Annotated in this window: 42 protein-coding genes, 1 tRNA gene and 13 pseudogenes; 26 read left to right on the top strand and 30 right to left on the bottom strand. The window is 64.6% G+C overall.

Annotated elements, in window-relative coordinates; translation table 11 throughout:
* Positions 1–235 precede the first annotated feature (235 nt).
* The 4 genes and pseudogenes from BAY1663_RS09430 to BAY1663_RS09415 all read left to right on the top strand — a co-directional run bounded on the left by BAY1663_RS09430 (position 236) and on the right by BAY1663_RS09415 (position 4669).
* Positions 236–541, top strand: coding sequence for a hypothetical protein (locus tag BAY1663_RS09430; protein ID WP_037039880.1), 306 nt, complete (start codon positions 236–238; stop codon positions 539–541).
* Between the two features lie 121 nt (positions 542–662).
* Positions 663–1958, top strand: coding sequence for an ergothioneine biosynthesis protein EgtB (egtB, locus tag BAY1663_RS09425; protein WP_037039879.1), 1296 nt, complete (start codon positions 663–665; stop codon positions 1956–1958).
* Between the two features lie 2 nt (positions 1959–1960).
* Positions 1961–2923, top strand: a complete 963-nt coding sequence (gene egtD, locus BAY1663_RS09420; protein WP_037039877.1) for an L-histidine N(alpha)-methyltransferase — start codon at positions 1961–1963, stop codon at positions 2921–2923.
* 2 nt (positions 2924–2925) lie between these two features.
* Positions 2926–4669: pseudogene (locus BAY1663_RS09415) on the top strand (S8/S53 family peptidase).
* Between the two features lie 163 nt (positions 4670–4832).
* Here BAY1663_RS09415 and BAY1663_RS25135 read toward each other — a convergent pair.
* On the bottom strand, positions 4833–5099 hold the full coding sequence (locus BAY1663_RS25135; protein ID WP_256206640.1) for a hypothetical protein: 267 nt from the start codon (positions 5097–5099) through the stop codon (positions 4833–4835).
* Between BAY1663_RS25135 and BAY1663_RS09410 the strand changes: the two genes are divergently transcribed.
* The 5 genes and pseudogenes from BAY1663_RS09410 (at position 5007) to BAY1663_RS09390 (ending at position 13171) form a co-directional block, all read left to right on the top strand.
* Positions 5007–6731, top strand: a complete 1725-nt coding sequence (locus tag BAY1663_RS09410) for an N-acetylglutaminylglutamine amidotransferase (RefSeq protein ID WP_256206639.1) — start codon at positions 5007–5009, stop codon at positions 6729–6731. The genes BAY1663_RS25135 and BAY1663_RS09410 overlap by 93 nt on opposite strands.
* Before the next feature lie 50 nt (positions 6732–6781).
* Complete coding sequence (gene ngg, locus BAY1663_RS09405; protein WP_037039871.1) at positions 6782–8524, top strand: N-acetylglutaminylglutamine synthetase; 1743 nt, start codon at positions 6782–6784, stop codon at positions 8522–8524.
* Between the two features lie 85 nt (positions 8525–8609).
* Positions 8610–9809 carry an osmoprotectant NAGGN system M42 family peptidase gene (locus BAY1663_RS09400; protein ID WP_037039868.1) on the top strand — a complete coding sequence of 400 codons (1200 nt, stop codon included), beginning with the start codon at positions 8610–8612 and terminating at the stop codon, positions 9807–9809.
* A 198-nt stretch (positions 9810–10007) separates the two neighbouring features.
* A pseudogene (locus tag BAY1663_RS09395) lies at positions 10008–12751 on the top strand (7TM-DISM domain-containing protein).
* A 189-nt stretch (positions 12752–12940) separates the two neighbouring features.
* Entirely contained in the window at positions 12941–13171 is a 231-nt protein-coding gene (locus BAY1663_RS09390; protein ID WP_037039865.1) for a YheU family protein, read from the top strand.
* 1 nt (position 13172) lies between these two features.
* Here BAY1663_RS09390 and BAY1663_RS09385 read toward each other — a convergent pair whose 3' ends face one another.
* From BAY1663_RS09385 to BAY1663_RS09365, 5 genes and pseudogenes are all read right to left on the bottom strand, one after another.
* Positions 13173–13601 carry a hypothetical protein gene (locus BAY1663_RS09385; RefSeq protein ID WP_037039862.1) on the bottom strand — a complete coding sequence of 143 codons (429 nt, stop codon included), beginning with the start codon at positions 13599–13601 and terminating at the stop codon, positions 13173–13175.
* A 111-nt stretch (positions 13602–13712) separates the two neighbouring features.
* Positions 13713–14842 (bottom strand): annotated as a pseudogene (locus BAY1663_RS09380) (CynX/NimT family MFS transporter).
* A 189-nt stretch (positions 14843–15031) separates the two neighbouring features.
* Positions 15032–15841 (bottom strand): SDR family oxidoreductase, encoded by an 810-nt coding sequence (locus tag BAY1663_RS09375; RefSeq protein WP_037039851.1) that lies wholly within the window; start codon positions 15839–15841, stop codon positions 15032–15034.
* 193 nt (positions 15842–16034) lie between these two features.
* Positions 16035–17690, bottom strand: coding sequence for a cation acetate symporter (locus tag BAY1663_RS09370; protein WP_037039850.1), 1656 nt, complete (start codon positions 17688–17690; stop codon positions 16035–16037).
* Positions 17690–18004 carry a DUF485 domain-containing protein gene (locus tag BAY1663_RS09365; protein WP_037039849.1) on the bottom strand — a complete coding sequence of 105 codons (315 nt, stop codon included), beginning with the start codon at positions 18002–18004 and terminating at the stop codon, positions 17690–17692. The genes BAY1663_RS09370 and BAY1663_RS09365 overlap by 1 nt, the downstream gene beginning before the upstream one ends.
* A 482-nt stretch (positions 18005–18486) precedes the next feature.
* On the opposite strand from BAY1663_RS09365, the pseudogene BAY1663_RS09360 reads away from it, so the two are divergent.
* From BAY1663_RS09360 to BAY1663_RS09350, 3 genes and pseudogenes are all read left to right on the top strand, one after another.
* Positions 18487–19778, top strand: a pseudogene (locus BAY1663_RS09360) (serine/threonine protein kinase).
* Positions 19744–20538 (top strand): VacJ family lipoprotein, encoded by a 795-nt coding sequence (locus BAY1663_RS09355; RefSeq protein WP_371257601.1) that lies wholly within the window; start codon positions 19744–19746, stop codon positions 20536–20538. Before BAY1663_RS09360 ends, BAY1663_RS09355 begins: the two are co-directional and overlap by 35 nt.
* Positions 20539–20630: 92 nt before the next feature.
* Positions 20631–21473 (top strand): pirin family protein, encoded by an 843-nt coding sequence (locus BAY1663_RS09350; RefSeq protein ID WP_037039845.1) that lies wholly within the window; start codon positions 20631–20633, stop codon positions 21471–21473.
* A 22-nt stretch (positions 21474–21495) separates the two neighbouring features.
* On the opposite strand, the gene BAY1663_RS09345 is transcribed toward BAY1663_RS09350, so the two are convergent.
* Entirely contained in the window at positions 21496–22443 is a 948-nt protein-coding gene (locus tag BAY1663_RS09345; protein ID WP_037039843.1) for a lipid A biosynthesis lauroyl acyltransferase, read from the bottom strand.
* Between the two features lie 278 nt (positions 22444–22721).
* Here BAY1663_RS09345 and minC point away from each other — a divergent pair, with 278 nt between their 5' ends.
* The 5 genes and pseudogenes from minC (at position 22722) to BAY1663_RS09320 (ending at position 26724) form a co-directional block, all read left to right on the top strand.
* Positions 22722–23447: a septum site-determining protein MinC gene (minC, locus tag BAY1663_RS09340; RefSeq protein ID WP_037039841.1), complete on the top strand. Its 726-nt coding sequence runs from the start codon at positions 22722–22724 to the stop codon at positions 23445–23447.
* A 96-nt stretch (positions 23448–23543) separates the two neighbouring features.
* Positions 23544–24359, top strand: a complete 816-nt coding sequence (gene minD, locus BAY1663_RS09335) for a septum site-determining protein MinD (protein ID WP_037039839.1) — start codon at positions 23544–23546, stop codon at positions 24357–24359.
* Positions 24356–24613 (top strand): cell division topological specificity factor MinE, encoded by a 258-nt coding sequence (gene minE / locus BAY1663_RS09330; RefSeq protein WP_037039836.1) that lies wholly within the window; start codon positions 24356–24358, stop codon positions 24611–24613. Before minD ends, minE begins: the two co-directional genes overlap by 4 nt.
* A 62-nt stretch (positions 24614–24675) precedes the next feature.
* Entirely contained in the window at positions 24676–25311 is a 636-nt protein-coding gene (locus tag BAY1663_RS09325; protein WP_037039833.1) for an RluA family pseudouridine synthase, read from the top strand.
* Between the two features lie 124 nt (positions 25312–25435).
* Positions 25436–26724 (top strand): annotated as a pseudogene (locus tag BAY1663_RS09320) (M18 family aminopeptidase).
* Between the two features lie 237 nt (positions 26725–26961).
* Here the strand turns inward: BAY1663_RS09320 and BAY1663_RS09315 are convergent.
* Positions 26962–27924 (bottom strand): NAD(P)H-quinone oxidoreductase, encoded by a 963-nt coding sequence (locus BAY1663_RS09315; RefSeq protein ID WP_037039831.1) that lies wholly within the window; start codon positions 27922–27924, stop codon positions 26962–26964.
* A gap of 170 nt (positions 27925–28094) precedes the next feature.
* On the opposite strand from BAY1663_RS09315, the pseudogene BAY1663_RS09310 reads away from it, so the two are divergent.
* Positions 28095–30178: pseudogene (locus tag BAY1663_RS09310) on the top strand (carboxy terminal-processing peptidase).
* A gap of 393 nt (positions 30179–30571) precedes the next feature.
* Positions 30572–32366 (top strand): annotated as a pseudogene (locus BAY1663_RS09305) (EAL domain-containing protein).
* On the opposite strand, the pseudogene BAY1663_RS09300 reads toward BAY1663_RS09305, so the two are convergent.
* From BAY1663_RS09300 to BAY1663_RS09215, 19 genes and pseudogenes are all read right to left on the bottom strand, one after another.
* Positions 32333–32799 (bottom strand): annotated as a pseudogene (locus BAY1663_RS09300) (sel1 repeat family protein). The pseudogenes BAY1663_RS09305 and BAY1663_RS09300 sit on opposite strands and share 34 nt — an antisense overlap.
* Entirely contained in the window at positions 32799–33179 is a 381-nt protein-coding gene (locus BAY1663_RS09295; RefSeq protein WP_037039828.1) for a hypothetical protein, read from the bottom strand. The pseudogene BAY1663_RS09300 and the gene BAY1663_RS09295 overlap by 1 nt, the downstream one beginning before the upstream one ends.
* Positions 33176–33502 (bottom strand): helix-turn-helix domain-containing protein, encoded by a 327-nt coding sequence (locus BAY1663_RS09290; RefSeq protein WP_037039826.1) that lies wholly within the window; start codon positions 33500–33502, stop codon positions 33176–33178. Before BAY1663_RS09290 ends, BAY1663_RS09295 begins: the two co-directional genes overlap by 4 nt.
* 135 nt (positions 33503–33637) lie before the next feature.
* The gene (locus BAY1663_RS09285) at positions 33638–34087 is read right to left on the bottom strand and encodes a YkvA family protein (RefSeq protein WP_037039825.1); all 450 of its coding nucleotides are present in this window, start codon (positions 34085–34087) and stop codon (positions 33638–33640) included.
* A 371-nt stretch (positions 34088–34458) separates the two neighbouring features.
* Positions 34459–34776 carry a helix-hairpin-helix domain-containing protein gene (locus BAY1663_RS09280; protein ID WP_037039882.1) on the bottom strand — a complete coding sequence of 106 codons (318 nt, stop codon included), beginning with the start codon at positions 34774–34776 and terminating at the stop codon, positions 34459–34461.
* 123 nt (positions 34777–34899) lie between these two features.
* Positions 34900–36174 carry a flagellar hook-associated protein FlgL gene (flgL, locus tag BAY1663_RS09275; RefSeq protein ID WP_037039823.1) on the bottom strand — a complete coding sequence of 425 codons (1275 nt, stop codon included), beginning with the start codon at positions 36172–36174 and terminating at the stop codon, positions 34900–34902.
* A gap of 11 nt (positions 36175–36185) precedes the next feature.
* Positions 36186–38240, bottom strand: a complete 2055-nt coding sequence (flgK, locus tag BAY1663_RS09270; protein ID WP_037039821.1) for a flagellar hook-associated protein FlgK — start codon at positions 38238–38240, stop codon at positions 36186–36188.
* Between the two features lie 3 nt (positions 38241–38243).
* Positions 38244–39415 (bottom strand): annotated as a pseudogene (flgJ, locus tag BAY1663_RS09265) (flagellar assembly peptidoglycan hydrolase FlgJ).
* 9 nt (positions 39416–39424) lie between these two features.
* Positions 39425–40525, bottom strand: coding sequence for a flagellar basal body P-ring protein FlgI (locus tag BAY1663_RS09260; protein ID WP_164838444.1), 1101 nt, complete (start codon positions 40523–40525; stop codon positions 39425–39427).
* A 14-nt stretch (positions 40526–40539) separates the two neighbouring features.
* The gene (gene flgH / locus BAY1663_RS09255; protein WP_037039818.1) at positions 40540–41235 is read right to left on the bottom strand and encodes a flagellar basal body L-ring protein FlgH; all 696 of its coding nucleotides are present in this window, start codon (positions 41233–41235) and stop codon (positions 40540–40542) included.
* A gap of 88 nt (positions 41236–41323) precedes the next feature.
* A complete protein-coding gene (gene flgG, locus BAY1663_RS09250) occupies positions 41324–42109 on the bottom strand; it encodes a flagellar basal-body rod protein FlgG (protein ID WP_037039815.1) in 786 nt (261 codons plus the stop codon).
* Between the two features lie 42 nt (positions 42110–42151).
* Positions 42152–42891: pseudogene (flgF, locus tag BAY1663_RS09245) on the bottom strand (flagellar basal-body rod protein FlgF).
* Between the two features lie 196 nt (positions 42892–43087).
* Positions 43088–44515 carry a flagellar hook protein FlgE gene (locus tag BAY1663_RS09240; protein WP_371257600.1) on the bottom strand — a complete coding sequence of 476 codons (1428 nt, stop codon included), beginning with the start codon at positions 44513–44515 and terminating at the stop codon, positions 43088–43090.
* Entirely contained in the window at positions 44515–44694 is a 180-nt protein-coding gene (locus BAY1663_RS25890; protein WP_371257599.1) for a flagellar basal body protein, read from the bottom strand. Before BAY1663_RS25890 ends, BAY1663_RS09240 begins: the two co-directional genes overlap by 1 nt.
* A gap of 42 nt (positions 44695–44736) precedes the next feature.
* A pseudogene (gene flgD, locus BAY1663_RS09235) lies at positions 44737–45413 on the bottom strand (flagellar hook assembly protein FlgD).
* Between the two features lie 19 nt (positions 45414–45432).
* Entirely contained in the window at positions 45433–45876 is a 444-nt protein-coding gene (gene flgC, locus BAY1663_RS09230; RefSeq protein ID WP_037039813.1) for a flagellar basal body rod protein FlgC, read from the bottom strand.
* A gap of 14 nt (positions 45877–45890) precedes the next feature.
* Entirely contained in the window at positions 45891–46295 is a 405-nt protein-coding gene (gene flgB, locus BAY1663_RS09225; protein ID WP_037039810.1) for a flagellar basal body rod protein FlgB, read from the bottom strand.
* Between the two features lie 185 nt (positions 46296–46480).
* A pseudogene (gene cheR, locus BAY1663_RS09220) lies at positions 46481–47304 on the bottom strand (protein-glutamate O-methyltransferase CheR).
* Between the two features lie 38 nt (positions 47305–47342).
* Positions 47343–48275 (bottom strand): chemotaxis protein CheV, encoded by a 933-nt coding sequence (locus BAY1663_RS09215; protein WP_037039807.1) that lies wholly within the window; start codon positions 48273–48275, stop codon positions 47343–47345.
* An 89-nt stretch (positions 48276–48364) separates the two neighbouring features.
* Between BAY1663_RS09215 and flgA the strand changes: the two genes are divergently transcribed.
* The 4 genes and pseudogenes from flgA to BAY1663_RS09195 all read left to right on the top strand — a co-directional run bounded on the left by flgA (position 48365) and on the right by BAY1663_RS09195 (position 50874).
* The gene (flgA, locus tag BAY1663_RS09210) at positions 48365–49105 is read left to right on the top strand and encodes a flagellar basal body P-ring formation chaperone FlgA (protein ID WP_037039804.1); all 741 of its coding nucleotides are present in this window, start codon (positions 48365–48367) and stop codon (positions 49103–49105) included.
* Between the two features lie 272 nt (positions 49106–49377).
* A pseudogene (flgM, locus tag BAY1663_RS25885) lies at positions 49378–49560 on the top strand (flagellar biosynthesis anti-sigma factor FlgM); the annotation flags it as partial.
* 42 nt (positions 49561–49602) lie between these two features.
* A complete protein-coding gene (locus tag BAY1663_RS09200; RefSeq protein ID WP_037039800.1) occupies positions 49603–50073 on the top strand; it encodes a flagella synthesis protein FlgN in 471 nt (156 codons plus the stop codon).
* A gap of 54 nt (positions 50074–50127) precedes the next feature.
* The gene (locus tag BAY1663_RS09195; RefSeq protein WP_037039798.1) at positions 50128–50874 is read left to right on the top strand and encodes a flagellar brake protein; all 747 of its coding nucleotides are present in this window, start codon (positions 50128–50130) and stop codon (positions 50872–50874) included.
* A gap of 139 nt (positions 50875–51013) precedes the next feature.
* Here the strand turns inward: BAY1663_RS09195 and BAY1663_RS09190 are convergent.
* Positions 51014–51090: transfer RNA gene (locus BAY1663_RS09190), tRNA-Arg, on the bottom strand.
* 300 nt (positions 51091–51390) lie between these two features.
* Between BAY1663_RS09190 and BAY1663_RS23570 the strand changes: the two genes are divergently transcribed.
* The 3 genes from BAY1663_RS23570 to BAY1663_RS09180 all read left to right on the top strand — a co-directional run bounded on the left by BAY1663_RS23570 (position 51391) and on the right by BAY1663_RS09180 (position 52406).
* Positions 51391–51603 (top strand): hypothetical protein, encoded by a 213-nt coding sequence (locus BAY1663_RS23570; protein ID WP_128576185.1) that lies wholly within the window; start codon positions 51391–51393, stop codon positions 51601–51603.
* Between the two features lie 37 nt (positions 51604–51640).
* Entirely contained in the window at positions 51641–51826 is a 186-nt protein-coding gene (locus tag BAY1663_RS09185; RefSeq protein ID WP_037039795.1) for a PA3371 family protein, read from the top strand.
* Positions 51827–52079: 253 nt separating this feature from the next.
* Positions 52080–52406, top strand: a complete 327-nt coding sequence (locus BAY1663_RS09180; RefSeq protein WP_020307307.1) for an Arc family DNA-binding protein — start codon at positions 52080–52082, stop codon at positions 52404–52406.
* A gap of 54 nt (positions 52407–52460) precedes the next feature.
* Here the strand turns inward: BAY1663_RS09180 and BAY1663_RS09175 are convergent, their stop codons facing one another.
* Positions 52461–53597, bottom strand: a complete 1137-nt coding sequence (locus BAY1663_RS09175) for a sodium ion-translocating decarboxylase subunit beta (protein ID WP_037039791.1) — start codon at positions 53595–53597, stop codon at positions 52461–52463.
* 10 nt (positions 53598–53607) lie between these two features.
* A partial coding sequence (locus tag BAY1663_RS09170) for a biotin/lipoyl-containing protein (protein WP_037039788.1) occupies positions 53608–53848 on the bottom strand: 241 nt, incomplete at its 5' end.

Here is a 53848-nt window from a genome sequence, read left to right as displayed (position 1 = left end):
CCGGCGCGGATCAGCGGCCAGGCGGCGGCCTGGGCCGGCGTCGGCGCGGGAAAACTGCGCGCGAACCAGCCGGCCACCGTCGGGTGGAAGGCGTTCAGCGGATCGGGGGAAGGCATGCTCATGCGTCGAATATGGTGCCGCCGCTGCCACTGCACAAGCGGCAGCCCGTCGGTGGCGTGGAAACGGCTCCGGCGCGCGGGGGTCAACCGTCGCACAGCCCGCAACGGAGACGACCATGACCACCACCCCGCTCAGTCTCGACAACGCCATGCAACAGGCTGCCGAGGCCTTCCTGCCCTGCGGTTGCGTCACCAGCGCCAATCCCGAGGACGACAGCTTCGGCTTCACCGTGATGAGCGGCAGCGGCGAGGAGCTGGTGCGGGTGCCGCAGGTGCGCGACTACGCCGACCCGGCACGCATGGCCCAGGTGATCGAGCAGACCCGCCAGGAGCTGATCGGCAAGGGCTGCGCCCTGGAACCCTGGAGCATGCCGTTCATCGCCGACGCCAGCGCCATCCCGGAAACCACCCCGAACTACTGATGCCGGTCGCGGCCTGTCCCGCGTCTCGCACCAGCCGGGTGCCGGCCGAAACTTTTACGTTGCGCTTCGGGTCGCTATAGGAGGTGGTTTCGGCCGCTGAAACTTGGACAAGGGGACGCCCATGGGCAATCTGGCATACCAGCCGAAACAGCAGCCGGCACTTGCCGAACTCGATCACCTGTTGCAGCGCTATCGACAGGTGCGCGCCGCCAGCGAGGCGATCTGCGCACCGTTGCAGGTCGAGGACTACGTCATCCAGAGCACCCCCGAAGTCAGCCCGCCGAAATGGCACCTGGCCCACGTCAGCTGGTTCTTCGAGACCTTCCTGCTGCTGCCCTACCTGCCCGGTTACCGGCGGCTCAACGAGGCCTACGACCATCTGTTCAATTCCTACTACGAAACCCACGGCACGCCGTTCCCACGGGCCCGGCGCGGCGTGCTGTCGCGCCCGGGGGTGGAGGAGATCTATCACTACCGCCTGCATGTCGACCAGGCGATGGCCGAACTGCTGAGCAACCCGCCACGCGAACAGGCCGGCGAGATCGTCCGCCGCGTCGGCCTGGGCCTGCAGCACGAACAGCAGCATCAGGAACTGCTGCTGATGGACATCAAGCACATCCTCGCGCAGAACCCGATGCACCCGGTCTACCGGGCCGACCTCCAGCCGCCCCGGCACCCGGCTGCGGAGCGGCCGCGCTGGTACGCGTACGCCGGCGGCGTTCAGCACATCGGCCACCCCGGCGGCGATTTCGCCTTCGATTGCGAGATGCCGCGGCACCGCCAGTTCGTCGAGGATTTCCAGCTGGCCGGACGCCTGGTGAGCAACGCCGAGTACCTGTCGTTCATCGCCGACGGCGGCTACGCCCGCCCCGAGCTGTGGCTGGCCGATGGCTGGGAGCTGATCCAGCGGGCCGGCTGGCACGCGCCGTTGTACTGGCTGCACGAGGACGACGCCTGGCACGAGATGACCCTCGGCGGGCTGCGGCCGCTGGACCTGGAAGCACCGGTCTGCCACGTCAGCTACTACGAGGCCGATGCCTATGCGCGCTGGGCCGGTGCACGCCTGCCCAGCGAGGCCGAATGGGAGCTGGCGGCGGCAGATCAACCGCTGCGCGGCAACTTCATGGAAAGCGATTACCTGCAGCCCGTCGCCGCCGTACCGGGGCATGGCGGCCCGCTGCAACTGTTCGGCGACGTCTGGGAATGGACCGCCAGCGCCTACCTGCCCTACCCCGGCTTCCGCCCGCTGGAGGGCTGCCTGGGCGAATACAACGGCAAGTTCATGTCCGGCCAGATGGTGCTGCGCGGGGGCTGCTGCGCCACCCCGGAATCGCACATGCGGGTCACCTATCGCAACTTCTTCCAGCCGGCGATGCGCTGGCAGTTCGCCGGGCTGCGCCTGGCCAGGGGGCTTTGAACATGGCGCTGGCCATCCATTTCCACGATCAGCTGCAGCAACCCCATGAAGCCTCGCTGCGCGACGAGGCCCTGGCCGGGTTCGCCGCCACGCCGAAACGGATTTCACCGAAGTTCTTCTACGATCGCCACGGATCGGAACTTTTCGAGCAGATCTGCCGGCAGCCGGAGTACTACCTCACCCGCACCGAGGAGCAGATCCTCGCCAGCGCCGCCAACGACATCCTCGACATCGCCGGCCCCCATGCCGACCTGATCGAACTGGGCAGCGGCGCCAGCCGCAAGGTGCGCCTGCTGCTCGAGGCGCTGCATCCGGCGAGCTACCTGGGCATCGACATCTCCGAGGACTTCCTGCTCTCCAGCACCCAGCGCCTGGCGGCCGACTACCCCTGGCTGGAGGTGCATGCGGCCTGCACCGACTTCTCCCACGAGCTGAACCTGCCGGACGACTTTTCCAGCGAGCACCCGCTGGTGTTCTTCCCCGGCTCGAGCATCGGCAACTTCACCCCGGCCGAAGCCGCGCAGTTCCTGCGCCGCCTGCACGACGTGCTGCCGCAGGGCGGCGGCCTGCTCATCGGCGTCGACCTGATCAAGGAGCTCGGCGTGCTCGAAGCCGCCTACAACGACCGCGCCCGGGTCACCGCGGCCTTCAACCTCAACCTCTTGCAACGCATCCGCAACGAGCTGGACAGCGACATCGAGCCCTCGCGCTTCGTCCATCGCGCCTTCTTCAACCCAGCCGAATCGCGCATCGAGATGCACCTGGTCAGCCCCGCCGCGCAGGAGGTGGCCATCGAAGGCCGGCACTTTCATTTCGCCGCCGGCGAGAGCCTGCACACCGAGAACTCCTACAAGTACACCCTCGAATCCTTCGCCGCACTGGCCCATGCGGCCGGCTTCGACTGCAGCGGCCAGTGGACCGACCCGCGCGGCCTGTTCAGCGTGCATTACCTGCGCCGGCGCTGAACATGCGCGGCGCCGTCGTCAGCCTGCTGGGCACGCTGGCCTGCACGCCGGCATTCGCCGAAGAGGCCCTGCGCATCACCGAGCTGCAGCGCTGCGGCGATCTGTTCGCCCACGTTCGACTGACCTGGTGCCTGCACGCCAGCGGCCTGCCCGAGGCGCCGGTCCGCCTGCGACTGGCCGGTGAGCCGCTGCCCACCGAACGGGTCGAGCGCAACGGCGATCGTCTGCGCCTGACCCTGCCCGCCGCCGAACACCGGAGCGGGCCGCTGTGGCTGGAGCACGACGGCCAGCGCAGCAACCCGGTGTGGCTCTCGCTCGGCCGCAGCCACGTACTCGCAGCCACGGCCGACGAGGTCGCCGAGAACATGGATGGGCTGAGCACCTACCTCGACCTGGTCAGCCTGATCGTCGAGGAAGACCAGGATGGCCTGGAGACTGCCCGGCGACTGGCGGAGAAATACGGCGCGAAGGTGGTGGGCGCCATCGCGCCGCTCAACACCTACCAGTTGCGCCTGCCGGTGGCGAACCTCACCGAGCGCGACGCCATGCTGCTGCGCCTGGGCAACGAGGTCGGCGTCGATGCGTGGTGATCGAGGAAACCGCTGCCGAAGGCGGCGAGCAGGAAACCGACCGCGAGCGCCCGCCGAGCCGCGAATGGGCGGCCAACCGCTTTCTCGACGCGGTGGACTACTACCGCGAACGCATCCCGGCCAAGCGCGCACCGATCGACACCGAAGCGGTGCGCATCGGCGTGATCGAGCGCGCGGTGGACTTCGACGCGCCGAATTTCGCCGGCTACCTGCAGCCGTGCGACCCCGGCAAAGGCCGCACCTGCCTGTACGCGCGCGACGCGGACAAACCCGACAGCATGGCAGCAGCGTCGCCGGCATCCTCGCCGCACGCGCCGCCGATGCCCGCGACAGCGGTTTTCTCAGCGCGCTGGACGAGGCCGGCCCCGGCTTCGAGGTGATCGTCGAGCCCAATTCCGACGGTGGCATCGCCGCCAAGGTCGCGGCCTCGGTCAACCTGGTGGAAGACGGCGTGCGGATACTGAACTGGAGCTGGGGCCTGCACCGCATCGGCACGGTGGACGTCGACGGCGAGCCGGTGGATTCGCTGCTGCGCTCGGGCATCGCCATGAGCGGCTACGAAGAACTGCTGGAGGAATTCTTCCTCTGGCTACGCCGCGAGCATCCCGACGTGCTGGTCATCAATTCGGCGGGCAACGGCTCGGCCCGCTCCGGGCGCGACGACTACCGGCTGCCCTCCTCGTTCGTCACCGAGCAATTGCTGGTGGTCGGCGGCCACCAGCGCAGCCGGCGCCAGGACGTGCCGGTAGAGCATCCGCAGTACGCCACCAAGCGCGCCTCGTCCAACCTCGACATGCGCGTCGACATCACCGCGGCGGCCTGCATTCGCGCGGCGACCCTGGATGCCGATCAGCGCGGCGCGGTGCACTGCGGCACCTCCTACGCCACGCCGCTGGTGGCCGGCACGGTGGCGGCGATGCTGTCGATCAACCCGCACCTGGAACCGGAGCAGGTACGCGAGCTGCTGCGGCGCAGCGCCATGACCATCGGTCGCGATTCGGATTTCGAGCCGGCCGAGGCCGACGACCTGACGGCGCCGATCCTGCCGTCGGAACGCAACGACCGGCTCGACGACCGCGACGTCGGCCGCTCGGCGCGGCTGGACATGCGCAAGGCGCTGGAGCTGGCGGTGGAAAGCCTGCGGCATGCGCGCTGAAGGCATGCAGCGCCGCGCGCAGCAAACGGGGGGGCAGGTTCCTGTAGGAGCGCGCCCTGCGCGCGAATCGCAGGCCTGGCCCGCTCCTACATGTGATCCCGCAACCAGCTTGTGGCCTTAAGTGAACGGCACTACGCCGTTACCGGCTTTGACGTAAGGGCATTTATTTGTTTTGGTGTAAAAGCTGACTGGCCGATGCGAAGCGGGCGAAGCGCAACCGCGCGAAAACCTGAACTTCGTGCTTGACCCGCCAGTCACACTCCCCAACGGCAAAACCGGTAAGGACCTTATGTGTGGCATAGCTGGAGAACTTCGTTTCGACAACCAACCGGCCGATCTGGCCGCGATTGAACGCATCACCCAACACCTGACCGCTCGCGGCCCCGATGCGTGCGGCTTCCACAGCCAGGGCCCGCTGGCCCTGGGCCATCGGCGGCTGAAGATCATGGACCTGTGCGAGGCCTCCGGCCAGCCGATGATCGACTCGGCCCTCGGCCTGTCGATGGTCTTCAACGGCGCCATCTACAACTACCCCGAACTGCGCGCGGAGCTCGAAGGCCTCGGCTATCGCTTCTTCTCCGGGGGCGATACCGAGGTGCTGCTCAAGGGCTACCACGCCTGGGGCGAGGCGCTGCTGCCGCGCCTGAACGGCATGTTCGCCTTCGCCATCTGGGAGCGCGACCGCCAGCAGCTGTTCATCGCCCGCGACCGCCTCGGCGTCAAGCCGCTGTACCTGTCGCGCAGCGACCAGCGCCTGCGCTTCGCCTCCGCACTACCGGCGCTGCTCAAGGGCGGCGATATCGCCGGCGTGCTGAACCCGGTGGCGCTGAATCACTACATGAGCTTCCACGCCGTGGTACCGGCGCCGGACACGCTGATCGCCGGCATCGAGAAGCTGCCACCGGCCAGCTGGATGCGCGTCGCCGCCGACGGCACGACCACCACCGAGCGTTGGTGGTCGCTGGAATTCGGCGCCCGCGAGGACGAGCGCGACTACGGCTTCGAGGACTGGAAGCGGCTGACCCTGGACACGATGCGCGAAGCGGTGGCGATTCGTCAGCGCGCCGCGGTGGACGTCGGCGTGCTGCTTTCCGGCGGGGTCGATTCCAGCCTGCTGGTCGGCCTGCTGCGCGAAGCCGGCGTCGCCGACAACCTGCTGACCTTCTCCATCGGCTTCGAAGACGCCGGCGGCGAGCGCGGCGACGAGTTCAAGTATTCCGACCTGATCGCCAAGCACTACAACACCCGCCATCACCAGCTGCGCATCCAGGAGAAGGAAATCCTCGAGCAGCTGCCAGCCGCCTTCCAGGCGATGAGCGAGCCGATGGTCAGCCACGACTGCATCGCCTTCTACCTGCTCTCGCGGGAAGTGGCCAGGCACTGCAAGGTGGTACAGAGCGGCCAGGGCGCCGACGAACTGTTCGCCGGCTACCACTGGTATCCGCTGGTGGATGGCGCCGAGGACCCGGTGGCCGCCTACCTGGCAGCCTTCCGTGACCGCAGCTACGAGGAATACGCCGCGACCATGCAGCAGCAGTGGGTACAGGGCGATTTCTCCGGCGACTTCGTCCGCCGCCACTTCGCCCAGCCCGGCGCCGAGGCCGCGGTGGACAAGGCGCTGCGCATCGACAGCACGATCATGCTGGTCGACGACCCGGTCAAGCGCGTGGACAACATGACCATGGCCTGGGGCCTGGAGGCGCGCACGCCGTTCCTCGACTACCGCGTGGCCGAGCTGTCGGCACGCATCCCGGCGAAGTTCAAATTGCCGGACGGCGGCAAGTACGTGCTCAAGGAGGCCGCGCGCCAGGTGATCCCGGCCGCGGTGATCGACCGGCCCAAGGGCTATTTCCCGGTGCCGGGGCTCAAGCACCTGCAGGGCGCGACCCTCGACTGGGTGCGCGAACTGCTGCTCGACCCGAGCCAGGAACGCGGGCTGTACGACCCGCAGGCGTTGGAAAAGCTGCTGGCCGATCCGGATGGCCAGCTCACCCCGCTGCGCGGCTCAAAACTCTGGCAACTGGCGGCGGTCAACCTTTGGTTGAGCGAACAAGGGCTCTAAGGACTCACGCCCCCATGGGGTCGTGAACCTTGCAACGTAAGGAAAGCACCATGCAGAAGTCCCAAGCCTACGGCCAGCGTCTGTTGCGCGGACAGACACCGACCTACCAGCGACTGCAGGCACGCTTCGCCGAAGACGGCCAGGAAGAACCTTGCGGGCCGGTGACCCTGCATTGCGGCTGGGGCCGCATCCTGGTCGGGCATACCTATTCCGACCCGGCGCGGCTCGCCGCCGACCTGCTCAACGAGCAAGCCGGCGAACGCGACATCGCCCTCTACGTCGCCGCCCCGCACCAGGTACTGGCCTACGCGCCACAGCAGCTGTTCCTCGACCCCTCCGACACCCTGCGCCTGTGGTTCACCGACTACCGTCCGGCGCGCCGCAGCTTCCGCGGCTTCGTCGTACGCCGGGTGCAGAGCGAAGCCGACTGGGCGGCGATCAACTGCCTCTACCAGTCGCGCGGAATGCTGCCGGTCGACCCGGCGCTGTGCACACCGCGCGACCAGGGCGGGCCGGTGTACTGGCTGGCAGAGGACGAGAGTTCCGGACAGATCATCGGCAGCGTCATGGGCATCGACCATCACCGCGCCTTCAACGATCCGGAGAACGGCTCCAGCCTCTGGTGTCTGGCGGTCTCGGCCAACTGCCCGCGCCCGGGCGTCGGCGAGGCGCTGGTGCGCCACCTGGTCGAGCATTACATGGGCCGCGGCCTGGCCTACCTCGACCTGTCGGTGCTGCACGACAACCACCAGGCCAAGGCGTTGTACGCCAAGCTGGGCTTTCGCGACCTGCCGACCTTCACCGTCAAGCGCAAGAACAGCTTCAACCAGCCGCTGTTCCTCGGCCCCGGTCCGGAGGCCGAGCTCAATCCCTACGCGCGGATCATCGTCGACGAGGCGCGCCGCCGCGGTATCGAGATCAGTATCGACGACGCCGAGGCCGGCCTGTTCACCCTGACCCAGGGCGGGCGCCGGGTGCGCTGCCGCGAGTCGCTGTCGGACCTGACCTCGGCGGTGAGCATGACCCTCTGCCAGGACAAGCGCCTGACCCACCGCACCCTGTCCCAGGCCGGCATCCGCCTGCCAGCCCAGCAACTGGCCGGCAGCGCCGCGGACAACGCGGCGTTCCTCGCCGAGCACGGCAGCGTGGTGGTCAAGCCGGTCGACGGCGAACAGGGCCTGGGCGTGGCGGTCGACCTGCGCGACGCCGAGGACATGGAGCAGGCGATCCACCGCGCACGCCAATACGACAGCCGTGTGCTGCTGGAGAGCTTCCATCCCGGCCTGGATCTGCGGATCGTGGTGATCGGCTACGAGGTGGTCGCCGCCGCGATCCGCCGTCCGGCCGAAGTGATCGGCGACGGTCGCAACAGCATCGGCGCGCTGATCGAGACCCAGAGCCGGCGCCGCCAGGCCGCCACCGGCGGCGAAAGCCGCATCCCGCTGGACGAGGAAACCCGGCGCTGCCTGCGCGACGCCGGGCTCGAGCTGGACAGCGTGCTGCCCGAGGGCCAGCGCCTGGCGGTGCGGCGTACCGCCAACCTGCACACCGGCGGCACCCTGGAAGACGTCACCGCGCAGTTGCATCCGGAGCTGGCCGACGCCGCGGTGCGCGCCGCCCGCGCCCTGGACATCCCGGTGGTCGGGCTGGACCTGCTGGTGCCGGCGGCGGACCAGCCGGACTACGTGTTCATCGAAGCCAACGAGCGCGTCGGGCTGGCCAATCACCATCCGCAGCCAACCGCCGAACGCTTCATCGACCTGCTCTTCCCGCTCAGCCACAACGCCGGCTGAGCCGGCCTCCGGGCGGCTGCGGCCGCCCGCTCATGTCCCAGCGAACGCGAAGGTGGCCGCCCTACCGCCACCCACGGGAGAATTCATGACCGCGAAATTGCCCGAGCCCGATCTCAACTACCTGCAGCGCGTGCTGCTGGAAATGCTCGCCATCCCCAGTCCCACCGGCTTCACCGACACCATCGTGCGCTACGTCGCCGAACGCCTGAAGGAGCTGGGTATCCCCTTCGAGCTGACCCGCCGCGGCACCATCCGCGCCACGCTCAAGGGCCGCCGCTACAGCCCGGACCGGGCGGTGGCCGCGCACCTGGACACCATCGGTGCCATCGTCCGCGAGGTCTACGACAGCGGCCGCCTCGGCCTCGCCCCGGTCGGCTGCTGGTCGAGCCGCTTCGCCGAGGGCAGCCGCGTCAGCGTGTTCACCGACAGCGGCGTGATCCGCGGCAGCGTATTGCCGCTGCTGGCCTCGGGGCATGCCTTCAACACCGCGGTGGACGAGGCGCCGGTCAGCTGGGACCACGTCGAGCTGCGCCTGGACGCCTACACCTACAGCCGCGCCGAAACCTGCGCGCTGGGCGTGAACGTCGGCGATTTCGTCGCCTTCGACCCGATGCCGGAGTTCACCGAGAACGGCTACATCAGCGCCCGCCACCTGGACGACAAGGCCGGCGTCGCCGCGCTGCTGGCGGCGCTCAAGGCCATCGTCGAAAGCGGCCGCGAGCCGCCGATCGACGTCCACCCGCTGTTCACCATCACCGAGGAGACCGGTTCCGGCGCGGCCGGCGCGCTGCCCTGGGACGTCAGCGAATTCGTCGGCATCGACATCGCCCCCGCAGCCAAGGGCCAGGCCTCCAGCGAGCATGCGGTGACCGTGGCCATGCAGGATTCCGGCGGCCCCTACGATTTCCATCTCTCGCGCCACCTGCTCAAGCTCGCCGGCGAGCACGAGATCGCCGTGCGCCGCGACCTGTTCCGCTACTACCACAGCGATGCCCAGTCGGCGATCGAGGCCGGCCACGACATCCGCACCGCGCTGCTGGCCTTCGGCTGCGACGCCACCCACGGCTACGAGCGCACCCATATCGACAGCCTGGCGGCGATGAGCCGCCTGCTCTGCGGCTACATGCTCAGCCAGCCGGTATTCGCCAGCGACGCCCAGCACACCCAGGACTCGCTCGAGCGCTTCAGTCACCAGCTGGAGCACGACGCGCAGATGGAGAACGACACCCGCGTGCCGGCGGTGGACAGCCTGGTCGGCCGCCAGCAGGACGACAAGCGGAACTGAACCGCACCGCTTGCGTGACGAGCCGCCGTCTTCGCGCAGGCAAAGCTTGCTGGCCGGCGCGCAACTGGGCAAAGTTACCGGACAAGGAGGTGCGGCACGTCTGGAGGCTCGACATGAGCCTGAAGGAGTCGGTATCGCCACCGCTCCAATAACAGTGCCGCCCTGTCCCCACATGGGCTGCCCCTTCCGGATTCGACCATGTTGCCGCGTTTATGCCTGGCTCTGCTGCTCTGCTGCCTGTCGGTTCAGGCGTGGGCCTTCGCACCCGTCGCCCTCGATTCGCTCGATACCCGCCAGGCACTCGGCAGCGGCACCCGCTATCTGGAGGACCCGAACGGCGAGTTGCGGGTCGAGGAAGTCCTGGCGCTCCCCGAGCAGCGCTTCCAGCAGGTGCGGCGCGCCCATGTCAACGAAGGCAAGAACCGTTCGACCTGGTGGCTGCGCACCTCGCTCGACAACCGCCTCCAGGAGCCGCTCGGGGGCTTCATCGAGATCAACTACCCGCTGCTCGACCACATCGAACTCTTCCTGCAATACCCTGACGGCAGTTTCAGCAGCCAGCTCTCCGGCGATGAGTACCCCTTCTCGCAGCGGCCGGTGAAAGTCGGCAACTTCTGGTTCCCGGTGGAGCTGCCCCCGGGCGAGACGACGCTGCTGCTGCGGATCAAGACCACCAGCACGCTCTATGTTCCCCTGTACTTCAGCACCTACGCCGCCAGCGCTTCGCTGCAGGAGGACCTGAGCGGGATCAGCGGGGCCTTCTACGGCGTCTTGTTCGCCATGTTCTGCTACAACCTGTTCCTGTTCGTCTCGCTGCGCGAACCATCGTACTTCTGGTACCTGGTCTACAACCTCAACGTCGGGCTGTTCGCGCTCGCCTTCGACGGCCTGCTGATCAAGTGGCTGGGCTCCGGCAACGCAGTGGTGTCGCTGGGCATCTATGCGCTGATGTTCAGCCACTGCCTGATCGCGTTCCAGTTCAGCCGCCACTTCCTGCACACCCGTGAGCTGTTCCCCCGGCTCGACCTCACCCTGCGCGTGTCCTTGCTGCTGGCCCTGACCTGCATGCTTTCCGGACTGATGCTGGACGTGCAGCACTGGAGCATCCTCGCCAGCATCACGGTGATCGTCACCTCGGTCGGCCTGCTGTTCACCGGCGCCTTCGTCTGGCGCCGGGGCGTGCGCTACGGGCTCTACTACACCCTGGCCTGGGGCGTGCTGCTGGCCTCGTTCATCCTCGTCACCGCCGGCTCGCTGGGCTTCGAGGCATTCGGCCTGTACGGCTCGGCGATCGTCAAGGCAGGCGTCACCTTCGAGCTGATCACGCTGTCCATCGGCCTGGCCGACCGCATCAACCTGCTCAAGGAGGAGGGCTATCGCTCGCGCCAGGCCGCCGAGCGCGCCGCCAGCGAGAACGAGGCCAAGAGCCGCTTCCTGGCCAAGATGAGCCACGAGATTCGCACCCCGCTCAATGGTGTGCTCGGCATGCTGCAGCTGCTGCGCGAAACGCCGCTGGACCGCAGCCAGCGCTTCTACCTGGACACCATCTCCAGCTCCGGTCATTCGCTGATGGCGGTGATCAACGACATCCTCGACTACGCGCGCATCGGCTCCGGCAAACTCAGCTCGAACACATCGAATTCGATCTGGAAGCGCTGATCTCCGAGACCATCAGCCTGTTCACCGCGCAGGCGCTGGAGAAACAGCTGAACCTGCACGTGAGCCTGGAAGCCGGCGTGCCACGGCGAATTCGCGGCGACCCGACACGGCTCAAGCAGATCCTGATGAACCTGCTGAGCAATGCGCTGAAATTCACCGAACAGGGCCATGTGGTGCTGGAGGTGTCCTGCCGCAAGACCGAGAGCGGCGATCCGCGCCTGGTGTTCTGCATCAGCGACAGCGGTATCGGCATGCGCCAGGAGGTACTGGCCCAGCTGTTCGAGTCCTTCTCCCAGGGCGACTCCAGCACCACCCGGCGCTATGGCGGCAGCGGGCTGGGGCTGGCAATCAGCAAGGAACTGGTGGAAATGATGCAGGGCCATATCGAGGTGCAGAGCACCCCGGGGCGCGGCAGTCGCTTCTGCTTCGAGATTCCGCTGCATGCCGCCCTAGACGTGGAAGACCCGCTGGCACTGCTGCTGGCCGGCCGCCCGGCGTTGCTCGCCTCGCAGGACGCACCGGGCCTGGAGGCGGTGAGCCATCTGCTGCGCCGCTGGGGCATGCGCACCGAGCGTTGCCAGACGCCGGAACGCCTGCCGGACTACCTCAGCGACTACACGGCGCCACCGCTGCTGGTCTTGCTGGCGCCTTGGCCCGGCACGCCGACCGACTGGCTGGAACGCCTGCGCCCCCATCTGGAACCCGGCCAGCGTGTGCTCATGCTCTACCCGCCGATCCACGAGCAACCGCCCATTCCGCCGGGGCTGCGCCTGGTCAGCCTGCCGCTACCGTTGCAGAGTTCGTCATTGCGCGCCGCCCTGCAGATGCTCTATCAGGACATGCCGGAACAGCCATCGGGCACACCGAGCGAGGCGTTGCCGGCCACCCTCCAGGAGCCGTGCATCCTCGTCGCCGAGGACAACCCGGTGAACCAGATGGTGGTCCGCGGCCTGCTGAAGAAGCGCGGTTACACCGTACAGCTCGCCGACAACGGCCGTCAGGCGGTGGACATCTACCGGCGCGACCCCGCTGCCGTGCAGCTGATCCTGATGGATTGCGAAATGCCGGAAGTCGACGGCTTCGAGGCCAGCCGGCAGATCCGCAACCTGGAGCTGGAGCGTCAGTTGCCGGCGGTTCCGATCGTCGCGGTGACCGCACACGTGCTCGCCGAGCATCGCCAGCAGGGACTGGCGTCAGGGATGAACGAGTTCATCGGCAAGCCGCTGGAGAGCCAGCAGCTGTATGCTTGCCTGGACAGCTACCTGCAAGGTGGCGCGTCGTAGCGCCACCGAGGCCGTAATGCCGTTAAGGCCACGAGCTGGATGCAGGATCACATGCAGGAGCGGGCCACGCCCGCGATTCGCGCGCATGGCGCGCTCCTACAACGTACTCTCTGTGCTTGTCCGAACGACATTGCACCTGGGCCAGCTTCGATGCCATGCGCCTTACCCAATTCATTTGAAAGACACGCCATGCTCATTCCCCACGACCAGCTCGAACCGGACACCCTGACCCGCCTCATCGAAGACTTCGTCACCCGCGACGGCACCGACAACGGCGACGAAACGCCGCTGCAGACCCGCGTCGAGCGCGTGCGGCGGGCCCTGGACAAGGGCCAGGCGGTGATCGTCTTCGACGTCGCCAGCCAGCAGTGCCAGCTGGCGCTCAAGCGCGACGTGCCCCGGGAATGGCTCGACGACTGACTCAGCCGAACAGGCCGCTCTCGCGCTCCCAGGCGCAGCGCATGCGCAGGTCGCTCTGCTGCGGGCTGTGGGTGCCCGTCTCGGTCTCCCAGCGGAAGGTGTGGGTACCGTTGAGCTCGGTTTCCAGGTGCACCACCGCGCTGCTCCAGTACAGCTGCTTGAGCAGCGCCTCGAAACGCTGAACCCAGAGCGACCATTCGTATTCGATGGCCCGGTAGCTGGCGCCGAAATGGATCACCTGGGTCTGGTACAGGCCCAGTTCCTCGTCGCCGCAGAAGGAAAACATCTCGCGCCCAATGAACGGCCAGGCCTCGCCCTGCGGCAATGCCTGCAAGGCGGCGCGATTGTTCGCCCGGCGCTGGCGGCATTGCTCGGGGTCGGCGGATGGCCAATCGCGGATGCAGCCATAGACGATGGATTCAGACTCCACGCGAAACTCCGGTGCGGCTGGGGGAGGAAGACCGCGGCTTTCTAACACAGCGCGGCGACGCGGTCATCCGCGGGTTGGGAAGAGGTGAAGCAGGCCACAGCCCTGGCGTCTTCAGCCCGTCGCCGGCCGCGGGCGCAACCGCAGGGCCAGCAGCGCCATGACGGCCGCCATGCCCATCAGCACCAGGAACGGCAGGCGGTAGTCGCCAGCCAGATCGCGCCCGAGCCCAGCCAGCACGGGCGTCAGGCAGGCCAGGCAGTAGCCGGTGCAGAGCATCATCGCAGTCAGCCGGCTGACCGCCAGCGGCGTGCTCGCCTCGTACATCGGCAAGATCAACGACAGCGAAAACGTCCCGTTCAGCGCCACCCCGAGCAGCATGCAGACCAGCAGCGGCTGCCAGGTCGGCAACAACGCGATCAGCGCCAGGCATACCGTCGCCAGCACGCCGCAGGCGGCCATCAGCAGGTGACGCTTGCCCAGACGCTGCGCCAGCCAGGGCATGATGAACGCGCTCGGCAGACCGATGAGCATGAAACCGCTGAAGAAGGCATTGCTGCGCAGCAGGCTGTAGCCAGCCTCGTGATAGCGCGCCACCAGCCAGGTGGCCAGGGCGTAGAACAGCCCGGCCTGCAGCGCGAAGTAAAAGCTGATCAACCAGGCACGCGGCTCCCTCCAGGGCAGCCCGGCACGGCTGTCGCTGGCCGCCTCCGGTCGATTCGGCAAACGCAGCCAGATCAGCAACGCAGCCAGCGCCGGCAGCGCCCAGAGCGCCAGCCCCCAGGTCCAACGCTGGTCCAGCACCTCGGTCGCCGGTGCCGTCAGCACCACGCCGAGGGTGCCGCCGACCGCCATGCTCAGCGAGTACCAGGCCGCGGTCTGGCCCATGCGTTCGAGAAAGTGGCGCTTGATGAAACCCGACAGCAGCGGCCCGGCCACGGCGATCCCGGCGCCGACCAGCGCGGCGGTGGTGATCAGCACGCTGGCACTATGGCCGAACAGCCGCAGCAGCAGCGCCGCACCGATCAGGCCGAGGCAGAGGGCGATGCTGCGCTCCAGGCCGAAGCGCACCGCCAGGCGCGGCGCCAGCGGTGCCAGCATGCCCATGAGCAGCACCGGCAATGCGGTGGTCAGGCTGATCAACCGCGGGAGAGTTCGAGTTCCTCGGCGATGCGCTCGATCAGCGGCGCGAATGAGGTGATGCCGGGACGCAGGTTGATCGCAGCCAGTACCAGCGCCAGCATCAGGAATCCGCGGGATGGAAATTTCACAAGCAATCCATGGAGTTACGACAAAAGCCGGACAGGCAACCCTACTCCCCGGCCGGCTTTCGGGCAACCGGGCCGGTTCGCATGCTGCATGACCTGCGTGGCCGTCATAGGCCATGCCGTGGCCCCGGCAGGACACGCCGCCCGGCCATGGTCCTTTCGACGCTAGAGTGCCTTGCTCTTGCTGCGCTTCTTCTCCGCCAGCAACGCCATCTCGTCGTAGGTGGCCTGCGGGTTCTGCTGCTTGACCTTCCAGGCCTTGCGGCCCTCGTCATGCGGCAGGATCATGAACTCGCCCTTGCCGACCTGCTGGTGGATGTAGTCGGCGATGTCCGCCGCAGTGATCGGCGAGGACTCCAGCAGCTTGCCGATCTGCGCTTTGACGTTAGGCGTCGGGCCACGGAAGGAGTCCAGCAGGTTGGTCTGGAAGAACGAGGGGCAGACCACGTGCACGCCCACCTCGGCCTGGCGCAGTTCCACCAGCAGGCTCTCCGACAGCGCCACCACGCCGGCCTTGGCGACGTTGTAGTTGCTCATCCCCGGCGCCTGCATCAGCGCGGCCATGGAGGCGATGTTGATGATCTTGCCCTTGCTCTTCTGCACCAGCGGCAGGAAGGCCTTGCAGCCCTTGACTACCCCCATCAGGTTGATCGCGATCTGCCAGTCCCAGTCTTCCAGCGACAGTTCGTCGAAGAAGCCGCCCGATGCCACGCCGGCATTGTTGACCACGATGTCGATGCCGCCGAGCTTCTCCTCGCAGGCCTGGGCGAAGGCGACCAACTGGCTGTAGTCGCGCACGTCGCAGCACATGGTGAAGCCATCGCCGCCGGCCTCGCGAACCATCTTCAGGGTCTGCTCCAGCCCGGCCTCGTTGACATCGGAGAGCGCCAGTTGCCAGCCATCGCGTGCCCAGCGCAGGGCGATCTCGCGCCCGAGTCCGGAGCCGGCACCTGTGACCATCATGCGATTGTGCATCGTTCTGCTGCCTTCTTTGGTTCGGTAATGCCAGCGAGTCTAGCGAATGAGCCGGCCCGAACCGGCATCCATCAGGACGATGAATGACGCTGGCAAACCCCGGCCCAGGGGGCTGACCGGCGGGTCGCGGCGAGCGGGTAGCAATGAAAAAGGGCAGCCCGAGGGCTGCCCTTTGCTGTGTCGCGAACGATCGTCAGTGAGCGACGGCGCCGGTAGCACCCAGGCCGGTCTGCGAACGAACGAACTGGGCGAAGAAGCGCTCGCGCTCCTCACCCGCACGCGTGGACTTGTCGGTGACCGAGAAGAACCAGATGCCGATGAAGGCCGCGATCATCGAGAACAGCGCCGGATACTTGTAGGGGAAGATCGCCTCGGCGTAGCCGAACACGTCGATCCATACGGTCGGGCTGATGATGGTCAGCACCAGCGCGGTAACCAGGCCCAGCGCGCCGCCGAACAACGCACCACGGGTGCTCAGGCCTTTCCAGTACATGGAGAGGAACAGCACCGGGAAGTTGCAGCTGGCCGCGATGGAGAATGCCAGGCCCACCATGAAGGCGATGTTCTGCTTCTCGAAGATGATGCCGAGCAGGATCGCCACCACACCCAGCGACAGCGTGGTCAGCTTGGTCACACGCATCTCGTCCTCTTCCCTGGCCTTGCCCTGCTTGATCACGCAGGCGTACAGGTCATGGGAGACCGCCGAGGCACCGGCCAGGGTCAGGCCGGCGACCACCGCGAGGATGGTGGCGAAGGCCACCGCGGAGATGAAGCCCAGGAACAGGTTGCCACCGACCGCATTGGCCAGGTGGATGGCGACCATGTTGGTGCCGCCGACGATGGCGCCGGTGACGTCCTTGAAGTCCGGGTTGGTGCTGACCAGCAGGATCGCGCCGAAGCCGATGATGAAGGTCAGGATGTAGAAGTAGCCGATGAAGCCGGTCGCGTAGAACACCGACTTGCGGGCTTCCTTGGCATCGGAAACGGTGAAGAAGCGCATCAGGATGTGCGGCAGGCCGGCGGTACCGAACATCAGCGCCAGGCCCAGGGAGATCGCCGAGATCGGGTCGGAAACCAGGCCGCCCGGGCTCATGATCTGCGCGCCCTTGTCGTGAATCTTCACCGCTTCGGCGAACAGGCTGCCGAAGTCGAAGCCAACGCTCTTCATCACCATGATGGCCATGAAGGTGGCGCCGGACAGCAGCAGTACCGCCTTGATGATCTGCACCCAGGTGGTGGCCAGCATGCCGCCGAACAGCACGTACATGACCATCAGCACGCCCACCAGCACCACCGCGACGTAGTAGTCGAGGCCGAACAGCAGCTGGATCAGCTTGCCGGCACCGACCATCTGCGCGATCAGGTAGAAGGCCACCACGATCAGCGAACCGAAGGCCGAGAGCAGACGGATCTGCGTCTGGCCCAGGCGATAGGAGGCCACGTCGGAGAAGGTGAACTTGCCCAGGTTGCGCAGGCGCTCGGCCATCAGGAACAGAATGATCGGCCAGCCGACGAGGAAGCCGATGGAATAGATCAGGCCATCGTAGCCACTGGTGTAGACCAGTGCGGAAATGCCCAGGAAGGACGCCGCGGACATGAAGTCACCGGCGATCGCCAGGCCGTTCTGGAAGCCGGTGATGCTGCCGCCGGCGGTGTAGTAGTCGGACGTGGAGGTGTTGCGCTTGGCCGCCCACTTGGTGATACCCATGGTGAAGGCGATGAACACCACGAACATGAGGATGGCGGTGTAGTTGGTTGCCTGTTTCTGCACTTCGCCGGTAATCGCATCGGCAAGCAGTGCCGGCGAGGCGGCCAACAAGGCGGCAGCCATCAGAAGACGCGCGATCATTATTGCTGAGCCTCGTTGAGGATTTCCTGATTGATGCGATCGAACTCACCGTTGGCACGCTGTACGTAAACGCCGGTCAGGATGAAGGCCATGAAGATCACGCCGACGCCCACCGGGATGCCCCAGGTGGTGACGGTATTGGCCGAAAGCGGAATGCCGAGGATTTGTGGCTCGAACGCGATCAGCAGGATGAATGCAAGGTAAGCCCCAAGCATGACGGCCGACAGCAGCCAGGCGAAACGCCCGCGTTTGGCAACCAGCTCTTGGAAACGTGGGTTGGCATAGATCTGCCGATAAACATTTTCATTGTGCATTGGAATCTGTCTCCACGATCACTGCCCCCAGATGAGAGCAAGGCGGGCTACTTTAGGGCCGGGCAGGCCGAATTCCACCCGACTTTGGTCTGACTGCGGATTATCCGAACACGCGGCCTAGAGCCTTCTGTCCCTCGCGACAAGTGAGATTGCGGACGATTCGCCGGCTCATGGTGTGGCGCTATGTCGCACATGCTCAGCATCGATTTCTCGTCCCTGGCGCCCTCGACCAGAATCGAAGCATCGAGAATCATTATCAAAGACACCTGATTGCACCACCCGACATGAGCGCCATGGCAGTTGGCCTCTATATATGAAGGGATGGCAGCGATGCCGGGGCAAACCAGACGCTCACCCGGCAACAGGGATCGAAATCGCCGGAATGCTGCCATAGTGATGTTGGCTTGCACGGTGCAGCCAATGCAGTTCTGATTGGGACAGATGTCGCCGGGGCACCCAGGACCCGTTTATGGAGAAGCACCATGCCGTTGTTGTTGTGCCTGACCGCCCTGCTCACGCTGGTCATCGCACCGGCTCATGCCGCCGACCTGAGCGCCGCCGAATACGGCTTCCCGCTGGCCAACCCCTTCGAAGCCACCATCGCCACCACCCCGCCGGCCCTGCGCGCACCGCTACCGCGCGATGAAGACATCGACCAGGCCGACTACAGCCTGCGCCTGCACCCAGAACGCGAATTCACCCTTCCCGACAGCTTCTGGCCGGTCAAGCGCCTGCGCTACCGCCTGGCGCGCCAGAGCGGCCCGGCGCCGCTGATCTTCATCATCTCCGGCACCGGCGCGCATTACTCCAACGGCAAGACGGAGTCGCTGAAACGGCTGTTCTACGGTGCCGGCTACCATGTGGTGCAGCTCTCCTCGCCCGCCAGTTTCGACTTCATGGCCGCCGCCTCGCGCTATGCCACGCCGGGGCTGAGCAGCGACGATGCGCAAGACCTGTATTGGGTCATGCAGGCCATACGCGCCCAGCACCCCCGGCTGCCGATCACCGAGTACCACCTCACCGGCTACAGCCTCGGCGCGCTGAACGCCGCCTTCGTCAGCCAGCTGGATGAAACGCGGCGCAGCTTCAATTTCAAGAAAGTGCTGCTGATCAATCCGCCGGTGAATCTCTACACCTCGGTCAGCAACCTGGACAAGCTGGTGCAGACCCGCGTCGAAGGCATCGACGACAACACCACGTTCTACGAGGTGGTCCTGGAGAAGCTCACCCGCTACTACCAGCAGAAGGCTATATCGATCTCGACGAAGCCATGCTCTACGACTTCCAGCAGTCACCGCAGAAACTCAGCGACGAGCAGATGGCCATGCTGATCGGCTCGGTGTTCCGCTTTTCGGTCGCCGACATCACCTTCACCTCCGACCTGATCAACCGACGCGGGCTGATCGTTCCCCAGGACTACCCGATCAACGAAGGCACCCGCCTGGAACCGTTCTTCAAGCGCGCCCTGCTGTGCAACTTCGACTGCTACATCACCGAGCAGCTGATCCCCATGTGGCGCGCGCAATACGACGGCGGCAGCCTGGCGCAACTGGTACAGCAGGTCAGCCTCTACGCGCTCGAGGACTACCTGCGCCAAAGCCCGAAGATCGCGGTGATGCACAACGCCGACGACGTCATCCTCGGCCCCGGCGATATCGGCTTCCTGCGCCGGACCCTGGGTGAGCGCCTGACGCTCTACCCGCGCGGCGGCCACTGCGGCAACCTCGAATACCGCGTCAATGCCAAGCACATGCTGGAGTTCTTCCGTGGCTAAATGGATGCTGTTGCCCCTGCTGCTGGCCAGTGCCATGGTCCAGGCACAAACGCCCCTCGCCGACGAGGACGGCTTCACCCATCCGCTGCGCAACCTGCAGTTCAACCCGGGGCTCGACCAGCGCGAGTTCGAACGCGCCACCTTCCGCGCGCTGGATGTCTACGATCCCTTCGAGTCGTTCAACCGGCGCATGTATCACTTCAACTATCGGCTCGACCAGTGGGTGATGCTGCCGGCGGTGCGCGGCTACGTCTACGTCACACCGCGGGTGGTGCGCACGGGGGTGAGCAATTTCTTCAGCAACCTGGGCGAGATCCCAACCCTGGTGAACAGCACCCTGCAGCTCAAGGGCAAGCGGGCGATGAATGCCACGGCACGCTTGCTGTTCAACAGCATCATCGGCGTTGGCGGCCTGTGGGACCCGGCCACCCGCATGGGCCTGCCGCGCCAGCCGGAGGACTTCGGCCAGACGCTGGGCTACTGGGGCGTGCCCGAGGGCCCCTACCTGATCCTGCCGGCCCTGGGCCCCTCCAACCTGCGCGACACCCTGGGGCTGGCGGGCGACTTCGCCGTCGAGCGGCAGGTCGACTACCTCGAATACGCCCAGGCCAGCGGCGGCGAATTCGGCCTGACCGCACTGCGCCTGGTGGACATCCGCTATACCACCGACTTCCGCTACGGCCTGCTCAACTCGCCGTTCGAATACGAGAAGGTGCGCTACGTCTATAGCCGTGCACGTGAATTGCAGATCGACGAATGATCGATCAAGCCGATTATTTTAAAGCGAATTCAGCAACCATAAATCGATCTGTTCGCTCTACTCTGGCGCCATTCACCACAGAGGAGACGACCATGTCCCTGCGCGAAATCATTTCCCTCACCCGCGGCCATCCCACCGCCGATGGTGCCGGAGTGAATCTGACCCGCGTGTTCGGCGGAGCCGGCGTCGAGCGCTTCGACCCGTTCCTGATGCTCGATGAGTTCGGCTCGAACAACCCGGACGACTACATCGCCGGCTTCCCGCCGCACCCGCATCGCGGCTTCGAAACCATCACCTACATGCTCGAAGGGCGCATGCGCCACGAGGACCACATGGGTAACGTCGGCCTGCTGGAAAGCGGCGGCGTGCAATGGATGACCGCCGCCCGCGGAGTCATCCACAGCGAGATGCCGCAGCAGGAGCACGGCACCATGCGCGGCTTCCAGCTCTGGCTCAACCTGCCAGCCCACGCCAAGCTCGGTGCCCCCGGCTACCGGGATTTCACACCGGGCGAACTGCCCCGGCTGAGCCTTCCGGGCGGCATCGAGGCCAAGGTCATCGCCGGCACGCTGAAGGTCGGTGAGTTCGAGCAGGCCGGCCTCGTGCAGCGTCCGGATACCGAACCCTACCTGATCGATCTGCAGCTGCCTCCCGGCAGCGAGCTGGCACCGGCCATCCCCGATGGCCATCGGCTGCTGCTGTACGTCTTCGAAGGCGAGCTGCAGGTCGGCGAGCAGGCGGTGGGCAAGGGCCAGCTGGTACGGCTGTCCGAGCATGGCGAACTGCAGTTGCGCAGCCGCCACGGCGCGCGGCTCATGCTGCTGGCAGGCAAGCCGCTGGGCGAACCGATCGTGCAGTACGGACCGTTCGTGATGAACAGTCGGGAGGAAATCGAGCAGGCCTTGCGGGACTTTCGTGACGGGACGCTGGCGTGAGGCGCCTCCGTCAGCCGCACCGCTACGCCGGCGTGCGTCGCCTTTTCTTCTTATAGAGGCTGCGCTCGCCGGCCGGCCGCGTCTTGAAGCGTCGATGCGCCCACAGGTACTGCTCCGGCAGCGCAGTGACCGCCTCTTCGACCCACCGATTGATACGCAGGCAGTCGGCCTCCTCGCTCTCGCCGGGAAAATCCTCCAGCGGCGGGTGGATCACCAGGCGGTACCCCGAGCCATCGGCCAGCCGTTCCTGGGTGAACGGCACCACCCGCGCCCTGCCCAGCCGGGCGAACTTGGTGGTGGCGGTGACCGTCGCCGCCTGGATGCCGAACAACGGCACGAACAGGCTCTGTTTGCGGCCATAATCCTGGTCCGGTGCGTACCAGATGGCACGGCCGGCGCGCAGCACCTTGAGCATGGCCCGCACGTCCTCGCGCTCGATGGCCGTCGCATCGCGGTTGTGCCGCTCGCGCCCGCGGCGCTGGACGAAGTCGAACACCGGGTTCTTGTGCTCGCGGTACATGCCATCGATGGTATGCCGCTGGCCGAGCAGCGCGGCACCGATCTCCAGCGTGGTGAAATGCAGGGCCATGAGGATCACTCCCTGTCCTTCGGCCTGGGCCCGTTGCAAGTGCTCCAGCCCCTCGATCCGGGCCAGGCGCTGCAGGCGTGCCTGCGGCCACCACCAACTCATGGCCATCTCGAAGAAGGCGATGCCATTGGAGGCGAAGTTCTCCCGCAGCAAGCGTTCGCGCTGCTCGCTGCCGAACTCGGGGAAGCACAATTCCAGGTTGCGCCGCGCAATCGAGCGGCGCGAGCCGGCCAGCCGATACATCAGCGCGCCCAGGCCGCGGCCCAGCCGCAGCAGCACCGGGTAAGGCAGCTGGATCAACAGCCAGAGCAGCCCCAGCCCCAGCCACAGCGGCCAGAAGCGCGGATGCAGGAAGTACGCACGAAACTGAGGACGATCCATGAACGACTCGAAACCAGGAGAAGCCAGCCATTCTAGCGGCAAACATCGGCGATGACCGAACCTTGCAGCGTCACCCTTCGCCGCGCGTCGTCCGATCGCGGAGCCTTCGGTAGGAGCGGGCCATGCCCGCGATGCTTTTGCATGGCCGGGTTCGCGAGCATGGCTCGCTCCTACAGGTCGCTCCGGGTCGTCAACCGTCCCCGGCAATCACCCTCGCGGCTTGCAGGCGGCGGCGTGCCCGGCTATAAGTCCTCGCCATTTACCGCAGCAGGCAGACCATGAGCCAAGCCGACCTTCCCGAACCGTCCCCCGCCTTCCAGCTCAAGGGCAGCATGCTCGCCATCACCGTGCTGGAACTGGCGCACAACGACATCGAGCGCCTCGACCAGCAACTCGCCGCCAAGGTCGAGCAGGCCCCGGACTTCTTCGACAACACCCCGCTGGTGCTGGCGCTGGACAAGCTGCCGGAAGCGTCCCGCGAGATCGACATCCCGGCGCTGGTCGCGCTGTGCCGCAAGCACCGGCTGCGTACCCTGGCCCTGCGCGCCAGCGATGCCGCCCATCTCGAGGCCGCCGCCGCACTGGATCTGCCCGTGCTGCCACCCTCCGGTGCCCGCGAGCGCAAGCTCGACCTGGCTTCGAAAACCCCGCCCAAGCCGGCAGAGCCGACCTATCGCCCGACCCGCGTGGTCAGCACACCGATCCGCGGTGGCCAGCAGGTCTATGCGCAGGGCGGCGACCTGATCGTCCTGGCGCCGGTGAGTCCCGGTGCGGAACTTCTCGCCGATGGCAACATCCATGTGTACGGTCCGCTTCGCGGGCGCGCCCTGGCGGGCATCAAGGGCGACACGACGGCGCGGATCTTCTGCCAGCAGCTCGCCGCGGAAATGGTTTCCATCGCCGGCCAATACAAGGTCGCCGAGGACCTGCGACGCGATCCTCTATGGGCCGAAGCAGTGCAGATCGGCCTCTCTGGCGATGTGTTGAACATCACCCGCCTTTAACGGATACTGCCGCGAATTTTCAAGGACCAAACGGGCAATCCTGACGCCGAAATTGGCGGAAGATCCCGATTTTTTCAATTTTTAGGGTGAATCACCTTGGCCAAGATCCTCGTAGTCACTTCCGGCAAGGGTGGCGTCGGTAAAACCACCACCAGCGCCGCCATCGGCACCGGCCTCGCTCTGCGCGGGCACAAGACCGTCATCGTCGATTTCGACGTCGGCCTGCGCAACCTCGATCTGATCATGGGCTGCGAGCGCCGCGTGGTTTACGACTTCGTCAACGTGATCAACGGCGACGCCACCCTGACCCAGGCCCTGATCAAGGACAAGCGCCTGGAGAACCTCTACGTGCTGGCCGCCAGCCAGACCCGTGACAAGGATGCCCTGACCCAGGAAGGCGTCGGCAAGGTCATCGACGAACTGAGCAAGAACTTCGAGTACGTCATCTGCGACTCCCCGGCCGGTATCGAGAAGGGCGCGCACCTGGCGATGTACTTCGCCGACGAAGCCATCGTCGTGACCAACCCGGAAGTCTCCTCGGTACGCGACTCCGACCGCATGCTCGGCCTGCTGGCGAGCAAGTCGCGCCGCGCCGAGAACGGCGAGGAGCCGATCAAGGAACACCTGCTGCTGACCCGCTACAACCCCGAGCGCGTCACCAAGGGCGAGATGCTCGGCGTCGAGGACGTCGAGGAGATCCTTTCCATCCGCCTGCTCGGCGTCATTCCCGAATCGCAGGCCGTGCTCAAGGCCTCCAACCAGGGCATCCCGGTAATCCTCGACGACCAGAGCGATGCCGGCCAGGCCTATAGCGACGCAGTCGACCGTCTGCTCGGCAAGGACGTGGCGCACCGCTTCCTCGACTTCAAGAAGCCCGGCTTCCTGCAACGACTTTTCGGAGGTCGCGAATGAATCTTTTCGACTTCTTCCGTGAACGCAAGAAGAAGGAAACCCCTGCCGCGATCGCGAAAGAGCGTCTGCAGATCATCGTCGCCCACGAACGCGGCCAGCGCAGCGAGCCGGACTACCTGCCGGCGCTGCAGAAAGAGCTGGTCGAGGTGATCCGCAAGTACGTCAACATCGACAGCGAACAGGTACAGGTGGCGCTGGAGGATCAGGGCAACTGCTCGATTCTCGAACTAAACATCACCCTCCCGGATCGCTGAGCGACACCGACTGCAGAAACGGCGGCCCACGGGTCGCCGTCTTCGTTTGTGGAAATGCAAAAATGCCCTTGAGCAATATCCAGATCGTCCACCAGGACGCCGCCCTGCTGGTGATCGACAAGCCGACCCTGCTGCTCTCCGTGCCCGGCCGCGCCGAGGACAACCGTGACTGCCTGGTGACCCGCCTGCAGGAGAACGGCTACCCGGAGGCCCGCATCGTGCACCGCCTGGACTGGGAGACCTCCGGGCTGATCGTACTCGCCCGCGACGCCGATACGCACCGCGAACTGTCCCGCCAGTTCCACGACCGCGAGACGGAAAAGGCCTACACCGCGCTGTGCTGGGGCCAGCCGCAGCAGGACAGCGGCAGCATCGACCTGCCGCTGCGTTACGACCCGCCGACCAAGCCGCGTCATGTGGTCGACCACGAGCAGGGCAAGCATGCGCTGACCTTCTGGCGCGTCCTCGAACGCTGCGGCGACTACAGCCGCGTCGAGCTGACACCGATCACCGGACGCTCCCACCAGTTGCGCGTGCACATGCTGTCCATCGGCCATCCGCTGCTCGGCGACCGCCTCTACGCGCATGAACAGGCCCTGCGGGCCCACGAGCGCCTGTGCCTGCACGCCAGCATGCTGACCCTGACCCACCCGCAGAGTGGCGAGCGGCTGCGCTTCGAAAGCCCGGCACCATTCTGAGTACCCGCCCGGGCCGAGGCGCACGGCGCCGAAGCCCGGCATCTCACCGGCCGCGGCCGACACTGCGCTTATTCGCCAGTGGCGAATGCTATAGACTTCGTGACCTTGCAGTCCGGAGACCGCCATGCGCAAAGCACTCAACCAGGGCCTGATCGATTACCTCCAGGCGTCCCCCACCCCGTTCCATGCCACCGCCAACCTTGCCCAGGCCCTGCAAGCCGCCGGCTACAAGGCGCTCGATGAACGCGAACCCTGGTACACCGAGGCCGGCGGGCGCTACTACGTGACCCGCAACGACTCGGCCATCGTGGCCTTCCAGCTCGGCAACAAGCCCCTGGTCGAGCATGGTCTGCGCCTGGTCGGCGCTCACACCGACAGCCCCTGCCTGCGCGTCAAGCCGCAACCGGAACTGCAACGCCAGGGCTTCTGGCAACTGGGCGTGGAAGTCTATGGCGGCGCCTTGCTGGCGCCCTGGTTCGACCGCGATCTGTCGCTGGCCGGACGCGTCACCTACAGCCGCGACGGCCGGATCGAAAGCCAGCTGATCGATTTCCGGCTGCCGATCGCGACGATTCCCAACCTGGCGATCCATCTCAACCGGGAAGCAACCAAGGCTGGGCGATCAATGCGCAGAACGAGCTGCCGCCGATCCTCGCCCAGGTCGCCAGCCAGGAAAGCCCGGATTTCCGCGCCCTGCTGGCCGAACAGCTGAGCCGTGAGCACGGCTTGCTGGCCGATGTGGTACTGGACTTCGAACTGAGCTTCTACGACACCCAGCCGGCGGCGGTCATCGGCCTCAACGGCGACTTCATCGCCGGTGCCCGGCTGGACAATCTGCTGTCCTGCTTCGCCGGACTGCAGGCCCTGCTCGAAGCAACCCCCGAGGAAACCTGCATGCTGGTCTGCACCGACCACGAAGAGGTCGGCTCCACCTCGATGTGCGGGGCCGACGGTCCTTTCCTCGAACAGGTATTGCGTCGCCTGCTGCCGGAAGAGGACGTCTTCCAGCGCGCGATCAACCGTTCGCTGCTGATTTCCGCCGACAACGCCCACGCCGTTCACCCCAACTATGCCGACAAGCATGACGGCAACCACGGCCCGAAACTCAACGCCGGCCCGGTGATCAAGGTCAACAGCAACCAGCGCTACGCCACCAGCAGCGAGACCGCCGGATTCTTCCGCCACCTGTGCCTGGAAAACGAAGTGCCGGTACAGAGCTTCGTCACCCGCAGCGACATGGGCTGCGGCTCGACCATCGGCCCGATCACCGCCGGCCAGCTCGGCGTGCGCACCGTGGATATCGGCGTGCCCACCTTCGCCATGCACTCGATCCGCGAACTGGCCGGCAGCCAGGACCTGGCACATCTGGTGAAGGTGCTGACGGCCTTCTATTCGAGCGCCGAGCTGCCCTGAAAAAGGCCATGCCTGATGCAAACCGCAGGCCTGCCAGAAGCTCAAAAAGCATCGCCCCGAGGGCGGGCCTCCCACAAAAGCAGCAAGTGCACACCGAGCCTCTTGTGGGAGCCTCTTGTGGGCGCGCCCTCGCGGCGATACAGGCCCAGGCCGCCCCGAAACTCAGCCCCTGGCGTGGGAGCGCCGAAGCCCAACACCAGGCTTCGCGCCGCTCGATGCTCATCCAGGGTCGGCCACCTATTCCAGGCTGGCGTCGATCACCAGCGCCACCTTGCCGGACACCGTGTTGCTCGCCAGCGCGGCGAATGCGGCCTCGACATCGGCCATGGCGAAAGTCTGCTCCAGGCGCGGCGAGAGCTTGCCGCTGGCGAACAGCGGCCAGACCTTCTCCTCCATTTCCGCCAGCAGGTCGGCCTTGTAGTCGGCGTCGCGGCTGCGCAGCGTCGAGCCGATCAGCTGGATACGCTTGGCCAGCAGCCCCGCCAGGTCCAGCTCGGCCTTGCGACCGCCCATCAGGCCGATCATCACCCAGCGCCCGTCCATGCCCAGCAGTTGCAGATTCAGCGCCGCGTACTTGGCGCCAACCGGGTCGAGGATCATGTCGAACGGCGCGAAATCGCGCAGCGCCTCCAGCGACTCACCGCGCAGCACCCCGCCCTGCGCGCCGAGCGACTCGCAATAGGCCAGGCGCTCGGCCGAACCCACGCTGACCCAGCAGGGATTGCCGAAGGCCTTGCACAGCTGGATCGCGGCCGAACCCACGCCACTGGCGCCGGCGTGCAACAGCACCTTGTCGCCCGCGAGCAGAGCGCCGAGGCGATAGAGGTTCAGCCAGGCCGTGGCATACACCTCCGGAATCACCGCGGCCTCGTGCAATGACAGGCCATCGGGAACCGGCAGCGCGTGGCGAGCATCGACGACCACCTCCTCGGCCATGCCGCCGCCAGCCAGCAACGTGCAGACGCGATCGCCGACCTTCCAGCGGCTACGACCATTGACCTCGCTGATCACCCCGGCGCACTCCAGCCCGAGAATGTCGGTGACCCCGGCCGGCGGCGGATAGTGCCCGGCGCGCTGCAGCAGATCCGCCCGGTTGAGCCCAGCGGCGGCGACCCGAATGCGAACCTCGCCCTCGGCACACGCCGGAGCCGTTCTCTGCGCCCACTCCAGATGCCCCTCGATACCTTGCAATGCCTTCATGCTGCCTCCATAGTGAGTTCAATCCGTACCGCTCAACCGATCGCCCGCTTTCTCGACCACTGTTGTTACCATCGGGCTCATGCTTTCCACCGCCGGACGGAAACGGAACCGGCGCTTATCTTAGATGGCCTAATATGCGTTATTCCCTCGTATCACGTCGCCCCCATGCCATGAAACGCACGCTGACCTGCACCGTTCTCGCCGTTTTCTTCGGCCTCCAGGCTTCCCTCGCGCTGGCCAAAGCCGTCAGCACTCCGGAAAACTGGGACTACCTGCAGCCCGACCGCGAACAGGTGATCGCCAGCCTGAACGTGGTCGAACTGCTCAAGCGTCACCACTACAACAAGCCGCCGCTGAACGATGCGCGCTCGGCCAAGATCTTCGACAGCTATATCCAGATGCTCGATCCGTCGCGCAGCTATTTCCTGGCCTCGGACATCGACGAGTTCGGCAAGTGGCGCAACCAGTTCGACGACTTCCTCAAGGGCGGTAACCTCGAGCCTGGCTTCGCCATCTACACACGGCATCTGGAACGTCTGCAGAACCGGCTCGACCATGCACTGGGCCTGCTGGAGAAGGGCGTCGACAGCTTCGACTTCAGCGTCGACGAAGAGCTGCTGGTCGATCGCGAGAAAGCCGCCTGGGCCAAGAATACCGCCGAACTCGACGACCTCTGGCGCAAGCGCGTCAAGGATGAGGTCCTGCGCCTGAAGATCGCCGGCAAGGAGCCGAAGGCCATCGAGGAACTGCTGACCAAGCGCTACAAGAACCAGTTGGCGCGGCTGAACCAGACCCGCGGCGAGGACGTGTTCCAGACCTACATCAACGCCTTCGCGCAATCCTACGACCCGCACACCCAGTATCTGTCGCCGGATAATGCGGAGAACTTCGACATCAACATGAGCCTGTCGCTGGAAGGCATCGGCGCCGTGCTGCAGAGCGACAACGAGCACGTCAAGATCGTGCGCCTGGTGCCGGCCGGCCCGGCCGAGAAGAGCAAGCAGCTGTCGCCGGCGGACAAGATCATCGGCGTGGCCCAGGCCAACGACGAGATGGTCGACGTCATCGGCTGGCGCCTGGACGAGGTGGTCAAGCTGATCCGCGGGCCGAAAGGTCGGTGGTACGCCTGGAAGTGATCCCGGCGAGCAATGCCCCCAACGACCAGAACACCAAGGTGGTCGCCATCACCCGCGAGGCAGTGAAGCTCGAAGAGCAGGCGGCGAAGAAGTCGGTGCTGAACCTCGAACACGAGGGGCAGAGCTTCAAGCTCGGCGTCATCGAGATCCCGGCCTTCTACCTCGACTTCAAGGCACTGCGTGCCGGCGACCAGGACTACAAGAGCACCACGCGCGACGTGAAGAAGCTGCTGTCGGAACTGGAAGCGGAAAAGGTCGACGGCGTAGTGATCGACCTGCGCAACAACGGCGGCGGCTCCCTTCAGGAGGCCACCGAGCTGACCGGCCTGTTCATCGACCAGGGCCCCACGGTGCTGGTGCGCAACAGCGACGGCCGCGTCGACGTACTGGCCGACGACCAGGTCGGTGCGTTCTACAAAGGCCCGCTGGCCGTTCTGGTGAACCGCCTCTCGGCCTCCGCCTCGGAGATCTTCGCCGGTGCCATGCAGGACTACCACCGGGCCCTGATCCTCGGCGGCCAGACCTTCGGCAAAGGCACCGTGCAAACCATCCAGCCGCTCAACCACGGCGAGCTGAAACTGACCCTGGCCAAGTTCTACCGCGTCTCGGGCCAGAGCACCCAGCACCAGGGCGTGATTCCCGACATTTCCTACCCCGCCGACGTCGACACCAAGGAAATCGGCGAAAGCGCCCTGCCCGAGGCCCTGCCGTGGGACAGCATCCGCGCCGCGATCAACCCGGACATGAACCCGTTCAAACCGTTCCTCGCCGAGCTGAAAGCACGCCACGAAGCCCGCACCGGCAAGAATCCCGACTTCGTCTTCACCCGCGACCGCCTCGCCCTGGCGCAGGAGCTGATGCACGAAACCACGGTGAGCCTCAACGAAGAGAAACGCCGTGCCCAGCAGGCCGATATCGAGAAGCGCCAACTGGTCCTGGAAAATGCGCTGCGCCAGGCCAAAGGCGAGGAGCCGCTGGCCAAGCTGGAGAAGGAAGACGAAACCACGCCGCACCAGGAGCTGGACAAACCCAAGCCGGAAGACGACGCCTACCTCTCCGAGAGCGGCCGTATTCTGCTCGACTACCTGGGGCTGAGCTCGGCCATGGCCAAGCACTAGGCAGAGCGGCAAAACCCGGCGCGGACAATATTCGGTTGGGCTGAGGCGCAATAGCCCGAAGCCCAACTCGGCACGATATCCCGCGCGTTGGGCTTCGCTCGACCCAACCTACGGCCGAGTTCGACCATTCCCACCCTTCCCCCGTAGGTTGGGTTGAGGTGCACGGCACCGAAGCCCAACGTTGCTCAGCCGAATCATGTAGATCACAACCCCCGACAACGCAACGGCTCCGCCGCCTGCGGCCTCGCGCGTTGGGCTTCGCTGCGCTCAACCCAACCTACGGCCGCTTGAATACCGGCAAAACGCCACCTCCTGTCATCAAGCTGACATGTACGAACCGTGAAATGGAAGGGCCACAGCTGTGGCCCTTCATTCACGGCCTTCGAGAATCCCATGACCGTCACCGAGCAGTTGAGCATGTTGGGACACATCCTTGCTCACGGCGACATCACCACGCTGTTCCAGCCCATCGTCTCGCTCTCCGAACGCAGTATCCTCGGCTATGAAGCACTGAGCCGCGGTCCGTCCAACAGCCCGCTGCATTCGCCGATCAACCTGCTGGCCACCGCGCGGCAGGCCGGGCGACTGAACGAACTGGAAATGACCTGTCGGCAAAGCGCCTGCCGCCGCTACAGCCAAGGCGCATTGCGCGGCAAGCTGTTCCTCAACGCATCCCCCGAGACACTGCTCGAAGCATCGCACAAGCCCGGCCGCACGCTGGAGCTGTTGAACGCCTATGGCATCCCGGCCGGCCAGGTGGTCATCGAGCTGACCGAACAGACGCCGACCGACGATTTCGAACTGCTGGACAAGGCCCTGCATCACTACCGGGCGATGGGCTTCAGCATCGCTCTCGACGATCTCGGTGCCGGCTATTCGACCTGCGGCTGTGGTCGGAACTACGCCCGGATTACGTGAAGATCGACCGCTACTTCATCGATGGCATCCATCAGGACGCGGTGAAGCGTGAATTCGTCGAGTCGATCCTCAAGATTGCGCGGGCCTCGCGGGCGCAGGTCATCGCCGAAGGCATAGAGCTGGCGGAAGAACTGACCGTCCTGTCGGATATGGGGGTCGACCTGGTCCAGGGCTATCTGCTCGGACGTCCACAGGAACTCCCCGCGCTGGAAATCGATGAAGTGCTGCCTTCGCTGGAGGCGCAACAGGCCGGGCTCAACGAGGACACTGGCGACCTTTCCGCCCTGCTCGTGCGCCAGCCAGCGATGTCGGCCGAGCGACCGATCGCGAGATGCTGGAAGCCTTCCGCCTGCAGGCCAGCCTGAACTCCATCGCCGTGCTGGATGCCGACGAAAGGCCAGTGGGTATCGTCCACCGCAACCTGATATCAGGCGCCCTGCTCAAACCCTTCGCCACCGATCTGCTGGCGCGCAAGCCGATCAGTCGCCTGATGAGCACCGACTTTCTCGCGGTCGAACTCGGCCAGTCATTGCAGCAGGTCAGTCGCCTGCTCACCAGCCGTGCCCGTCAGCGCATCGAGGAGGATTTCGTCATCACCCTGGCCGGGCGCTATCACGGACTCGGGCGGGTCATCGACGTGCTCAGGCTGATCACCGAAATGAAGATCCAGCAGGCCCGCCACGCCAATCCACTGACCTTGCTGCCGGGCAACGTGCCGATCCAGCAATGCCTGACGCGCCTGCTGCAACAGAAACGCGACGCGCTGATCTGCTACGTGGACATCGACAACTTCAAACCTTTCAATGACCTCTACGGCTACGCCAAGGGCGACGAGGTCCTGCTGTGCCTGGCGCATTGCCTGAACGAAAGCGTCGACCCGGGTTTCGATTTCGTCGGTCATATCGGCGGCGACGATTTCATGCTGGTCTTGACCAGCACCGACTGGGAACGGCGCATCGAACAGCTGCTGCAAGAATTTCACAGGCGCTGCCAACTCTTCTACCGCAGTGAGCATCTGGCCGCGGGCTGCTTCATCGCTTCCAGCCGCGAAGGACGTGAACAACGCTATCCGTTACTGGCCCTGTCGATCGGCGCAGTCAGGGTGCGTGCGCAGAACTGCGACCAACTGGATGCCGCCGGGCTCGCCGCCCTGGCCTCCGACGCCAAGCGGCAGGCCAAGCAGGAAAGCGGCTCGAGCCTCTATCTGATCGACTCGGCCGACCTGCCGGCCGCGACTCACAAGCCCAGCTTGGCCGCCTTCGACTTGTAGCGGTCGGCCTGTTGCGCATCGGCGCCGAGGCCATGGCCACCTGCGCGGTAAAGCTGCTCGAGGCGCACCGTGGCCAACGGATGCCCGGCATCGGCGGCCTTCGACACCAGCGTGCCGCCTCGCCGCCATCCGGGCCGTGCGTGGCATCTTCGCTCAGACTGATCACGCCCATCTGGTAGGCGGCCTTGGCATCTCCCGCCTCGGCCGCCAGTCGCAGCAAGCGGGCGCCCTCTTGCTTGGCGCCGAAACCCTGGCCGCGAAAATACAGGATATGGCCGTAGAAGCTCTGGGCGCCCACATTGCCCAGCGCAGCCATCCGCGAGAACTGCCCCTCCATCCAGCGCCAGAGTTTCGGCTGGCTAACCGCCTGGCGCGACATCATCAACTTGCGGGCAACGAAATATCCAATCCCGGCACGCAGTTTCCACAACATCAGGGCACCTCCGGATAATCGAACTCGAATACGCGCGCCACCTCCCCGGCATGCCAGGACGCAGCGGCAAAGCCGTCGGCCGCCCCATTGAAGCGGCCCAGGCGAGCAGCGCATTCGAAGAAACCGGTCCTGGGCAACCGGCTGGCACCCTGGCTGATGACCAGGGCACTGCGCAACGGTCGCTCCGAACGGGCATCCAGCGCGGCAAGGTGCTCCAGTGCCGCGGTAAGTGTCTGCATGGCAGGCGTGGGCAACTGCAGGCGTTCGACCAACGCCCGGTAGGTCACCAGATGGCGCTGGCGGCGCGCTTCGGCCAGTTCGGCCAGCAGCGCCTGCCAGTGCTGGCGGCTGATGCTCACAGCCGCAGGTTGCTGACTCAAGCGTCGTCCTCCCAGCCAGAGACACCCAACGCGCGGGCCAGCGCACGACGAATGGCGGCATCCGGCTCGCGCTCTCCGGCTTCGATCAATCCAAGATAGGCCAGGCTGATGCCTACCGAACGGGCCAGGGCTTCCTGACTCACGCCCTGTGCCGCACGCAGGGTGGATAGCTGCGTCAGGGCAGGCTTCTGCGCCTGGACAGGAGAATGGTCCTTGGCCGCCGACGGTTGGGCGCCGACGGCATTCAGAAGCGCCTGATACTCCTCCCATGGCAGTACGGCATATTCCGGCGAACCGTCACGCACGATGACCTGGACATTCATTCGTGTTCCCCTGGCAGCTATCGATCAGAGGCAGAATCTTAACAGCCTGAGGCAATCCTTGAAGCGACAAACCGGGCACAGCGAAGAGTGAATCGGAACCTGAACCGCAAAAGCATGGGTATCGCCCCGCAGCAGTCAGGCGGAGCCTCCACCGGCCCTGGGTTCGGTCAGTTCCGGCAAGCGTTGCAGTCCGGCTCTGCGCTCCGCGGTCTGCGCATCCCTCCAGAGCCGGAAGGCCTGCAACTCATCCGACCACTTGCGCATCACCCAGGTGAGTACGGCCAGGTCATCGACCAGGCCAAGCCCCGGCAGCCAGTCAGGGATGGCGTCGATGGGCGAGAGGAAATAAAGCAAGCCGGCGACCACGGCCACCAGGGCTTGTGGACTTATCGCCCGGTACTCGCCACGCCACCAGGCGACGCAAAGGGCCTGAAACAGGCTCAGGTCTTCGCGCAACCCCTTCAGCAAGCCCCGCTTCGAGGATGATTTGCGTGCCACGGCAAGCAGCAGGGCGGGAATCTTGCCGTGTCTGATCAAACGCTGCGCGAGAGGGAAGTAGCGCAGGAAATTCCAGGGAGCTTTCATCTCGAATTCCTGTAGCCAGCGTCATTGCTGGCATTGAAAAGGTTATCCACCGAAGCTGTGGATAAACCTGTTTACAGATTATGGATGACTGCCGCAAACGCCCTATCCATGGGCTCCCACAACGGATCGACGTTTTTTTGTCCAGCTCATCAAATCATTCAAAATCAATGAGTTATGCAAGAGCACAGGACATTGCTGGGGAAGATTGAGAAGCGGGCAAGATACTATTCCCAATGTGCATAACCCATAGGAAGTCAATGCTTTTCACAAGCATTTTGACTGGCAGATGCACGGGGCGTTCGACCTGAAGGCGACTATAGCCCGCCTTGGTCGAAGGGCTGATCGTTGCGAACAGCCCTCATGACGCAGCGTTATTGCAGGCTAAGCTTGCTGCGATTCTTTTCCAGCGTGGAAGCACCGATGCCTTTGACTTCCAGCAGCTCGTCCAGCGAATTGAACGGGCCATGCTCCTCGCGATAAGCCACGATGGCCTGGGCTTTGGTCGCGCCGATGCCCTTCAGCTCGCGGTTGAGCGTTTCCGCATCGGCCGTATTGAGATTTACCGTTACCGCTTGGGCGACTGCCGCGGCAGGCGCATCGACGGAGCTGGATGGGGGAGCGGCATGGCTGGAGAGGGAGGCACTGGCAAGCAATGCGAAAGCCACAGAGGCAAGAAAAGCCTTGGTCATGTTCATGTCCTTATGAAGTCGAGATGAGCCGCGGGACTTCCTGCTCCGCGTTCAGTCAATTTAACCACCAGCAGTCCGATGTCAAAAACGAGGCCGCATTTTTGCGAACCTCGTCAACTTTCATCACCGCATGGCGTTGAACAGGTTGAGGCTGCTGATCTTCACGTAGCTCTGCTGCGCCGCCTCGAGAATGATGGTCTGGAACGAGAGTCGCGACAGCGCCTCGGCATAATCCAGTTCGCGCAGGTCGGCCTGCACCGATTTGTTCACCAGCGCCACGTCTTCGTTGTCGGTCAGGGTGGTTTCGATCACGTTCCGCCGCGCGCCGATATTGCCACGCGCGGCATCGACGCTGACCATGCCATGGTCGAGGTTGGTCAGGCTCACCGCCACCGCATCGCGAATGTCGGCATTGCTGGAAGCCGGGTCTTCCAGGGTCATGCGCAGGTTGGCAATGGTGCTCAGGATGCCCTGCTTCTGCGCCGAGGAGTCCAGGGTGATTTCTACCGACTCCCCACCGGTCGGCATGCCATCGAACTTGATCATCACGCCGCGGAAGATCAGCTCGTCGGCGGTTTCCCCGTCTCCATCGACCGAGCCCGAGGCGAGCACCTGACCCGGAATGGCGTAAGGATCGGCAAAATCCGCCGGTGGATTATCCAGAGCGTAGACGACGTACTCGGTCTCGGAAGTGAAGTGCACGCCCACACCCGCCGCCGGAAACGCCGGGTTGCCCGCGACAGCGACCTCGTCCTGCACCAGGGGAGCGGAAACGCTCAATGTCGAACCGGGCGCGGCCGCCGAGCTATCGACTGCGCTCCTGTAGCGCCCCGCATTGGTGACGTTCTCGAACACCGCCTTGCCGCTGTCGCTGATGGCGATGCTCAGCGAACTGGCGATCTGCAGCTTGCGCTGCCCTTCGTCGCCCTGGTAGCTGTAGCTGCCGTCGGCGGCGCGCACGAAGGGCTGCGTCTTGCCCTGGAAGCCGGAGAACAGGTACTCGCCACGCGCATTGCGGGTATTCATCAGCGACAGCAGCTCCTCCTCGCGCTCGCGCAGCTCGGCGGCGATGGACTGGCGGTCCTCGGCAGAGAGAGAACCGTTGCCAGCACGCAGGGCCAGTTCGCGCACGCGCAGCAGCACGGTGTTCACCGAGTTGAGCGTCGACTCTTCCTGGACCAGGCTGCTGTCCGCCGCCGTCAGGTTGGCGTTGTACTGGCTCAGCACGTTCTGCTGCTGCTCCAGCTGCAACAGGCGCACCGAGGCGACCGGGTCGTCGGCCGGCGTGAGGATGCGGTTGCCGGTGCTGATCTGCTCCTGGGTGCGCGTGACGTTGGCATAGTTGCGCTGCAGTCCGGTGACGCCGTTGTTGAAGGCTTGCAAGGTCGAGATGCGCATGGACGGGCCTGTTACCTGAAGGAGCTGATCAATGTATCGAACAAAGAGCGGGCAACTTGAATGATCTGGGCCGAGGCGTTGTAGTACTGCTCGAACTTGATCAGGTTGGCCGCTTCTTCGTCGAGGTTGACCGCCGATAACGAATCACGGTTGTCGGTGGCCTGTTTGAGGATGGAACCGGTCGCTTCGCTGTCCATTCGCGCCTGCGCCGTCAGGGTACCGACCCGTTCGACCAGCTCACCGTAGCCGTCGGTGAAGCTGAAGCCCGATCCGGCGACGGAGCCGTCGACGCCGACGGTCTGCTTGCTCTGCAGATCGGCCAGCTTCAACGCATTGCGGTTGTCCGATACACCGCTCTGGTTGAAGGTGAGCGAGAAGCTGTCGTCCGTCTGTGGCCGTCCGCTGACGCTGAAATCGAACCGATAGGTCTCTCCCGAGGCGCCCGTATAGGCCAGCCGCACGGTGTTGCTGTTGCCGGACTGGAGCGTCGGAGCCGCGGTCAGCGGATTGCCTTTTTCATCCACATAAGACCAGCCGGCAGGCAAAGAGCCCGCATCGGTCAGGGTATAGGTGCCGTTGGCGTTGACGTTCGCCGTCAGGTTCAACCCGCTGCCGAAGGCCGTATTGAGCTCGGCAAGGTCGATGGGCGAAGGCGCGGCCACCATGTCCGGCTGGCTGATCGCGCCGGTACCGGCGTTCTGCAGGTCGCTCCCGGCACGCACCGGCGACGCGAAGGCGAGCTGGTCGGCCTGGTCGAGCACGGCGCTGATGTCCGTGGCGCCGCGACGCGTGGGTTGCAGGGTGAACTTGTCGCCGGCCGCCGGTGCCGGCGTCCCCGGTACGATCTGGAAGCCCTGGTCGCGGCCGCTCCTGTCGGTGATGGTCAGGGTGCCGTCCGCGGCGGTGGTGACCGTCATCGGCTGGTTGTCACTCAAGCGCCGGACCTTGTAGTTGGTGCCGTCATACTCCATCAGGTAGTCGCTGGTGGTCAGCACGCTGGTGTCGGTGATGTTCAGTGCCGGCTGTGCGTTGCCGCTGTTGCCGGAGTAGGCGTTGACCCGGAGCTTGGCCAGCGCCGGATCGTTGTAGTCGCCGAACAGCGCAGCCCCCACCTGGCCTTTCAGGTCCAGGCCCTGCCCCAGCTGGCTGTTGATCTGGTCGCTGACCGCCAGCGCCAGCCGTCCCAGCGAGTTCATGGTCGAATCCAGCACTTCCTCGCGATAACGGATCAGGCCGCCCAGCTCGCCGCCGGTGATCTGCGAGGTGATGCCCTGCCGCGAGCCGCCACTGATGAACTGCACCTCGTGGCGATTGGGATCGCCCTGCCCCGGCACCACTTCCAGGCGCGCCACGCTGCTGCCCACCACCAGCGGCTGGCCGCTGCCGATGAAGATGTTGAAGCTGCTGTCGTCCTGCGGCACCACGGTCACGCCGATATAGGTGGAAAGCTGGCGTACGGCCTCGTCGCGGGCATCGAGCAGGTCGTTCGGCTGCTTGCCGTTGGCGGCAGCGACGGCGATCGCCTCGTTCAGGCTGCCGATGCTGCCAGCCAGCCGGTTGACCTGGTCGGTGACCGCGGCCATCTGCTTGTTGGTGAAGCTGTTCTGCTCGGAAAGCCGGTCGTAGACGGTGTTGAAGCGCCGCGCCAGCCCCTCGGCTTCCGCCAGCACCAGTTGCCGCGCGGGAATGTTGGCGGGGTCCTCGGCGGCGGTCTGCAGCGCGGAGAAGAAGCTCTGCAGCGAAGGTGTGATACCGGTCGTGCTGCCAGCCAGCAGCGAGTCGAGCTGGTCGATCTGGCTCTTGTAGGCCGCGACGTCGCTATACAGCGAGGTGCTGCTGCGCAACTGGCTGGTGAGGAACTCGCTGTAGGTCCGGCGCACGTCCACCAGCGTGGTACCGGAGCCGATATAGCCGGCGCCGCTGAACTGCGCCGAACGGGTCGCCTGGGATGCGTCCTGGCGGCTGTAACCCGGGGTGTTGACGTTGGTGATGTTGTGGCCGGTGATGGACAGCTGGGTCTTGCTGGCAGCGAGGCCGGACAGGCCAATGTTCAATAGGTCAGCCATGATTTAGCCTCTGGTCCGCATGGCGGGCGCCGCACTCGCGTCGGCGACGGTCTGGTAAGTCTGCATCTTGCGTGCGATCTGGTTGATCTTGCGCGCGTACTGCGGGTCGGTGGCGTATCCGGCCTTCTGCAGTTCCTTGACGAAGCGCTCGGAATCGCCGGTGTTGCTCGCCACCTGGATGGCGGTGCGGTAGCGATCGTTGTTTTCCAGCAGGGTGACGTAATCGTTGAAGCTGTGCTCGAACGAGTCATAGGCGCGGAAGCCCGCCTTCTCGCGGGTGGCCTTGCCATTGACGTATTCGGTGGTCGTCACGGTCGCCGATGCGCCCTTCCAGCCGGTGGACTTGATGCCGAACAGGTTGTGGCTGTTGCTGCCATCCTTCTGGCGGATCATGGATTTGCCCCAGCCGGTTTCCAACGCGGCCTGGGCGACCAGAAAGCGCGGCTCGACACCCAGGCGCTGCGCGGCCTTCTCGGCCATCGGCAGCATGGTGGCGATGAATTCTTCCGGCGAGCTGAAGCGGGTCTTGCTCGGTGCCCTGGCGGTATCGACCTCGACGCCGTTGACGGTCAACGGCTTGTCCTGCGGCGCGGCGAAGGCGGTGGCGGGCTGCCAGTCGAGGTTTACCAGCGGCTGTGGCGTATCGGTGCCGCGTGCCGGATCGGTCGCCGAGACGTTCGCCAGCTGCCGCTCGCTCGCCCGGCCCGGCAGCGCCAGGCGCCGCTGGTTGAGCAAGCGCGAATCGTCGCGCACGGACTCGACGGCCGCCGCCGGCTTGCTCGGCCAGGCCGCGCCTCGGTCTGGGCGACCTGCGCGAACGGATTGCTGCGCGTGACCGCCTCGGTCTGCTTGCTCAACTGGCGCACCAGCACGTCGGCCAGACCGATGCCGCCGCCCTCCTTCGACAGGCTGACCGACAGCTGCTGGTCGTACATGTCCTGATACTGCTTGCTGGCCTGGCTGTTGAGCGGGTTGTCCTTGGCCAGGACCTCGGTAGCCGAGCGCATCGACTTGAGCATCTCGTTGAGAAACAGCGACTCGAATTCCTGCGCGACCTTGCGCACGTTCTCTTCGCCGTCCCGGTCCTTGCCCACCTTCAATTGATTGAGGCGATTGAGGTCGGTGTAGCTGCCGCTGTCGAGGGCGCGTCTGCCGCTGGCGAGGCGATTGTCCATGCGTTGCCCTTAGATCACGATCAGGTCGGCTTGCAACGCGCCGGCCTGCTTGAGCGCTTCGAGGATGGCCATCAGGTCGCTGGGGGCAGCGCCCACCTGATTCACCGCCCGGACGATCTCGTCCAGCGTGGTGCCGGGGCCGAACTTGAACATCGGCTTGGCTTCCTGTTCGGCCTTGACCTTGGAGTTGGGGACGACCACGGTCTGGCCACCGGAGAAGGCTTCCGGCTGGCTGACCTGCGGGTCCTCGGTAATGGTCACGGTCAGGCTGCCGTGGGTAACCGCGGCCGGCTGCACGCGCACGTTCTGGCCGATGACGATGGTGCCGGTGCGCGAGTTGATGATGACCTTGGCCACCGCCTGGCCGACCTCGACCTCGAGGTTCTCCAGGATCGACAGGTAGTCCACCCGCTGGTTCGGGTCCAGCGGTGCGCTCACGCTGATCGAGCCACCATCGAGCGCCTGCGCCACACCCGGACCGAGCAGTTCGTTGATCTGGTCGACGATGTTCTTCGCCGTGGTGAAGTCAGGGCGATTGAGGTTCAGCGTCAGCGTGTTGCCCTGGTTGAAGCCGCTCGGCACCGGCCGCTCGACGGTCGCGCCGCCGGGGATGCGCCCGGCCGACGGCGAATTGACGGTTATCCGCGAACCGTCCGCGCCACCGGCATCGAAGCCGCCGACCACCAGGTTGCCCTGGGCGATGGCGTAGACGTTGCCATCGATCCCCTTGAGCGGCGCCATCAGCAGGCTGCCGCCGCGCAGACTCTTGGCGTTGCCGATCGAGGAAACCGTGATATCGATGGTCTGGCCCGGCTTGGCGAAGGGCGGCAGCTCGGCATGGATGGACACCGCGGCGACGTTCTTCAGCTGGATGTTGCCGCCGGACGGCACCTTGATGCCGAACTGCGCCAGCATGTTGTTGAAGGTCTGCACGGTGAATGGCGTCTGCGTGGTCTGGTCGCCACTGCCGTTGAGGCCCACCACCAGCCCGTAGCCGATCAACTGGTTGGCGCGCACGCCGTGGATGGTCGCCACGTCCTTGAGTCGCTCGGCCTGGGCGTTCGCGCAGAGGAACAGCAACCCGGTGAGCAGAAGCATTTTCTTCAGCATGCCATCGGCTCCGATCAGAACGGCCACAGCGGGCTCATGAAGAAGCGGTCCAGCCAGCCCGGCTGGCTGGCGTCGGCGAAGGCGCCGGTGCCCGAATAGGTGATGCGCGCATCGGCGATGCGGGTCGATGACACGGTGTTGTCGGTGGCGATATCGTCCTGGCGCACCAGGCCGGCGATGCGCACCAGTTCGTCGCCGGTGTTGAGCGTCATCCACTTCTCGCCGCGCACGGCGAGAATGCCATTGGGCAGCACTTCGGAAACGGTCACGGTGATCGAACCGGACAGGCTGTTGCTCTGCCCCGCCTGGCCGGAGCCGGAGGTGTCGCGCGAGGCGTCGTACTCGGCCCCGAGGCTCATGGAATTGCCGGTCAGCGGATTGGCCATCGAAACAGCACCGCCGAACAACGAGCCGAGGCCGATATTCGCGCTACTGTCCTTCGACAGTTTGGAGCTCGCGTTCTTGCTGGCCTGGGTACGCTCGTTCAGCGTGATGGTGATGATGTCGCCAACCCGGTAGGCCTTGCGGTCGTCGTAGAGATAGTTCTCGAAACCCGCCTGGTAGATCGCGCCGTTGTTCTGTGCGGCTGGCAGCGGCGTACGCGGCAGTACCGGCGCATAGTAGGGATCGTTCGGCTTGGGTGCGGGGGCGACGCACCCGGCCAGCACGAAGGCGGACGACAGCGAGACAACGATCAACAAGCGGCTCATAGACACCTCAAGCCCTGACAGGCCATCGAAACGACTGCGGGCGCGGCCAATGCCTGCCCGTATACAACGGCTAACGGTCAACGCCCGATCAGAGCTGCTGCGTGACGAACGACAGCATCTGGTCGGCGGTGGAAATCACCTTGGAATTCATCTCGTAGGCGCGCTGGGTGGTGATCATGTTGACCAGTTCCTCGACGACGCTGACGTTGGAGTTCTCCAGGGTATTCTGCAATACGGTACCCAATCCGTTCAGGCCCGGCGTGCTGACCTGCGGGGCGCCGCTGGCGGCGGTTTCCAGGAACAGGTTGCTGCCCATGGCCTGCAGGCCGGCGGGGTTGATGAAGTCGGCGGTCTGGATGTTGCCGATGATCTGCGGCTGGGCATTGCCCAGCGTGGTGACCGACACGGTGCCGTCTTCGCCGACGGTGAAGGTCTGGGTCTCCGGCGGCACGACGATGGCCGGCTCCAGCGCATAGCCATTGGCGGTGACCAGCTGGCCGTCGGAACTCAGGTGGAAGCTGCCGTCGCGGGTGTAGGACACCGTGCCATCGGGCAGCAGCACCTGGAAGAAGCCACGGCCATTGATGGCCATGTCCAGCGGTTGCTCGGTGGTCTGCAGGCTACCGGTGGTGAAGATCTTCTGGGTACCGGTCACGCGCACGCCGGTGCCCAGCTGCAGGCCGGACGGCAGTTCGCTGTCCTGGCTGGACTGGCCGCCGGGCTGGCGGCGGATCTGGTACAGCAGGTCCTGGAATTCCGCGCGATCGCGCTTGAAGCCGGTGGTGGAGACGTTGGCCAGGTTGTTGGAAATGGTCGTCAGGTTCATGTCCTGGGCGGACAAACCGGTCTTGCTGACCCAAAGTGCTGGAAGCATGTGCTTTCTCCTCGTGCGCCGGCCAGGCGCTACGCGCTGGTGTTAGCTGAGTTGCAGTACGCGAGCCATGGCAGCCGCGTCGTCTTCGGCGGTGCGCATCATCTTCACGTGCAGTTCGAACTGGCGGGACAGCGCCAGCATGGACGTCATCTCGGCAACGGCATTGACGTTGCTCGCCTCGAGAAACCCGGAGGTGACCCGTACGTTGGCATCCGCCTCGAGAGGCTGCCCGCCCTTCATGCGGATCAGGCCGTCGGTGCCCTTCTCCAACTGCTGCGGATCGGGGTTGACCAGCTTGAGCCGATCCACCGTGACCACGATGTTCGGGTCCTCGCCCAGGGCGCGAATGCTGATGGTGCCATCCTGGCCGATGTCCACCTTTTCCTCCGGCGGAATGGCGATCGGCCCGCCGTTGCCGAATACCGGCATGCCATCGGCGGTGCGCAGCATGCCCAGCGCGTCGATGTTCAGGCTGCCGGTACGCACGTAGCTTCGCTGCCATCCGGCGCCTGCACTGCGATCCAGCCCTCGCCTTCCACGGCGACATCCAGATCCCGGCCGGTTTCCTGCAGCGCACCGGCGGTGAAATCGGTCCCCGGACGCTCCGACATCGCGTAGACGCGGGCCGGATAGCTGTCGCCGAACACCTGCATCGAACGCGCCTGCTCGAAATCCCGGCGAAAGCCCGTGGTGGAGAGGTTCGCCAGATTGTTGGCGTGCGCCTGCTGGGCCCGCGCATTCTGGCTGGCACCGGTCATGGCCACGTAGAGCATCTTGTCCATCGACATCTCCGAGACGCGAGATTGACACTTGCGATTCTGTTAATCACGAAAATGCAAGGCGCGTGCCACAGCCCAGAAAGAAACTCAAGCCACTGAAATAGAAAGGCTTTCCAAAAAAGAAGAAGGCCCTGGCGGGCCTTCTTTCACGAGAGCGGCGGAATACTGCCGTCGGCGGCAATGCGCTTGCCGCTCATGCTCAACGCAGGTTGATGATGGTCTGGGTGACCGCGCTTTCGGTTTCGATGGTCTTGGCGTTAGCCTGATAGTTGCGCTGGGCGACGATCAGGTTGACCAGTTGATCCGACAGCTCGACGTTGGAATCCTCCAGCGCCCCGGCCTGCAGCGCGCCCAGGGTGCCGGAACCCGGGGTACCGATCACCGGTTCGCCGGACTCGAATGACTGCACCCACTGGCTCTTGCCCACCGGAGTCAGCCCCTGCACGTTGGCGAAGTTGGCGAGGATGATCTGCCCCTGCACCTTGGACTGGCCGTTGGTGTAGCGCGCGAAGATCACGCCGGTATCGTCGATTTCCAGCCCCGCCAGTTCGCCGGTGGTGTAACCGTCCTGGGCCACGCTGTTGACGGCGAAGGAACTGGCGAACTGGGACGACTTGGCGAAGTCCATGACGATCCCGCCCGGGTTGGCCAGGGCGCCATTGGCCGACCAGGTCGCCGGGGTGCCGCCATCGGAAATCGCCGGAATCCACCCCCCGGTGGGCGGCGTGCCGGTAGCGGAGTTCAGCGTCACCTTCAGGTCGGGCGAAACGCTGAACGGCGACGCGCTGGCATTGCTGATGCCGGTAAGCGCGCCGGACGAATTGAAGGTCAGCCCCATCACGTAGGGCTGCGGCGGCTCCTGCGCGGGATTGGCAGGATTGCGGCCGTCGATCAGCACCTTCATGTCCCAGGTATTGGCGCCGGTCTTGACGAAGTATTGCGTCATGACGTGGGCGTTGCCCTGCGAATCGTAGATATTCAGCGAGGTGGAGCTGTTATAGGTGGTCGGGTCGGCCGGATTGAAGGTGGCGTTGGCCGCCGCGCGTGCGGCGCTCAGCACCGCCGCATCGCTGGCGGCCAGATTCCCGGCAGCGGCGGCGGCGGTCTCGGCAAGCGGGGTCGCGAAGGCGGTTGCTGCGGCGATCTCTTCGTCGGTCGGATTGGCAGGGTCGGCAACGCCATTGGCCGGGTTCGCGTAATAGGCGGCCATCTGTGTAGCGAGCGTGCTGTTGTATTCCGGCGTATAGGCCGTCTGGTAGGCATCATCGACGATGGCGTCATAAGCCGACTGCCAGGTAACCGGCGACTTCAGCGTCGAGTTCAGGTTGAACGCGGTATTGATGGTACTGGTCGCCTTCGGCGCCTGGTTGGTGGTCTGGATCTGCAGATCGCCCACCACACCGTTCTGCAGGTTACCGTTGCCGTCCACCGGGAAGCCCTGCAGCTTGTAGCCGAAGTTATCGACCAGAAAGCCTTCGCGGTCGGTGCCGAAGTAACCGGCGCGGGTATAGCTCACTGCACCGTTGTTGCTGACCTGGAAGAAGCCGTTGCCATTGATCGCCAGGTCCAGCGCGTTCTGCGTGTAGTTGATGTTGCCCTGGTTGAACTGCTGGGAGATGTTGGACATCAGCACACCGCTACCTGCGGGTTCTTGCCGGTGCCCAGCACGGACGCCGCGTAGACGTCGGAAAACTCCGCACGCGACTGTTTGAAGCCGACCGTACCGGCGTTGGCGATGTTGTTGCCGGTTACGTTGAGATCCTTGCTCGCGGCGCGCAGGCCGCTGAGACCGATATTGAACGACATGAATGCTCCTTCGCCGGAACTGCCGGCAGTTACGGTCGAGAGTTACTGGCCGATGACCTGGACACTGGAAAGCGGAACGCTGCCGAGCCCGGCAAGATTGAGCAGCAGCTCGCTGCCACCCAGGGTCACGCTGTCGACGTTCGCCGGCAGCAGCGTGTAAAGCCCCTTGGTTTCGCCGTCGTAGGTGGCCTGCGCTTCGAACTTGTAGGTGCCGGGCGCAAGGTATTGCCGCTGGAATCCTTGCCATCCCACATGAACGAGACGTTGCCGGCCTCTTGCTGCCCCAGGTTGACCCGGCTGACCACCGCGCCGGTATCGTCGTAGACGTTGACGTAGACGTTGTTGCTGCTCACCGGCAGCACCAGGCTGGCCTTGAAGGTCTCGCTGGTATCCACCACCGCCTTGTCGGTCGGCACGATCACCTTGCGCCCGACCAGCGAGGAGGCCTGCAGCGCCTGCGAGGACTGGTAGCCGGAGAGAATGCTTTCCATGCTGGTGTTCAGCTTCTCGACGCCTTCCACCGTACTGAACTGCGCCAGCTGGGCGATGAATTCGCCGTTTTCCTGGGGTTCCAGCGGGTTCTGGTTGTTCAGCTGGGCCACCAGCAGCTCGAGGAATTCGTTCTTGCCGAGGTCGTTGCCCTTGACCTCGCGATCCTCGCCGAACTGATATTGATCGAGTATCGAGCTGGTGCCGCCGACGCCGCTTGTAGTGCTCATGCGTATGCTCTCGTAGGAATCACTGACCCAGCGTCAGGACTTTCTGCAACATGGTCTTGGCCGTGTTCATCAGCTCGGCGTTGGTCTGGAACGCGCGGCTGGCGGAGATCATGTCGGCCATCTCCTCCACCACGTTGACGTTCGGATAGTGGACGTAGCCGTTCTCGTCGGCGGCCGGATGATTCGGCTCGTAACGCGCCTGCAGTTCGCTCTGGTCCTCGACCACACCCAATACCTGCACGCCCACCCCGGCCTCGTCCTGCCCGGCGAACAGCGACTCGTTGGGCTGGCCGTTGGCCTGCTGGTACACGGTGGCGAACACCGGATGGCGGGCGCGGTAGGTCTGGTCGACGCTGGAGGAGACCGTTTCGGCGTTGGCGATGTTGCTGGAAATGGTGTTCAGCCGAGTGCTCTGGGCGCTCATGCCGCTACCGGCAATGTTGAATACGCTGCTGAGAGACATCGATGGAAACTCCTTTATTCGCCGCGCAGGGCGCTCATCAGCCCCTTGAACTTGCTGTTGAGCAGGGTGAAGCTCGCCTGGAAGTCCACGGCGTTCTTCGCGTAGTTGGATTGCTCGATCTGCAGATCGACGGTGTTCTGGTCCAGGGACGGATGGGTCGGGGTACGAAAGCGCAGCGAGGCATCGGCAATCTCCAATCCCTCGGCGGCAATATGCTTGTCGCTGGTCCGGGTGACGCCGAAGCCGCCCTGGCTCTTCGCCGACTGCTCGGCGAGCACGCTGCCGAAGTCGAGATCACGGGCCTTGTAGTTGGGCGTATCGGCATTGGCGATGTTGTTCGCCAGCACTTCGGCACGCTGCGAGCGGAAACCGAGCGCCTTCTCGTGAATGCCCAACGCCTTGTCGAAACTGATGCTCATGAATCTGGCCCTCTGCCGGATACAAGTCTGCTTGCGCACACCCCAGCAAAGCCCATGCCATAGAACACAAGCCATTGATTTAAAAGGATTTATCGATACACGTGCAATTCACTGGCGTCAAAAGCGGCAAGACTTTTCCGCCGTTTTGCCGCAACCGCCATCTTGCATGACGGTTTTCTGCCGCCTTATTTCGCCTTGTAGATGATGCCCGGGCTGCACTGGACCATCTGGTACAGCTCCGGCAGCCCGTTGAGCGCCTCCGAGGCGCCGAGGAACAAATAACCGCCCGGACGCAGGGTCGCATGGATGCGCTTGAGGATGTCCTTCTTCACATCGGCGGAAAAATAGATCAGCACATTGCGGCAGAACACGATGTCGAACTTGCCCAGGGCGACGTAACTGTCCAGCAGGTTCTGGACCTTGAACTCGACACGCGTGCGAATGGCCGGCTTCACCGCCCAGCGCCCGGGCGCCTTGAGGTCGAAGTAACGCTGCAGGCGCTCGGTGGAAAGCCCACGAGCAATCGCCAGACTGTCGTACTCGGCCGCCTTGCAGGCAGCCAGCATCGCGCCCGACAGCTCGGTGGCCACGATCTGTATGCCGGTCTTCGGCTGGCTGGGATTGGCACGCTCGTACTCGTCGATCGCCATCGACAGCGAATAGGCTCCTGCCCCGAGGAACAGGCCGCCGACCAGATGCGCAGGCGCTGACCGGAACCGGACTTGAGCATTTCCGGCAGGACCCGGCTCTTGAGCACTTCGAACGGGTAGGTATCGCGAAACCACAGCGTCTCGTTGGTGGTCATCGCATCGACGACCTGCTCGCGCAGGCCGCTGCGTGGCTGCGCCTGGATCCTGCGGACCAGTTCGCCCAGCGTCTTGATACCCTGCTGCTCCATCAGCTTGTTCAGCCGGCTGGACACCAGATACTGCTTGTTGCTGCCAAGCAGAATGCCGCACGTCTTCTCTAGAAATACCCGGAACTGCTCGAAATCCAGATCAACTGACACTAATAAAGCCCACCATCAAAGCCATGAGAGGACTAGCCTCAGTTTGCATCCGCCTTTCGAATCCGCTCGACCACCCGAGCCGCGAGATCGTCGGGCTGGAACTTGGCGAGGAAATCGTCCGCCCCCACACGCTTCACCATGTTCTGGTTGAACACACCGGAAAGCGAAGTATGCAAGAGAACATGCATATCCTGCATACGCGAATCCTGACGCACCTCAGTAGTCAGGGTATAGCCATCCATTTCCGGCATTTCAATATCGGAGACCATCATCAGGAATTCCTCCGCCGGCCGCTTGCCATCGTCGGCCATCCGCTTCAGATAATCGAGCGCCTCGCGACCATCGTTCAGCGTGACGACCTCCACCCCGATATTTTCCAGGCAGCGGACGATCTGCTTGCGCGCCACGGAGGAATCGTCGACGACCAGCACCCGGCAGGAAAGCGCCCTGGCCTGGGTCTCGGCATCCACGACGCTCGGCGAAACCTGCTCGGAGGTCGGCGTGGCTTCCGCCAGGACCTTCTCGACATCGATGATTTCCACCAGGCGGTTATCCACGTGGGTCACCGCCGTCAGGTAATGGTCACGCCCGGCGCCCTTGGGCGGAGGAAGGATTTCCTCCCAGTTCATGTTCACGATCCGCTCCACCGAACGCACCAGAAAGCCCAGCGTCCGGTTGTTGTACTCGGTGATGACCGCAAAGCTGTTCTGCAGATCCGCCAACGCCGGCTTGCCCGTCGCGAGGGACAGGTCGAGAATCGGCAGCGTGTTGCCACGGATGCTGGCCACTCCACGCACCACCCTTCCGGACTTGGGCATGATCGTCAGGCGCGGGCACTGCAATACTTCCTTCACCTTGAACACGTTGATGCCATAAAGCTGCTCGCCTTCCAAACGAAACAGCAACAGCTCCAGACGGTTCTGCCCCACCAATTGGGTACGCTGGTTAACCGAATCCAGTACACCGGCCATGCCAGTTTTCCTCTCTGCCTGCAGATTGCGCGGGACCGAACGCCGAAGTGCGGCACGCCCCTTGCTTTGGTTGGGGCATGAACGCCCATATGACTAATTTCCGACGCGATCGCCAAACGCTGTGCAGATACCTGCTGCTACCCTTGCTTTGCGTGATGGGTCAACTGGCCCATGCGGCAACCATGTCACATCCTGAGCAACTTATCGACGCGACCCAACAGTTTCTTGAGCAGGCGGTTGCCGACTATTTGCGACGCGGCGACATACAGGCCCGTCACGAAATCATCGTCAACCGCCTGGACCCCAGGCTGCGCCTGGCACAATGCGACCAGCCGCTCGACGCCAAGCTCGGCACCGCCGCCCAACCCATCGGACGCGTCACCGTACGCATAAGTTGCGAAGGAAGCAGCCCCTGGTCCGTATTCGTCCCGGCACAGGTTCGCCTCTATCGACCGGTAATCGTCGCCAATCGCTCACTGCTGCGCGACAGCCTGCTCAGCGAGGCCGACGTAAGCCTGGCCGAGCGCGACGTCTCCAACCTCACCCAGGGATACCTGACGCGCATGGACGAAGTGCTCGGCAACAAGCTGACCCGGCCAGTGCAACCGGACCAGGTGATCGCACCGAACCAGCTGGAGCTTGCCGAAGTGGTACGCAAGGGCGACCAGGTAGTGATCACCGCTCGAAGCGGCACGATAAATGTCCGCATGCCCGGGGAAGCGATGGCGGACGGTGCGCCCGGCAAGCAGATTCCGGTGAAGAACCAGCGCTCCGGACGCGTCGTGAAAGCGCGGGTCACCGGCCCCGGCCATGTCGAGGTCGCGATGTGATGATCATGGCGATCAGCCACCGGCACATGAGCACTTTTTCATGTGTAGCGCCCGAAAAAACGCTAAAGTTTCGTCCACTGTTGCCGAACACATGGCAAGCGTCCTGATTCTTTCGAGGTTTGCATCATGGTCATCGACTTCAATCGGCCTAACAGCACAGCCGCTGCCCCCAGCGGGCGCGGTGCCGTTCAAGGCAACGAGCGCACGAACAGCCCCCTGCCCGGAGCGGCCGGCGATGCGCCCAAAACCAGCAACACCAGCGCCAGCACCGGCGATACGGTACAACTGAGCCAGAGGCCCAGCGCCTGCAGCAGGCAGCCGACAAGCTGAACGAACAACCCGCCGTCGATCAGGAGCGTGTAGCCAAGCTCCGGCAAGCGATTGCCGACGGCTCCTATCAGGTCGACAGCCAGCGCGTCGCCACCAAGTTGCTCGCCTTCGAGACGCAGCGCTGAACCTGAACGAACCACAGACGCGAGCACATCCAAGAGCCCGAAATGCAAGACACGACCCTGCTTGACCAGCTTACCGACGATATCGGCATAGCCGGCCAGTTGCTTGAGCTCACCGATCAGGAGTTTACCGCCCTGAGCGAACGCGACCTCGCGGGTCTGGAAAGCATTCTGGCGAAGAAGCAGCCGCTGCTGGCCCTGCTCGGCCAGCACAGCAGCCAGCGCAGCCAGTGGCTGATCGGGCAACAGCTGAGTGCCGACCGGGCCGGCCTGGAAGCACTGGCCGCCCGCTCGGAAAAAGGCGCCGCGATCCTCGAACAGGCCCAGCTTCTCGAAGCCACTCTCGAAGCCTGCCGCAGCGCGAACGAGCGCAACGGCCGCCTCATCCGCGCCAACCAGAGCGCCGTAGGCGACATGCTGGGCATCCTTCAGGGCAAGAACGAAACCCCCAGCCTCTATGACAACCGCGGCGGAGCCGCCAAGGTCACCAAACAGCGCCCCTTGAGCCAGGCCTGACCCTGCCCGACTGAGGACGGATCGCGATGGTGATGCGCCGGAGAGTATCGGAACGTGTCTAACCCATTCTTCGACGAGGAAGGCCCACAGCCACCCAAGCTGTTGACGGTGCCGCTCGAGATATATGCCAACCTGCGGCCGCTTCTGGACAACCACACCCCGCTGATCATTCGGTTTCACGAGCGCAACCAGCGCTACCAGAGCTTCCTGGTGGAGTTGAACCGCGAAAAAGGCTGGATCGCCCTCGACGAATTGATTCCCACCGACGGCGAGCGGCTGCTCCTGCAGGGCGAGCCCTTTCAGGTGGAAGGGTTCTACGAAGGCGTTCGCATAGCCTGGACAAACGACCAGCCAGCCCACCTGGATGAGCCGGATGGAGCCCGCTGCTACTGGATACCGACGCCCGCCGAGCTGATCTATCATCAGCGCCGCAACGCATACCGGGCCCAGTTCAAGGAGATGATCGCGGTGGCCGTGCTCGGCGGCGCCTCGTTGCGCAAACCGCTCGAGGGCAAGCTGCTCGACATCTCGGCCACAGGCTGCAGGCTGAGCATCAAGGGCGATCAGCAGAGTTGCCTGCAGACCGGCCAAGTCTACGAACTGTCCACGAAGCTTCCGATCGGCACGGTGCAGACCGCAGTAGAGCTGCGTCACCTGGTCATCGACGAAAAGCTCAATACGACCTTCTGCGGCCTGCGCTTCCACCGTATCAGCGGGCCGACGCAACGCCAGATCGAACGGTTGGTCTACCAGCTGCAACGCGAAGCGCGCCGCGACGGCGCCGAAGCACCGTTCAGCTGAGACCTCACGGCTGCCGCAAGGGCGCTACGTGCACGAACGACGGCCCGGGTGCACAGCGGTAAAAACAGGATTCGACACCGCCTACGCAAACGGATCGAGCGCAGCGTGTGAAAACGGGCAGGCGGGATGCAGGGAGCGCTGGCGTCCCAGAGAGGGGTCGAACCTCCAACCTTCCCCTTAGGAGGGGGATGCTCTATCCGATTGAGCTACTGGGACATATTGCGCGGGCGCATGTTAACGAGCCGCGTGCGTTTTGTCATGCCCGCAGCCTGAAGTACCCAGCAAAAACGGCGTCATACGGGCCGCGGCTTTCCATACGAGCGCTCATCATCGTGGCATCGTCACGTCAATGCAAAATGCACGACAGCTGTACGGGCACTCGTGCAAAGCGCAATCCCGCGGTCATCCTGAAACAAACTATCTCATTGATTTAAAAGGATTTTTATATTCAATAAGGTTGGCACAGCACCTGCAGAAAAAGCTCACTTAGCAACGTGATGCGAAGGACAACGCCTCATGAACATGCCGGCTTATCTGCTCAGCGCAGGAATCCTGATTGCAGCTCTGGCTGCACTGCAGCACCCCACAATCGAAACGCGAACACCACAGCACAACCCGGCTTCCGGCATTCAATCCATCCAGCGACTCGACAGCGTACAGGGTGCACGGGTTCTTACACTCAGCGGCACCGAGATCAGCCCTTCCCAGCCTCAGCGCTGGGTCTTCTAAGGATTAGCGCGGATCGTTCCGCAAGGGAGATACAGCCATGTCTAAATTCGCATTGTCTTGCCTGCTGCTGGCAGCGATCTGCGGAGCAGGGATTTTCCTCGCACCGGCGGATTCCGGAATCCTGAACTCGCTCAGCAAAGGGGGGCTGGCAGTTTTTGGCATGCTTTTCGTCGGCGCCCTGCTGATCGGCCGTCGCATCAAGTTCGACCCCGTATTGCGCTGACCCTTCCTTGGCGCCCTGCCGCATTCGAGCCCCCGCCATTCAGGGCGTCAATTGCTGTCACAGCGGCACTGCATCACAGTAAAGGCACTTTGATACTACAACGCCTTTACTAATCACCAAATCGTCGTACAATTGGCGCCATCAACCCGTCTCATATTTTTTATCGTCTGACGGAACAGCATGTGCTGTTGGTTGTCAGACCGGTGACACCCCGGCAATACGCCAGCACGCCCACCTGACTAACCGGTTTACTATGCGCCCTATGAAACAGGCAGTTTACTCCAGCCGCACGGCTGACAAATTCGTGGTTCGGCTCCCCGATGGCATGCGCGAGCGCATCGCCGACGTGGCTCGCAATCACCATCGCAGCATGAACTCGGAAATCATCGCCAGACTGGAACAGAGCCTGTTGCAGGAGGGCGCGCTCGATGACGACCTGAGCATGCGATTGGATAGCCCGGAATTATCGCTGCATGAGCGGGAACTGCTGCAGCGCTTCCGCCAGCTGACTCATCGCCAGCAGAACGCGCTGATTGCACTGATTGCGCAGGATGCGGAACTAGCCAAGGAAGACAGCTGATCACACCAACAAGAAAGCCGGCATCAAGCCGGCTTTCTTGTTTTCCATTGGCGATCAGCCGACGAAGTTGAGCAACACCCCCGCAGCGACGGCCGAGCCGATGACGCCCGCCACGTTCGGCCCCATGGCATGCATCAGCAGGAAGTTCTGCGGGTTCGCCTCCAGCCCCACCTTGTTCGATACCCGGGCAGCCATCGGCACCGCCGAAACTCCCGCGGAGCCGATCAGTGGGTTGATCTTGTTATGGCTGAAGCGATTCATCACCTTGGCCATGAAAATCCCCGCCGCAGTACCGCCGCAGAAGGCGACCATCCCCAGCAACAGGATCCCCAGCGTCTTCAACTGCAGGAAGGCCTCGGCCGAGAGCTTGGAGCCGACCGTCAGACCCAGCGCGATGGTGACGATGTTGATCAACGCATTACGCGAAGTATCGGCCAGGCGATCGACCACACCGCATTCGCGCAGCAGGTTACCGAACGCGAACATGCCCACCAGCGGCGCCGCATCCGGCAGCAGCAGGCCAACCAGCAGACAGAGCACCAGCGGGAAGACGATCTTTTCCACATGACTGACATGACGCAGCTGCGTCATCACGATGGCCCGCTCTTCGGGAGAGGTCATGGCGCGCATGATCGGCGGCTGGATCAGTGGGACCAGTGCCATGTAGGAGTATGCCGCCACCGCGATGGGGCCGAGCAGGTCCGGCGCGAGCTTGGAAGTCACGAAGATGGAGGTCGGGCCATCGGCGCCACCGATGATGGCGATCGAAGCCGCTTCACGCAGCGTGAACTCCATCCCGGGAATTCCAGTAGCCGTCAACGCCAACGCCCCGAGCAGGGTGGCGAAGATACCGAACTGCGCTGCCGCACCGAGCAGCAGGGTCTTCGGGTTGGCGAGCATCGGCCCGAAATCCGTCATCGCCCCGACACCCATGAAGATCAGCAGCGGGAATACGCTGGTCGGCAGGCCTACCTCGTAGAACAGGTGCAGGATACCGGCCCCCTCGGCCATATTGGCCACGGGAATGTTCGCCAGGATGCCGCCAAAGCCGATCGGTATCAGCAATAGCGGCTCGAACCCCTTGCGGATCGCCAGGTAGATCAGCACCAGGCAGACGAGCATCATCAACGCCTGCCCTGGTTCCAGATGGTACAGACCGGTTCCCTGCCACAGCTTGAGCAACTTATCCATGCAACTCCCCTTAAGCGATGCTCAGCAGGCTGTCACCGACCGAAACCGCGTCGCCAACCTTGACGTTGACCGCCGCGACCGTCCCCGCCTTGAATGCGCGAATCTCGGTTTCCATCTTCATGGCTTCCAGGATCATCACCAGGTCGCCCTCTTGGACCAGTTGCCCGGGCTGTACCAATACCTTGAAGATATTGCCCGCCAGCGGCGCGGCCTGAGGCTCGCCAGCGCTGGGCGCCAGCGCCGCCCCGGCC

Origin of the sequence: Pseudomonas sp. BAY1663 (assembly GCF_000582595.1) — a bacterium.
Taxonomy (GTDB): domain Bacteria; phylum Pseudomonadota; class Gammaproteobacteria; order Pseudomonadales; family Pseudomonadaceae; genus Stutzerimonas; species Stutzerimonas stutzeri_AF.
Note: the sequence above shows the minus strand (reverse complement) of the source record. Positions and strands in the feature narration are given on the sequence as shown.

What these genes read in the sequence shown, in the direction of transcription:
- BAY1663_RS09430 (WP_037039880.1), top strand. Translation starts at nt 236, where the DNA reads ATGACCACCACCCCGCTCAGTCTCGACAACGCCATGCAACAGGCTGCC.
- egtB (WP_037039879.1), top strand. Translation starts at nt 663, where the DNA reads ATGGGCAATCTGGCATACCAGCCGAAACAGCAGCCGGCACTTGCCGAA.
- egtD (WP_037039877.1), top strand. Translation starts at nt 1,961, where the DNA reads ATGGCGCTGGCCATCCATTTCCACGATCAGCTGCAGCAACCCCATGAA.
- BAY1663_RS25135 (WP_256206640.1), bottom strand. Translation starts at nt 5,099, where the DNA reads ATGGCCCAGGGCCAGCGGGCCCTGGCTGTGGAAGCCGCACGCATCGGG.
- ngg (WP_037039871.1), top strand. Translation starts at nt 6,782, where the DNA reads ATGCAGAAGTCCCAAGCCTACGGCCAGCGTCTGTTGCGCGGACAGACA.
- BAY1663_RS09400 (WP_037039868.1), top strand. Translation starts at nt 8,610, where the DNA reads ATGACCGCGAAATTGCCCGAGCCCGATCTCAACTACCTGCAGCGCGTG.
- BAY1663_RS09390 (WP_037039865.1), top strand. Translation starts at nt 12,941, where the DNA reads ATGCTCATTCCCCACGACCAGCTCGAACCGGACACCCTGACCCGCCTC.
- BAY1663_RS09375 (WP_037039851.1), bottom strand. Translation starts at nt 15,841, where the DNA reads ATGCACAATCGCATGATGGTCACAGGTGCCGGCTCCGGACTCGGGCGC.
- BAY1663_RS09370 (WP_037039850.1), bottom strand. Translation starts at nt 17,690, where the DNA reads ATGATCGCGCGTCTTCTGATGGCTGCCGCCTTGTTGGCCGCCTCGCCG.
- BAY1663_RS09365 (WP_037039849.1), bottom strand. Translation starts at nt 18,004, where the DNA reads ATGCACAATGAAAATGTTTATCGGCAGATCTATGCCAACCCACGTTTC.
- BAY1663_RS09355 (WP_371257601.1), top strand. Translation starts at nt 19,744, where the DNA reads ATGCCAAGCACATGCTGGAGTTCTTCCGTGGCTAAATGGATGCTGTTG.
- BAY1663_RS09350 (WP_037039845.1), top strand. Translation starts at nt 20,631, where the DNA reads ATGTCCCTGCGCGAAATCATTTCCCTCACCCGCGGCCATCCCACCGCC.
- BAY1663_RS09345 (WP_037039843.1), bottom strand. Translation starts at nt 22,443, where the DNA reads ATGGATCGTCCTCAGTTTCGTGCGTACTTCCTGCATCCGCGCTTCTGG.
- minC (WP_037039841.1), top strand. Translation starts at nt 22,722, where the DNA reads ATGAGCCAAGCCGACCTTCCCGAACCGTCCCCCGCCTTCCAGCTCAAG.
- minE (WP_037039836.1), top strand. Translation starts at nt 24,356, where the DNA reads ATGAATCTTTTCGACTTCTTCCGTGAACGCAAGAAGAAGGAAACCCCT.
- BAY1663_RS09325 (WP_037039833.1), top strand. Translation starts at nt 24,676, where the DNA reads ATGCCCTTGAGCAATATCCAGATCGTCCACCAGGACGCCGCCCTGCTG.
- BAY1663_RS09315 (WP_037039831.1), bottom strand. Translation starts at nt 27,924, where the DNA reads ATGAAGGCATTGCAAGGTATCGAGGGGCATCTGGAGTGGGCGCAGAGA.
- BAY1663_RS09290 (WP_037039826.1), bottom strand. Translation starts at nt 33,502, where the DNA reads ATGAATGTCCAGGTCATCGTGCGTGACGGTTCGCCGGAATATGCCGTA.
- BAY1663_RS09285 (WP_037039825.1), bottom strand. Translation starts at nt 34,087, where the DNA reads ATGAAAGCTCCCTGGAATTTCCTGCGCTACTTCCCTCTCGCGCAGCGT.
- BAY1663_RS09280 (WP_037039882.1), bottom strand. Translation starts at nt 34,776, where the DNA reads ATGACCAAGGCTTTTCTTGCCTCTGTGGCTTTCGCATTGCTTGCCAGT.
- flgL (WP_037039823.1), bottom strand. Translation starts at nt 36,174, where the DNA reads ATGCGCATCTCGACCTTGCAAGCCTTCAACAACGGCGTCACCGGACTG.
- flgK (WP_037039821.1), bottom strand. Translation starts at nt 38,240, where the DNA reads ATGGCTGACCTATTGAACATTGGCCTGTCCGGCCTCGCTGCCAGCAAG.
- BAY1663_RS09260 (WP_164838444.1), bottom strand. Translation starts at nt 40,525, where the DNA reads ATGCTGAAGAAAATGCTTCTGCTCACCGGGTTGCTGTTCCTCTGCGCG.
- flgH (WP_037039818.1), bottom strand. Translation starts at nt 41,235, where the DNA reads ATGAGCCGCTTGTTGATCGTTGTCTCGCTGTCGTCCGCCTTCGTGCTG.
- flgG (WP_037039815.1), bottom strand. Translation starts at nt 42,109, where the DNA reads ATGCTTCCAGCACTTTGGGTCAGCAAGACCGGTTTGTCCGCCCAGGAC.
- BAY1663_RS09240 (WP_371257600.1), bottom strand. Translation starts at nt 44,515, where the DNA reads ATGTCCAACATCTCCCAGCAGTTCAACCAGGGCAACATCAACTACACG.
- BAY1663_RS25890 (WP_371257599.1), bottom strand. Translation starts at nt 44,694, where the DNA reads ATGTCGTTCAATATCGGTCTCAGCGGCCTGCGCGCCGCGAGCAAGGAT.
- flgC (WP_037039813.1), bottom strand. Translation starts at nt 45,876, where the DNA reads ATGTCTCTCAGCAGCGTATTCAACATTGCCGGTAGCGGCATGAGCGCC.
- flgB (WP_037039810.1), bottom strand. Translation starts at nt 46,295, where the DNA reads ATGAGCATCAGTTTCGACAAGGCGTTGGGCATTCACGAGAAGGCGCTC.
- BAY1663_RS09215 (WP_037039807.1), bottom strand. Translation starts at nt 48,275, where the DNA reads ATGGCCGGTGTACTGGATTCGGTTAACCAGCGTACCCAATTGGTGGGG.
- flgA (WP_037039804.1), top strand. Translation starts at nt 48,365, where the DNA reads ATGACTAATTTCCGACGCGATCGCCAAACGCTGTGCAGATACCTGCTG.
- BAY1663_RS09200 (WP_037039800.1), top strand. Translation starts at nt 49,603, where the DNA reads ATGCAAGACACGACCCTGCTTGACCAGCTTACCGACGATATCGGCATA.
- BAY1663_RS23570 (WP_128576185.1), top strand. Translation starts at nt 51,391, where the DNA reads ATGAACATGCCGGCTTATCTGCTCAGCGCAGGAATCCTGATTGCAGCT.
- BAY1663_RS09185 (WP_037039795.1), top strand. Translation starts at nt 51,641, where the DNA reads ATGTCTAAATTCGCATTGTCTTGCCTGCTGCTGGCAGCGATCTGCGGA.
- BAY1663_RS09180 (WP_020307307.1), top strand. Translation starts at nt 52,080, where the DNA reads ATGCGCCCTATGAAACAGGCAGTTTACTCCAGCCGCACGGCTGACAAA.
- BAY1663_RS09175 (WP_037039791.1), bottom strand. Translation starts at nt 53,597, where the DNA reads ATGGATAAGTTGCTCAAGCTGTGGCAGGGAACCGGTCTGTACCATCTG.